The 57,671-nt window shown below is 52.2% G+C and carries 52 protein-coding genes, 1 tRNA gene and 4 pseudogenes (2 of these 57 running past the window's edge); 45 read left to right on the forward strand and 12 right to left on the reverse strand.

Annotated features, from left to right (window positions below):
* The 3 genes in view from HV127_RS09325 to HV127_RS09335 are tightly spaced (each overlapping or abutting the next) and all read left to right on the forward strand, a layout consistent with a single transcriptional unit that may run on beyond the window.
* Window positions 1-98, forward strand: partial view of a hypothetical protein gene (locus HV127_RS09325; RefSeq protein WP_016808264.1) — the end only. Its footprint begins 391 nt before the window's first position; 98 of the gene's 489 nt are visible here — the last part of the coding sequence; its start codon lies off the left edge, out of view; the stop codon is at window positions 96-98.
* Window positions 91-2,190 carry a type IV conjugative transfer system coupling protein TraD gene (gene traD, locus HV127_RS09330; protein WP_016808263.1) on the forward strand — a complete coding sequence of 700 codons (2,100 nt, stop codon included), beginning with the start codon at window positions 91-93 and terminating at the stop codon, window positions 2,188-2,190. Before HV127_RS09325 ends, traD begins: the two co-directional genes overlap by 8 nt.
* The gene (locus HV127_RS09335) at window positions 2,183-2,941 is read left to right on the forward strand and encodes a TIGR03747 family integrating conjugative element membrane protein (RefSeq protein WP_006785966.1); all 759 of its coding nucleotides are present in this window, start codon (window positions 2,183-2,185) and stop codon (window positions 2,939-2,941) included. Before traD ends, HV127_RS09335 begins: the two co-directional genes overlap by 8 nt.
* Window positions 2,942-3,031: 90 nt before the next feature.
* On the opposite strand, the gene HV127_RS09340 is transcribed toward HV127_RS09335, so the two are convergent.
* Window positions 3,032-3,379, reverse strand: coding sequence for an FxLYD domain-containing protein (locus tag HV127_RS09340; protein ID WP_016808262.1), 348 nt, complete (start codon window positions 3,377-3,379; stop codon window positions 3,032-3,034).
* A gap of 184 nt (window positions 3,380-3,563) precedes the next feature.
* Between HV127_RS09340 and HV127_RS09345 the strand changes: the two genes are divergently transcribed.
* The 21 genes from HV127_RS09345 to HV127_RS09445 all read left to right on the forward strand — a co-directional run bounded on the left by HV127_RS09345 (window position 3,564) and on the right by HV127_RS09445 (window position 24,751).
* Complete coding sequence (locus HV127_RS09345; protein WP_016808261.1) at window positions 3,564-3,911, forward strand: RAQPRD family integrative conjugative element protein; 348 nt, start codon at window positions 3,564-3,566, stop codon at window positions 3,909-3,911.
* A complete protein-coding gene (locus HV127_RS09350) occupies window positions 3,911-4,153 on the forward strand; it encodes a TIGR03758 family integrating conjugative element protein (RefSeq protein ID WP_003029734.1) in 243 nt (80 codons plus the stop codon). The genes HV127_RS09345 and HV127_RS09350 overlap by 1 nt, the downstream gene beginning before the upstream one ends.
* A 34-nt stretch (window positions 4,154-4,187) precedes the next feature.
* Complete coding sequence (locus HV127_RS09355; RefSeq protein WP_016808260.1) at window positions 4,188-4,574, forward strand: TIGR03745 family integrating conjugative element membrane protein; 387 nt, start codon at window positions 4,188-4,190, stop codon at window positions 4,572-4,574.
* Between the two features lie 12 nt (window positions 4,575-4,586).
* Window positions 4,587-4,943, forward strand: a complete 357-nt coding sequence (locus HV127_RS09360) for a TIGR03750 family conjugal transfer protein (protein ID WP_004115534.1) — start codon at window positions 4,587-4,589, stop codon at window positions 4,941-4,943.
* Entirely contained in the window at window positions 4,940-5,599 is a 660-nt protein-coding gene (locus HV127_RS09365; protein ID WP_016808259.1) for a PFL_4703 family integrating conjugative element protein, read from the forward strand. The genes HV127_RS09360 and HV127_RS09365 overlap by 4 nt, the downstream gene beginning before the upstream one ends.
* Window positions 5,599-6,549: a TIGR03749 family integrating conjugative element protein gene (locus HV127_RS09370; protein ID WP_016808258.1), complete on the forward strand. Its 951-nt coding sequence runs from the start codon at window positions 5,599-5,601 to the stop codon at window positions 6,547-6,549. Before HV127_RS09365 ends, HV127_RS09370 begins: the two co-directional genes overlap by 1 nt.
* Window positions 6,539-8,041, forward strand: a complete 1,503-nt coding sequence (locus HV127_RS09375; RefSeq protein WP_182235698.1) for a TIGR03752 family integrating conjugative element protein — start codon at window positions 6,539-6,541, stop codon at window positions 8,039-8,041. Before HV127_RS09370 ends, HV127_RS09375 begins: the two co-directional genes overlap by 11 nt.
* 10 nt (window positions 8,042-8,051) lie before the next feature.
* Window positions 8,052-8,420: a hypothetical protein gene (locus tag HV127_RS09380; RefSeq protein WP_016151320.1), complete on the forward strand. Its 369-nt coding sequence runs from the start codon at window positions 8,052-8,054 to the stop codon at window positions 8,418-8,420.
* Window positions 8,420-8,830 (forward strand): TIGR03751 family conjugal transfer lipoprotein, encoded by a 411-nt coding sequence (locus HV127_RS09385; RefSeq protein WP_016808256.1) that lies wholly within the window; start codon window positions 8,420-8,422, stop codon window positions 8,828-8,830. Before HV127_RS09380 ends, HV127_RS09385 begins: the two co-directional genes overlap by 1 nt.
* Window positions 8,830-11,688: a conjugative transfer ATPase gene (locus tag HV127_RS09390; RefSeq protein ID WP_016808255.1), complete on the forward strand. Its 2,859-nt coding sequence runs from the start codon at window positions 8,830-8,832 to the stop codon at window positions 11,686-11,688. Before HV127_RS09385 ends, HV127_RS09390 begins: the two co-directional genes overlap by 1 nt.
* The gene (locus tag HV127_RS09395) at window positions 11,685-12,062 is read left to right on the forward strand and encodes a hypothetical protein (RefSeq protein WP_016808254.1); all 378 of its coding nucleotides are present in this window, start codon (window positions 11,685-11,687) and stop codon (window positions 12,060-12,062) included. The genes HV127_RS09390 and HV127_RS09395 overlap by 4 nt, the downstream gene beginning before the upstream one ends.
* Window positions 12,063-12,753: 691 nt before the next feature.
* Entirely contained in the window at window positions 12,754-13,848 is a 1,095-nt protein-coding gene (locus HV127_RS09400) for a DNA adenine methylase (protein ID WP_016808252.1), read from the forward strand.
* Complete coding sequence (locus tag HV127_RS09405; protein WP_016808251.1) at window positions 13,845-16,064, forward strand: N-6 DNA methylase; 2,220 nt, start codon at window positions 13,845-13,847, stop codon at window positions 16,062-16,064. The genes HV127_RS09400 and HV127_RS09405 overlap by 4 nt, the downstream gene beginning before the upstream one ends.
* On the forward strand, window positions 16,057-16,629 hold the full coding sequence (locus tag HV127_RS09410) for a hypothetical protein (RefSeq protein ID WP_016808250.1): 573 nt from the start codon (window positions 16,057-16,059) through the stop codon (window positions 16,627-16,629). Before HV127_RS09405 ends, HV127_RS09410 begins: the two co-directional genes overlap by 8 nt.
* On the forward strand, window positions 16,619-17,758 hold the full coding sequence (locus HV127_RS09415) for an AAA family ATPase (RefSeq protein ID WP_016808249.1): 1,140 nt from the start codon (window positions 16,619-16,621) through the stop codon (window positions 17,756-17,758). Before HV127_RS09410 ends, HV127_RS09415 begins: the two co-directional genes overlap by 11 nt.
* Before the next feature lie 3 nt (window positions 17,759-17,761).
* Complete coding sequence (locus tag HV127_RS09420; RefSeq protein ID WP_016808248.1) at window positions 17,762-19,066, forward strand: restriction endonuclease; 1,305 nt, start codon at window positions 17,762-17,764, stop codon at window positions 19,064-19,066.
* A gap of 962 nt (window positions 19,067-20,028) precedes the next feature.
* Window positions 20,029-20,427: a TIGR03757 family integrating conjugative element protein gene (locus HV127_RS09425; RefSeq protein ID WP_016808247.1), complete on the forward strand. Its 399-nt coding sequence runs from the start codon at window positions 20,029-20,031 to the stop codon at window positions 20,425-20,427.
* Window positions 20,424-21,416: a TIGR03756 family integrating conjugative element protein gene (locus tag HV127_RS09430; protein WP_016808246.1), complete on the forward strand. Its 993-nt coding sequence runs from the start codon at window positions 20,424-20,426 to the stop codon at window positions 21,414-21,416. The genes HV127_RS09425 and HV127_RS09430 overlap by 4 nt, the downstream gene beginning before the upstream one ends.
* A complete protein-coding gene (locus tag HV127_RS09435; RefSeq protein WP_016808245.1) occupies window positions 21,416-22,891 on the forward strand; it encodes an integrating conjugative element protein in 1,476 nt (491 codons plus the stop codon). The genes HV127_RS09430 and HV127_RS09435 overlap by 1 nt, the downstream gene beginning before the upstream one ends.
* Before the next feature lie 10 nt (window positions 22,892-22,901).
* On the forward strand, window positions 22,902-23,240 hold the full coding sequence (locus HV127_RS09440) for a hypothetical protein (RefSeq protein ID WP_016808244.1): 339 nt from the start codon (window positions 22,902-22,904) through the stop codon (window positions 23,238-23,240).
* A 2-nt stretch (window positions 23,241-23,242) separates the two neighbouring features.
* Complete coding sequence (locus HV127_RS09445; protein ID WP_016808243.1) at window positions 23,243-24,751, forward strand: conjugal transfer protein TraG N-terminal domain-containing protein; 1,509 nt, start codon at window positions 23,243-23,245, stop codon at window positions 24,749-24,751.
* 31 nt (window positions 24,752-24,782) lie between these two features.
* On the opposite strand, the gene HV127_RS09450 is transcribed toward HV127_RS09445, so the two are convergent.
* Both HV127_RS09450 and HV127_RS09455 read right to left on the reverse strand, forming a co-directional pair.
* Window positions 24,783-25,160 carry a hypothetical protein gene (locus HV127_RS09450; protein ID WP_016808242.1) on the reverse strand — a complete coding sequence of 126 codons (378 nt, stop codon included), beginning with the start codon at window positions 25,158-25,160 and terminating at the stop codon, window positions 24,783-24,785.
* A 351-nt stretch (window positions 25,161-25,511) separates the two neighbouring features.
* A protein-coding gene (locus HV127_RS09455; protein ID WP_100214960.1) for an IS3 family transposase occupies window positions 25,512-26,620 on the reverse strand; the annotation gives its coding sequence in 2 pieces (ribosomal slippage) (window positions 25,512-26,359 and window positions 26,359-26,620; 1,110 coding nt in all).
* Window positions 26,621-26,673: 53 nt separating this feature from the next.
* Between HV127_RS09455 and HV127_RS31670 the strand changes: the two genes are divergently transcribed.
* The 3 genes and pseudogenes from HV127_RS31670 to HV127_RS32090 form a co-directional block, all read left to right on the forward strand.
* Window positions 26,674-27,216: a hypothetical protein gene (locus HV127_RS31670; protein WP_050547113.1), complete on the forward strand. Its 543-nt coding sequence runs from the start codon at window positions 26,674-26,676 to the stop codon at window positions 27,214-27,216.
* A gap of 38 nt (window positions 27,217-27,254) precedes the next feature.
* Entirely contained in the window at window positions 27,255-27,494 is a 240-nt protein-coding gene (locus HV127_RS32085; protein ID WP_326928816.1) for a DUF4113 domain-containing protein, read from the forward strand.
* A gap of 211 nt (window positions 27,495-27,705) precedes the next feature.
* Window positions 27,706-28,164, forward strand: a pseudogene (locus HV127_RS32090) (hypothetical protein); the annotation flags it as partial.
* Window positions 28,165-28,182: 18 nt separating this feature from the next.
* Here the strand turns inward: HV127_RS32090 and HV127_RS09470 are convergent.
* Together HV127_RS09470 and HV127_RS09475 are read right to left on the reverse strand one after the other, a co-directional pair.
* Entirely contained in the window at window positions 28,183-29,796 is a 1,614-nt protein-coding gene (locus HV127_RS09470) for an IS1634 family transposase (RefSeq protein WP_087796122.1), read from the reverse strand.
* A 279-nt stretch (window positions 29,797-30,075) separates the two neighbouring features.
* Window positions 30,076-30,753: pseudogene (locus tag HV127_RS09475) on the reverse strand (IS630-like element ISEc33 family transposase); the annotation flags it as partial.
* Between the two features lie 1,195 nt (window positions 30,754-31,948).
* On the opposite strand from HV127_RS09475, the gene HV127_RS09480 reads away from it, so the two are divergent.
* A complete protein-coding gene (locus HV127_RS09480) occupies window positions 31,949-32,848 on the forward strand; it encodes an integrase domain-containing protein (RefSeq protein WP_026056053.1) in 900 nt (299 codons plus the stop codon).
* Window positions 32,849-33,357: 509 nt separating this feature from the next.
* Here the strand turns inward: HV127_RS09480 and HV127_RS09485 are convergent.
* Entirely contained in the window at window positions 33,358-33,564 is a 207-nt protein-coding gene (locus HV127_RS09485) for a DUF1471 domain-containing protein (protein WP_016809494.1), read from the reverse strand.
* Between the two features lie 293 nt (window positions 33,565-33,857).
* Here HV127_RS09485 and lacI point away from each other — a divergent pair, with 293 nt between their 5' ends.
* From lacI to HV127_RS09505, 4 genes and pseudogenes are all read left to right on the forward strand, one after another.
* Window positions 33,858-34,940: a DNA-binding transcriptional repressor LacI gene (gene lacI, locus HV127_RS09490; protein WP_024193489.1), complete on the forward strand. Its 1,083-nt coding sequence runs from the start codon at window positions 33,858-33,860 to the stop codon at window positions 34,938-34,940.
* 122 nt (window positions 34,941-35,062) lie between these two features.
* Entirely contained in the window at window positions 35,063-38,137 is a 3,075-nt protein-coding gene (gene lacZ, locus HV127_RS09495; protein ID WP_181250253.1) for a beta-galactosidase, read from the forward strand.
* A 51-nt stretch (window positions 38,138-38,188) separates the two neighbouring features.
* Window positions 38,189-39,424, forward strand: a complete 1,236-nt coding sequence (gene lacY, locus HV127_RS09500) for a lactose permease (protein ID WP_064146656.1) — start codon at window positions 38,189-38,191, stop codon at window positions 39,422-39,424.
* 83 nt (window positions 39,425-39,507) lie between these two features.
* Window positions 39,508-39,648: pseudogene (locus HV127_RS09505) on the forward strand (maltose acetyltransferase domain-containing protein); the annotation flags it as partial.
* Window positions 39,649-39,662: 14 nt separating this feature from the next.
* On the opposite strand, the gene HV127_RS32015 reads toward HV127_RS09505, so the two are convergent.
* The 4 genes and pseudogenes from HV127_RS32015 to HV127_RS09520 form a co-directional block, all read right to left on the reverse strand.
* The gene (locus tag HV127_RS32015; RefSeq protein WP_004181753.1) at window positions 39,663-39,908 is read right to left on the reverse strand and encodes an IS1 family transposase; all 246 of its coding nucleotides are present in this window, start codon (window positions 39,906-39,908) and stop codon (window positions 39,663-39,665) included.
* A gap of 174 nt (window positions 39,909-40,082) precedes the next feature.
* A complete protein-coding gene (locus HV127_RS32020; protein ID WP_000179213.1) occupies window positions 40,083-40,358 on the reverse strand; it encodes an IS1-like element transposase in 276 nt (91 codons plus the stop codon).
* A 78-nt stretch (window positions 40,359-40,436) separates the two neighbouring features.
* Window positions 40,437-41,145, reverse strand: a pseudogene (locus HV127_RS09515) (IS1 family transposase).
* 28 nt (window positions 41,146-41,173) lie between these two features.
* Entirely contained in the window at window positions 41,174-41,476 is a 303-nt protein-coding gene (locus HV127_RS09520) for a PIN domain-containing protein (protein WP_016807936.1), read from the reverse strand.
* Window positions 41,477-41,879: 403 nt separating this feature from the next.
* Between HV127_RS09520 and HV127_RS09525 the strand changes: the two genes are divergently transcribed.
* The 13 genes from HV127_RS09525 to HV127_RS09585 all read left to right on the forward strand — a co-directional run bounded on the left by HV127_RS09525 (window position 41,880) and on the right by HV127_RS09585 (window position 56,352).
* A complete protein-coding gene (locus HV127_RS09525; RefSeq protein ID WP_045282254.1) occupies window positions 41,880-42,248 on the forward strand; it encodes a hypothetical protein in 369 nt (122 codons plus the stop codon).
* On the forward strand, window positions 42,241-42,615 hold the full coding sequence (locus HV127_RS09530; protein ID WP_016807934.1) for a hypothetical protein: 375 nt from the start codon (window positions 42,241-42,243) through the stop codon (window positions 42,613-42,615). Before HV127_RS09525 ends, HV127_RS09530 begins: the two co-directional genes overlap by 8 nt.
* Before the next feature lie 78 nt (window positions 42,616-42,693).
* A complete protein-coding gene (locus HV127_RS09535; protein ID WP_016807933.1) occupies window positions 42,694-43,059 on the forward strand; it encodes a hypothetical protein in 366 nt (121 codons plus the stop codon).
* Window positions 43,060-43,143: 84 nt separating this feature from the next.
* The gene (locus tag HV127_RS09540; protein ID WP_016807932.1) at window positions 43,144-43,791 is read left to right on the forward strand and encodes a hypothetical protein; all 648 of its coding nucleotides are present in this window, start codon (window positions 43,144-43,146) and stop codon (window positions 43,789-43,791) included.
* Between the two features lie 75 nt (window positions 43,792-43,866).
* Window positions 43,867-44,469 carry a DUF3085 domain-containing protein gene (locus tag HV127_RS09545; RefSeq protein ID WP_016807931.1) on the forward strand — a complete coding sequence of 201 codons (603 nt, stop codon included), beginning with the start codon at window positions 43,867-43,869 and terminating at the stop codon, window positions 44,467-44,469.
* Window positions 44,470-44,536: 67 nt separating this feature from the next.
* A complete protein-coding gene (locus HV127_RS09550) occupies window positions 44,537-44,884 on the forward strand; it encodes a hypothetical protein (RefSeq protein WP_016807930.1) in 348 nt (115 codons plus the stop codon).
* An 81-nt stretch (window positions 44,885-44,965) separates the two neighbouring features.
* Window positions 44,966-45,952 (forward strand): ArdC-like ssDNA-binding domain-containing protein, encoded by a 987-nt coding sequence (locus HV127_RS09555; protein ID WP_016807929.1) that lies wholly within the window; start codon window positions 44,966-44,968, stop codon window positions 45,950-45,952.
* A 105-nt stretch (window positions 45,953-46,057) separates the two neighbouring features.
* The gene (locus HV127_RS09560) at window positions 46,058-46,990 is read left to right on the forward strand and encodes a DUF1281 domain-containing protein (RefSeq protein ID WP_016807928.1); all 933 of its coding nucleotides are present in this window, start codon (window positions 46,058-46,060) and stop codon (window positions 46,988-46,990) included.
* Between the two features lie 338 nt (window positions 46,991-47,328).
* A complete protein-coding gene (locus tag HV127_RS09565) occupies window positions 47,329-49,887 on the forward strand; it encodes an AAA family ATPase (protein ID WP_016807927.1) in 2,559 nt (852 codons plus the stop codon).
* Window positions 49,888-49,898: 11 nt separating this feature from the next.
* Window positions 49,899-51,755 carry a DUF2357 domain-containing protein gene (locus HV127_RS09570; RefSeq protein WP_029591439.1) on the forward strand — a complete coding sequence of 619 codons (1,857 nt, stop codon included), beginning with the start codon at window positions 49,899-49,901 and terminating at the stop codon, window positions 51,753-51,755.
* A gap of 310 nt (window positions 51,756-52,065) precedes the next feature.
* Window positions 52,066-53,574, forward strand: a complete 1,509-nt coding sequence (locus tag HV127_RS09575; RefSeq protein ID WP_029591438.1) for a UvrD-helicase domain-containing protein — start codon at window positions 52,066-52,068, stop codon at window positions 53,572-53,574.
* A 66-nt stretch (window positions 53,575-53,640) separates the two neighbouring features.
* The gene (locus HV127_RS09580; protein WP_016807924.1) at window positions 53,641-55,260 is read left to right on the forward strand and encodes a TraI domain-containing protein; all 1,620 of its coding nucleotides are present in this window, start codon (window positions 53,641-53,643) and stop codon (window positions 55,258-55,260) included.
* 60 nt (window positions 55,261-55,320) lie between these two features.
* A complete protein-coding gene (locus HV127_RS09585) occupies window positions 55,321-56,352 on the forward strand; it encodes a site-specific integrase (RefSeq protein ID WP_016807923.1) in 1,032 nt (343 codons plus the stop codon).
* Between the two features lie 195 nt (window positions 56,353-56,547).
* Here HV127_RS09585 and HV127_RS09590 read toward each other — a convergent pair.
* A tRNA-Phe gene (locus HV127_RS09590) sits at window positions 56,548-56,623 on the reverse strand.
* A 115-nt stretch (window positions 56,624-56,738) separates the two neighbouring features.
* Window positions 56,739-57,671 carry the 3' end of a DUF1176 domain-containing protein gene (locus tag HV127_RS09595; protein WP_182235699.1) on the reverse strand. 1,155 nt of this gene lie beyond the right edge of the window, so only the last 933 of its 2,088 coding nucleotides appear in the window; its start codon lies beyond the right edge, outside the window; the stop codon is at window positions 56,739-56,741.

Here is a 57,671-nt window from a genome sequence, read left to right on the forward strand (position 1 = left end):
GTTACCACTCCCTTTCCTGCAGGGAAGCCGGTGCCGGGAGGGGAACGTATATCCGTATGGCCGACGGTAAAATTATAAAGGAGGCAGACGATGAGTAACCGTTACGTCATTGAGGCCCTGCTGCGTCCGGCCGTTGAGCTGAATACCGCCGTGGTATCGGGCATGGCGGCGTATGTCTGTGTGCAGGCACCCTGGGCTGTCGCTCTGGCTCCGACTGTCAGCTATGTCACCGCAGCCGGGTTTGCGGCGCTGGCCGTCACCCGCACGCATCAGGGGATGAAGATTATTCGCTACCGCCGGAATCTCCGCCGCCTGACGCGCTATGTCATGAGTACTAAACAGATCCCCGTCAGTCATCGTCGCCTGTTTCTAGGCCGGGGGTTCCGCTGGACGCAAAAACACACCCAGCGGCTGCAGGATACGCTGCGCCCTGAAGTGGCCCGTTACCTGCAGCCAAACCGCTTTTACCTGGGGGCGCGTCAGCTCGAAATGATGACAGAGCACCGTCTGCCCTGGCTGGGTAAGCTGCTGAGTGCCGATACGCCGCTGAACCCGGTGCGGCCGTTACCACCGGTGGGCGGCAATCCGGCGCTGCACGGCATCGAGCCCGACGAAAAAGACGTCACCCTGGCTCTGGGGGAGCGCGTTGGCCATACGGTGGTGTACGGCACCACGCGCGTCGGGAAGACCCGGCTGGCAGAGCTGCTAGTCACCCAGGATATCCGGCGGGGTGAAGTCACCATCGTGTTTGATCCGAAAGGCGACGCAGACCTGATGAAACGCGTCTGGGCAGAGGCCCACCGGGCCGGACGCGGGGACGAGCTGTATATTTTTCATCTTGGCTGGCCTGAAATTTCAGCCCGTTATAATGCCGTCGGGCGTTTTGGTCGCGTGTCAGAGGTGGCGTCCCGCGTGGCCGGTCAGCTGTCGGGTGAGGGGAACAGCGCGGCATTCCGCGAATTTGCCTGGCGGTTCGTCAACATCATCGCCCGTGCGCTGGTCGCCCTGGGTGAGCGCCCTGACTACACGCTGATCATGCGCTACGTGAACAATATCGCCGATCTCTATATCCGCTATGCGGAAAAAATCATCCAGGCGCAGCTGCCGGCTCTGCAGACGCAGATTGAGAATAATCAGCAGGTGCTGGGAGAGGACGACGTGCCCCGTAACATGCAGGGTCAGCCGGATGCCTTACGTATCTGGGCCATTGAGGTTGCCCTGAGTTCAGAAGAGGGTAAAAAACTCTATGATCCCATCCTTGACGGGCTGCGGTCAGCGGTACGTTATGACCGTACTTACTTTGACAAAATCGTGGCGTCGCTGCTGCCGCTGCTGGAAAAACTGACCACCGGCAAGACCGCCGAGCTGCTGTCGCCGGATTATCAGGACATTGACGACACGCGGCCGATTTTTGACTGGGAACAGATCATCCGTAAAAAAGCCGTGGTGTATGTGGGGCTCGATGCGCTCAGTGACAGTGAAGTGGCGAGCGCGGTCGGTAACTCCATGTTCGCCGATCTGGTGAGTGTGGCCGGGCACATTTATAAACACGGTATCAATGCTGGCCTGCCGGGCGGGAAAGAAGGGAAGTCCCTGATTAACCTGCACTGCGATGAGTTTAACGAGCTGATGGGGGATGAGTTTATTCCTCTCATCAACAAAGGGGGCGGTGCCGGCATGCAGGTGACAGCCTATACCCAGACGTCTTCTGATATTGAGGCACGCATCGGGAATGCGGCCAAGACGGCCCAGGTACAGGGTAACTTTAACAACCTGATTATGCTGCGCGTCAGGGAGAACCGCACCGCCGAGCTGCTGACCACGCAGCTGCCGCAGGTGGAGATTTACACCAAAACGCTGGTCTCCGGGCACCAGGACACGGCGGATGTCAATGCAGACCAGGACTTCACCTCAAGCACCCAGGACCGCGTCGGGACGGTAAAAGTCCCGCTGCTGGAGCCGGCCGATATCGTGACGCTGCCAAAAGGGCAGGCGTTTGCCCTGCTGGAAGGCGGGCAACTGTGGAAAATCCGCATGCCGCTGCCTGCCGGGGATGCTGATGATGTGCTGATGCCGGAAAGTATTGAGAAAATAGCGGAGGAGATGCGGCGCAGCTATCACAGCGGTGAATCCTGGTGGCGGGACGGTCCGGCCCTGAACGTGCCGGTCACAGGAGGGGCGAATGGCTGAGGTAAAACGTCCCCCACAGCAGCAGACGCTGCCGGAACGCAAGCACGGCATTCTGTATAATCTGCTCTGGGGCTGGCCATGGGCCCTGGTGGGCGTGGTGCTGTCCTCGCTGCTGCTGAGCCTGCTGATTGAATATATCGGCATCGCCTTCTTCTGGCCGGAAGCCGGGGCGGCGCACAGTGAAGCGGTCATGAACACCGAGCTGGGGTGGCTGTCCACAGAGTTCACCCGCAGCCTGCTGCTGTCTGAACCATCGGTGACGGTTGTGCGCTGGGTGAGCACCGCCTATCAGTGGGCCTTTGTGGACAGTGGCTTCCTGGACTGGGTCCGGCAGCAGTATGCACACCAGATGCACAGTGACAATGCCGTCACCCGGGAAATCAACAGCTGGAGCGGCTGGCTTGCCGGCTACCTGCGTGAATACCTGCTGGCCACGGTATGGATCAGCATTATCACCCTGGTACGCGTCACCATCCTGGTGCTGTCCGTGCCGTTGTTTGTGCTGGTCGTGGTGGTGGCGCTGGTTGAGGGGCTGGGGCGGCGTGATCTGCGGCGGTACGGCGCGGGGTATGAAAGTTCGTTTGTCTATCATCATGCCAAGAAGCTGGTCAAACCGGCCGCTGTGGTGCCCGCCATGCTGTACCTTTCCTGGCCCACGGCAGTCTACCCCAATCTGCTGTTGTTGCCGGCGGCTGTTCTGCTGGGGATCGCCGTAACGGTGACCACTGCGTCGTTCAAGAAGTATCTTTAAATCAGGGCTGGACGGAGGCGTGCAAAACTTGTTTTGCGCGCCTGCCGTCAGCAGACAAGCCATGAAACGACCGTTACTGGCGCGTCAGTGTCAGTTATTAAATACCGTCAGTTCTGTCACTTTGAAGCTGTCTGGCTTGTTGGTTATGCTGTCGTAGGGGGCCTGTAGCTTCCATTGCTGACCCGGCTCCAGATTTTCAGCCATCGCTGCCGTATTTCCTATTACTGCCCCATTCTGAAGCAAGTTGAATTTGACAATTACAGTCTTCACAGGCCCACCTGACACGTTTGTTCCCGTGCCTTCAATTTGCTGCAAACCATTTGCTGCTGTGGCGAAATGCAGGTCTGAAAGTTGGACTTTGCCAGTACCGTCGGCCGCAAGAACAGGGCCGGTAATCAGTGCAGTGATTAACGTGGCCTTCAGAACAGTCTTCATCATTTTCATTTTCCCTCTGTTTACCGTTGAGTTTTCTTAATATCACAATGAACCTTTATTTACAGCTAAACCTGCCACCGGCACAGACCTGCAATTAATTTTGAAATTCCTGTTTAGGGTTTATCGCTGACCCGACGCTCCCTCTTCCGCATCCTGTCCGCACCCCTTAATCCTTCTGGAGGTGCGTATGAACTCACATCGTCCGGCCATGCGGCGCAACCGTCGTGTCCCGGGCATCACTGGCCTGGTATTGCTGACCTTTCTGGCATCAGCTGCTGCACAGGCATCCGAGAAAGACGAGCTTGCGTCTGTTCAGCGTCAGCTGGACCAGGTTCAGGCGTCGCTTGAACGGGCCCGCGTGGCGGTTGCACAGGCCGACCCGGCTGACCGTGGCCGCTTTTTCTTTGATTACCGTCAGGCCACATCCGATCTCAACACCATCCGCAGCGGCATTGACCGCTATCTGGAGCCCTCCCGCGCGCAACCGCGTGACCCGTCTTTTGTGGCCGGTAATTACCGGCGGGAGCGGCCCTGATGCCCATGACATCCGAACAAACGAACGCGTTTAAAGCCGGCTCCGGCAGTCTTGATGTGAACATCCTTCATCTGCTCTGCATCGGGGCACTGCTGGCGTTTCTTTTTTTATGGGCCGCGTGGGCGCTGTCGGATGTCTGGACCGGCTGGAGTAACACCAAAGTGCGTGACGCGGCCCTGGGGCGTTTTGCCGTCCGCACCGTGCTGCTGTTGCTTGTGTGTATCTGGATGTTTGCCAGTTAACTCATTCAAAACGTTAAGTCAGGAGATGAATCCCATGCACCATTCTGAGTCTGTTGTTGCCCGCCTGCGCCGTTTCGGCAGTCGTACGCTGACCCGCGCCGGTACGCTTGCCCTGCTGGGCTGGCTCACCTGCAAACCGGCCTTTGCGGATTTGCCAAGCGTTGAAGCGCCTGAGTCCGGAGGCGGAAGCGGGCTGTCGGGACAAATCAAGGGCTACCTGCAGGACGGCATTGTTATCGGGGGGCTGGTCGTGGCGGCCGTTGCCTTTATCAACGTTGCCATTGCCGCCCTGCACACCTTCACCGAAGTCCGCAATGAGAAAGCCACCTGGACCAAATTCGGGGCCATTGTGGTGGTGGGTGTGGTGCTGCTGGTTGCCGTTATCTGGCTGCTCGGCAAGTCTGCCGACATTCTGTTGTAGGAGCCTGCGACGATGCAGACCATTCGTTTTTTACCTGACCGTCTCAACAGTGAGCCCGTGGTGTTTCGCGGGTTTACCACCCATGAGATGGGGCTGGCAGCCCTTGCCGGCGCGGGTGCGGGTCTGCTCCTGTCACTGCCGTTTATCCCGCTTGCCGGCTGGGTTGTTGTTCCCACCGGCCTGCTGGTCATGCCGCTGCTGCTCGTCTGGTTCGGCGGCCGCTGGATGGCCAGGCTCAAGCGCGGTAAGCCTGAGAACTGGCTCTGGCAGCGACTGGAGACGAAAAAACGCCGGCTGGGGATGGGCAATCCGAAACTGATAGTGGATGCCCGGGGCTGGTCAGTGAAACGTAACAGGAGAGCCTCATGAGCCGTTTTCGCCATGCGGTAAAAGACCGCGACCAGCATATTCAGACGCTGCGCATCGCCTGCGCCGTGCTCGCCTTTTTCCTTTTATTCACCTGTGCCGGCTGGATGCTGGCGCCCAGCAAGCTGACCGTGCATAACCCGCCGGATTTACGTACCGGCAGCACGCGGCCCTGGTGGGAAGTGCCACCCCCGACGGTCTACTCCTTTGCGTTCTACATTTTTCAGCAGCTCAATGCCTGGCCGAAAAACGGCGAGGTGGATTATTCCGGCAAAATCAATGCGCTGTCGCCGTATCTGACGCCGTCCTGTCAGGATTTCCTGAAAGCGGATGCAAAGAAACGCGGTGACGCCGGGGAGCTCACCGACCGCGTGCGCGTGGTGTATGAAGTGCCCGGTCGCGGTTACCAGTCACAGAGCGTGACCGTACAGGATCGCGATCACTGGATTGCCCGCCTGGACGTGGTGGCCGACGAATATTTCCATGCCGAGCCGGTCAAACGCGCCCTGGTACGTTACCCGCTTAAAGTGGTGCGCTGGGAAGGTGATGCGGAGCGCAACCCGTTCGGTCTGGCGCTGGACTGTTATGCCGGTGTGCCCCAGCGTCTGGAGGCGGCACCGCCTGCACCTAAACCGGAGAAGTCAGGAGTGTTTCAGTGATGAGTAAAAACCCCCACTACCGCGCCGGGCTGATGGCGCTGTCCTTCGCCCTGCTGCCCCTGGCAATGCTGGTATCACGTCCTGCCGGCGCAGATGAGCTGATGAAATGGGAGCGTATTCCGCTGCAGATCCCCCTGAAGGTGGGGCAGGAGCGGGTGGTCTTTGTGGACAAAAACGTCCGCGTCGGTTTTCCGCCGGCGCTTAACGGTAAACTCCGGGTGCAGAGCACCGGGGGAGCCGTCTACCTGAAAGCCGACAGCGCCTTTCCGCAGACGCGGGTGCAGCTGCAGGATGTGGAAAGCGGCGAGGTTCTGCTGTTTGATATCGCCGCCGGTGAAAAAGGGCCGACTGAGCCGGTGCGGCTGGTCTACAGCGGTGATGTCAGCACGCTGAGTCACGCCGGCGATGCGGCCGGTCAGCCAGGTGGTGCAGACCGGGCTGCTTCCGGATCAGGCTCATCTGCTCCCACCGGCAGCGATGATGGTACTCAGGCAAAGCGTAAAAAAATCCGCTACAGCGCCCCCATCCCGGTGCTGCTGACCCGCTATGCCGCTCAGAGCCTTTATGCTCCGGCACGTACGGTCGAGGCGGTCCCGGGTATTCATCCGGTCAATCCTCATCTGCCCCGACGTGTCAGCACGCTGTATCCCTCTGAACCATTAACGGTCACGCCGCTGGCTGGCTGGGGTGTGGCAAACCGCAGCGTGGTGGCACTCAGGCTCACGAACACCGGCAGCCGTAAGGTCGTTCTGGATCCACGCTCGCTGCAGGGACAGTTTGTGTCCGCCACCTTCCAGCACCGCTGGGTCGGTCCTGCCGGCACGCCGGAAGACACCACCACGGTGTATGTGGTGACCGCCGGTCGTCCGGAGAGCGCATTTATTGCTGAGCCGTCTGCGCTGCGTAAAGCGGCCCGCACGGTAAAACAGGAGGCCCGCCATGCAGATTAAATCTAATGCCCTGGTGAAAATTATCGTGCCGGCCGTGGTGATTGCCGGGCTGGCCGTGGGGCTCAAAAGCTGCAAAAACGAACCGGCAGAACAATCTCAGGCAAAACAAAGCAGCGGCCCCCTGCATAATCTCTCGCCGGATGAACTGAAGGCGCTGGGTGTGGAAGGCGACACGCCGGAGGACACCCTGCGCACGCTTATCGGCCGGCTGAACGATGTGCGTGACCGCCAGAAAACGCTGGATAAGCAGAACGCGGATTTGGTGAAAGAAAACGAGCGGTTGCGCCGACGCAATCAGGACGTTTCAGGACAGGTGAATGAGGCCGTTAATGGTCTGCGCGAGCAGTACGACAAGCGGCAGGCGCAGCTTCAGAACGAACAACTGAGCCTGACGGCGAAAATCCAGGAGCTGACCGACAAACTCAAAAAGCCTGACACCGAGAAAAAAACGGCGGACAGCGATATCCCGCTGGGGCTGGGCCTGGACGGCATGGGCAGCAGTACCGGGGGGGCGGCTTCTCAGGGCAGCGACGGCATGATGTGGGTCGCGCCGACGGACCAGAAAGAGACGGACCCGCGGGACGCGGCCAGCGGCAAGGCATCTCCTCAGTTCCCGACTTCTTTTCTGGGTGAAAATGAGCTGACCCGACAGAAAGCGGCCTATGAGGAGAAAGTGAAGGGACGTACGAATGAAAAAGGGGCGGAAGAGAGCGCAGAGCCGGTTTACACGCTGCCGGAAAATTCCACGCTGGTCGGCAGCCGCGCCATGACGGCACTGCTTGGCCGTGTGCCCATCAACGGCACCGTGACCGATCCTTATCCGTTTAAGGTGCTTATCGGTAAGGATAACCTGACGGCGAACGGCATCGAGTTACCGGACGTCGAAGGGGCGATTGTTTCCGGGACGGCCAGCGGAGACTGGACACTGTCCTGTGTGCGCGGGCAGGTTAACAGCGTCACCTTTGTCTTTTCCGACGGTACGGTACGCACCCTCCCCAGACCCGACGCCAGTAACAACGCCAGCGGGCAAAATAATAACGCTCAGGCTAAACAGGATACCGGCACCAGTGGCGGTATCGGCTGGATTTCGGATGAAAACGGGATCCCGTGCATTGGCGGCGAACGTAAGTCCAATGCCTCCACCTATCTGCCCACCATTTTTGGCCTGTCGGCTGCCGGTGCGGCGGGTGAAGCGATGAGCCAGGGGCAGTACACCACACAGAATAACGTGAATGGCATTTCCGCCACCATGACCGGCGACGCCGGACAGGCGGCGCTGGGGAAAGCCATTTCCGGCGGCATGTCTGAAACCACCGACTGGATCAAACAGCGTTACGGGATGACGTTTGATGCCATTTATGTGCCGCCTGGTGCCCGTCTCGCCGTGCATATCACCCGTCAGCTGGCCATTGATTATGAAGATAAGGGCCGTAAGGTGCGCTACGACTTCACCCTGCCGGGTGGCATCAGTGACAACGGCGGACTGGACTGAGTACACGGCCATGGCGGGACAGATAACGTTTTTCCCTCTTTCATCCGTGTGCTGGACGTTCAGCGACGGGGCAGGCTGGCATATTGACGTGATCCCTGCGTCTTCTGCGGTTCTGTTGCTGCGACCCGTAGCGCTGTTGCCTGCCGGCGCACCTTTACTGCGCTGGCGCGATGGCCAGCTTTTACTGGATATCGGCAGGTTCTCCCTGCCGCTCAGTGCCCGGGAGTGTGCCGTTTCGTGGCGCAGCCCGAAAATCCCGCGCCGGCTTTACTGCCCGCGTATGACATTACGGGAGCTGGGGCACCTGCTGAATGTCAGTGCGTTCGTTTTTATCTGCGGCGGTTACGATCCGGCCGCCTCACAAAGGAGATACCGGTAATGTACAGAACGGTTTTCATTCTGGCCCTGAGCTGTGTGATGCTCAGCGGCTGCTCAACCTCCAAAGAGGAAATGCTGCCGGCGGGCGATAACACCATGCTGGAACTGTGGAACGGGGCGGACGGTGGCGGCAGTACTTCCCGCCAGTCTGCGGCGGTCCGCGACACGCTGCGACGCCCGCTGACTGGCAGCGAAACGCAGGCGGACGCGCAGGCCGACCGCAGCTACAGCCGTACTCAGGAAAGCGAAATCACCCAGCAGTTTCCCCGGCTGCCCAACCCCGACATGGTGATGTACCTGTATCCCCATCTGGCAGACGGTAACACGCCGGTGCCGGGTTACAGCACTGTGTTCCCGTTCTACAGCCAGACGCAGTATGCCATGCCTGGCGAGCGCACGGAGGCCCTGTAATGCTTTCACTGTTTACGCGTAATAAATCCACCGACCGGCAGACGCCGGTTGATGACGGCCAGTCCGTTCAGGCAGATGAAACCCTGACCGCGGCCGTGAAGGGCCGGCAACCTCTGAAGCGCCCCGGGAAAATGACGCGCCAGGATGAGGAGAAGGTTTATCACGCCAATCCGTCCATCATTGACTTTTTGCCCTGGGCAGAATTTCTCGATGAAGAGCAGTGTCTCCTGCTCGATGACGGCGTGTCGGTGGGGGCCGTTTATGATGTGACACCGGTGGCGACCGAAGGGCGAACCGAAGAGCGCCTGGAACAGATCCGGGACTCGGTTGAGGATGCACTTCAGGACAGCTTTGATGAACATGACGTGAATCCCTGGGTCGTGCAGTTCTTCTGCCAGGACGAGGACGACACTGACGCGTACCTGGACAGGCTGCGCGGGTATGTCAAACCACATGCACAGCGCACGGCGTTTACCGACGCCTGGCTGGGTGAAATGGAGCGCCATATCCGCAGTATCTCCCGGCCTGAGGGACTTTTTACTGACTCGCTGATTACCGGCCAGCCGTGGCGCGGGCAGCAGCGCCGCACCCGGATGGTTGTTTATCGCTGGCTTGGTAAAAGCCGGGATCCGATGCCGCCGGTGGCGATGCTCAATCAGGTGTGCGACCGGGTCGTTAATGCCCTGGGCGGGGCGGGGATCCGCTGCACCCGGCAGAACGGCCTGCAGGTGCATGGCTGGCTGCTGCGGCTGTTCAATCCGTCACCGGACTGGGTGGAGAAAACCACGCTCTATCGGCAGGCTGCTTACGCAGACCCGCGCGAGACACCTGAAGGCACCGTGCCGGTCAGCAATGATTTTGCCGAAACCCTGTGGTTCACGCCGCCGGTTTCAGACCCGGAAAACGGCGTGTGGTGGATTGACAACAAGCCGCACTGCGCGGTGGCGGTGGAAAAACTGCGTACACCGCCGGAGCCGGGCACCCTGACCGGCGAGAAAAGCCGGGGTGAAAAGAAAATTAATGCCCTGATGGATATGTTTCCGGAAGGGACCATGGTGTGCATGACCGTGGTGGTACAGCCCCAGGACCGGCTTGAAGAGCAGTTTAACCGGCTGTCGAAAAATGCGGTCGGTGAGAATACCGAGTCGGGCCGCGTCCGCCAGGATGTGAAGACGGTCAAAGAGTATCTGGGCAACCGGCACAAGCTGTACCGGGCGGGGATCACCTTCCTGCTGCGCGGCGACGACATGACCAGCCTGAAGCGCAAGCGGCTGGAGCTGTCCACCGTATTGCTCGGGGCCGGTCTGCAGCCGGTACGGCCGGAGTTTGAAGAAGGTCCGCTGAACAGCTGGCTGCGGGCGCTGCCGATGTGCTTTAACCCGGACAGCGACAGAAAACACTGGTATACCCGTCTGACATGGGTTCAGCACCTGGCAGGACTTTTGCCGGTAACCGGGCGGGAAACCGGCACGGGGCACCCCGGCTTCAGCTTTTTCAACCGCGGCGGGGATACCCTGACATTCGATCCGCTCAACAAGCTCGACCGCACCCAGAACGCGCATCTGCTGTTGTTCGGCCCGACCGGGGCGGGCAAGTCGGCCACGCTGTGTGCCGCGCTCTCCCAGCTGATGGCCGTCCATCGTCCGCGGCTGTTTATTGCGGAGGCCGGGAATTCGTTCGGCCTGCTGGCCGACTTCTTTGACAGCCTCGGGCTGACGGTGAATAAAATCAGCGTCAAACCCGGGAGCGGCGTCAGTCTGCCGCCGTTTGCTGATGCTCACAAACTGGTGGAAGAAGGCCTGGCCGCCCAGGCCGTTGATGAGAGCGACCTGCCGGATATCGACACGGACGACGATGGCGAGGATGACAAGCGTGACGTTCTCGGTGAAATGGAAATCTCCGCGCGCATGATGATCACCGGCGGTGACCCGAAAGAAGAGGCTGACCTTAAGCGTGCCGACAGGGCGATGATACGTGAGGCGCTGCTGATGGCGGCACATGCCACGTATAAGGAAGGGCGGCAGATGCTGCCGTCTGACCTGCAGAAGGCGCTGTACGACATTGCCTCTGACAACGATGAGGGCGTCATCAATGTCCGCAATGCCCAGCGCAAGGCGAAAGCGGCGGAAATGGCGGAATCCCTGGGCATGTTCACTCAGGCCGGGAGCTTTGAAGCGGAGCTGTTCAACCGTGAAGGGGAGCTGTGGCCGGAAGCGGACGTGACGCTGGTCGACCTGGGGCATCTGGCGCGTGAGGGCTACGAGGCGCAGATGGCCCTGACCATGGTCTCGATGACCAACATGATTAACAACATCGCGGAGCGTGACCAGTTCCTGGGCCGGGATATTGTCTTCACGGTGGATGAGGCGCATATCGTGACGGTTAATCCGCTGCTGTCGCCGTACATGACCAAGGTGGTCAAGATGTGGCGTAAGCTCGGGGCCTGGTTGTGGCTGGCCACCCAGAATCTTAAGGATTACCCAGACATTGCCGAAAAGATGCTTAACATGGCGGAATGGTGGATTTGTCTGACCATGCCTCCGGAAGAGGTCAAAGATATCAGCCGTTTTCGCGCGCTCACGCCGGAGCAGGAATCGGTGCTGCTTTCCGCCAGTAAACTGTCGGGGTGTTATACGGAAGGCGTGGTGCTGGCGAAACGGATCGAAGCGCTGTTTCGTGCCGTGCCGCCCAGTCTCTTCCTGGCACTGGGCATGACGGAAAAAGAAGAGAAAGCCGAACGCCGGGCGCTGATGAATGAATTTCACTGCAGCGAACTGGAGGCGGCAAAACGCGTCGCGCAGAATCTGGACCGTCTGCGCGGTCTGACGGAAAAACAACAGGAGCCTGCCACGGTATGATGACACTGAAGTACCCTGAACCCACTATTCATGAGCACAGTGGCTCAGCCCTGTTCACCCTGTCGCCTCAGGGGGAGCCCGGTGTGCTCCCGGCGACCCATCAGCACCTGGTGAGGCTGCGGGCAATGCTCAGGCAGCGCCTGACCGGTCCGGTCAGAATGACCTGTCACCCGCACCGGGTGGGACTCAGCAGCAGCGTGGCCATCTATCTTGAGGGAAAGCTGAAGCAGGCGGTGAACATCCTTATCACCGTGACGGGACAGACGAGCTGGCCGCAGGAAGAGGAGTATGCGCATCCGCGCTGGTATATCACGGTGCCGGATTCGGCCGACCTGGCGTATCTGATGCTGTGGATTAACGGGCTGGACGTTTAAAACGAAAACTTGTCTTCACCAGGAGCATGATAACAAAAAGAACAGAATGCTTTTTTGATGCCGGCCGCTGGGGCCGGTTTTTTTATGACTGGCGAGTTTTAGTAAAACGGTAACGCGCGAGGTGTGGGATGAAAATAAAGTTTCCTCCTTGAAAATAGAGTTTCACCCTAAGCCAACGTGCGCTATGTTGATGATATCAACTAGGACGTTGGCTTTGTTATGGCTGGCACATTAAGACTCGAGATACGTCGAAAATTGGATAAATGTATTGCTAAGCAGTCAGGATTCCCTATAGCTCGCCTTCGGAGTAGGAGAAACCATGAAGGATGCCGTCTGGTCCGCGAGTGAAAAGTGCTGCATTGTACGTAAGGTTAAGAATCGCTGTCATAGTGTATCTATTCAGTATGTGTGCATATACAATAACGCAATTGCACAGACATATGCGGGGCGTTTTCATGCGATTCACTGACCTCAAAAGTGAGACCTTAAATCTAAGAGTTTCCAGAAAGTTCAAACAGGCCTTAAAGAAGGCAGCGGAGCATGAGCAGCGGAGCATGGTGAATATGCTTGAGGTACTCCTTTGTGACTATTGCGACCACAAAGGCATTGTGTTGCAAAGCCCAGAAGCCAGCCAAGAACTTGGTCAGGGTCGAGCAGTAACTGGCCGTAAAAAAAACGTAGGGGTTTCTATATGACTTTTCGCTATATTGGCTCCAAATCTAGACTCGTCGACAAGATAGCATCCCACATTGGGCCGCCTAGAAAGGGCGCGTTTTTTGTGGATGCTTTTTGTGGAACTGGAGCTGTAGCTGAGGCTGCTGCGGAGCATGGTTGGAATGTGCGGATTAATGATAGCTTGCACTCAGCTGTTATCTCTGCTGGGGCACGTCTTATCAGCCATGATCAGGTGACCTTCAAAAAACTTGGTGGGTACTCTGGTGCTGTTAGCAAGCTAAACGCAGTTAAGCCATTGCATGATTTTATGTGGCGCACTTATAGCCCCGCTTCGATCGATACGTGTGGAATTGAGCGTAGGTACTTCACCGAAGAAAATGCAGCTAAGATAGACGCTATGCGCTGCTTGATTGTTGAGTGGAAAGGTGCCGGATATATTGACGAAATTGAGGAGAGGCTATTGATTGCCGATCTCTTTAGTGCACTGAACCGCGTTGCCAACATTGCGGGCACTTTTGGCTGCTTCCTCTCCAAATGGACAAGCCAATCTCAAAACAAGATTGCCATGCGTTGCCGTGATCTCAAAGAAACTGGAGTGTGTGTTGAGGCTAGCGTGGGTGATGTGTTCGACGTTCCGAATGTTGCACACGACCTCGTGTATTTGGACCCCCCGTACACCAAGCGTCAATACGCGAGCTATTACCACATCCTTGAAACGGTGGCTCTTGGCGATGAGCCTGTGGTGGAGGGGGTTGCGGGACTTCGTCCATGGAAGGCCTTGGCTTCTGACTTTTGCTACAAGAGCCGTGCTCTCAAAACACTCTCGCGTCTGGTTCATGGCTTGAAGGCTCAAAGGGTACTGCTCTCGTACAGTAGTGAAGGGCACATCTGCATGCAGGACATGAAGGCTGAGCTTTCTAAGATCGGCTCGTCCACAATGTACCCTTTGGGCGCCATTGGTCGATACCGGCCAAACAAGGCAGCCAGTAGCTCGGCGTCCGATGTGAATGAGTTTTTGGTGGTCGTGAAACGGTCCATGGCACAGCTTCCCCAAGCCCAGTCAAAAACAGTTAAAGCTATCAAACCCGTTCTCGTGAGGAGCTATGCATGAGTTCTCCTCGGCCTGTTGAATCAGAGTACCTGGCCCCAGCAGAAGCGGCACTCACTCAGGCTGTGGGAGGGGAAACCAGCTTTGAGCTTCGGCTTCAAGTTTTGGAGGCAGCATCAGCGCGTTTTGGCGGGTTTGACCTAACGGCGTTTCATGAGGCTTTTGGAGTCAAGAGCAAGCGCGCAGCATCAGATCTTTTGGAGCTTGCGGTACCTGTAGCAAGTGCCATCGAGCGTTCACCTATTCACCCTGCTTTGGCACTGAGTGTCTTGGCGCGTGAGGTCTTGCATGAGCAGGATCGAAAAAGCACGGGCGCCTACCATACGGATTTTCGCCTGGCTACACGACTGGCGCAGCTCGCAGCCCCCAAGCTCACACACAAGAGCAAGGTGATTGATCCTGCCTGCGGTGCAGGAATTTTGCTAGCAGCGCTGACTCACGCAGTGTGTGGTATGGATAGAGCCAAGACGGCGCATTGGTTGGCTCACGGTGTGTATGCAGCGGATCTTTCTGGCAACTCTTTGCGTGCGGCACTGCTTGCGCTTGCTTCGTTCACTGATGATGTATCGACTCTTAAGGCTATGCGTGCCCGTTGGTACTGTGGCGATAGCTTGATGGCTGATCGCAAGGTTTGGACTGCCATGGTCCCTGAGGGGTTTGATGCGGTGATCGGCAATCCACCATGGGAAAAGGTCAAGCTCTCACGGCACGAATTCTTGAAGTCCTCAGGCACCAAGCGCCACTACGGGGCCCAAATTCATGGGCTTGATGAGGATCTGTTTGCCCAGCAGCGCAATGAGGTAGCGAACTACTCTCGTCGCCTGTTGGCTCGCTATCCCGATTTGGGTAATGGAGAGCCAGACCTATACATTGCTTTCACGGACCTCTTTTTTGAACTCTGCAAAAAGCAGGGTGTGGTGGTTGCACTAATTCCGGGTGGGCTCATTCGCTCGCAAGGTACCCGCGCCATGCGGCAGAAAATCTTTGATGCGAGCCAAAGCGTGTCCATGTCGATCATCGATAACCGTGCACGGTTCTTTACGATCGACACACGCTTTAAGTTCCTGGCCGTGGCTCTCACTAAGGCTGGCTCTGAAAAGAGCAAGCGTGAGCCCATCACTCTCATGCATGAGCGGGGCACCCCTACGGGATTGGAGATTACGGGAACTGCCACTATTGGGCGTGCAGCACTTGCGGGTGTTCGGGGCGATTTGAGCCTGCCCGAGGTTCGTAACGTGTCTGAGTGGAAGCTCTTCTCAAAGATCGGAGAAGCAGGTGTTTCGTGGGAAGAGCCTGGTTATGGCTGGACCCCGAAGTTTTGCCGTGAAGTTGATATGACCAAGGAGCGTCCTAAGTTCCTGGGGCGTGCCACGCCTGGCGCTTTGCCACTGGTGGAAGGTCGAATGGTGCAGGCGCATCGCTTTGGTGTAAAAGGCCACGTGTCAGGCACTGGTCGCCGTGCGTTGTGGGAGGCTTATGCCATCGGAGACTCACGCCTTGCCCCCCAGTTTTGGATTCGTCTCTCCGACATGCCCAGTGCTAACCAGCACCGTGCGGACGTGCTGCGTGTGGGCTTTTGCGACATTGCGGGTCAGACCAATGAGCGTTCGCTCATGGCCTCGTTAATTCCTGCTGGGGTGGTCTGTGGCAATAAGGTGCCCACGATCCTTTTCCCTGAAGACCCATCAGAAGAACGGCTGCTGGTGTGGGTGTCCATCGCTAACAGTTTTGCCTTTGACTGGATGCTTCGGCGTGTGCTCACTACGACGGTGAATTACTTCCTGCTGCAAAGCGTGCCCATGCCAAAACTCGCCAAAGATGGTTTGCCATGGAAGAGGCTGGTGAGTGCTGCACGCGAATTGCGCACACTTGACAGTGCGGGGGCTACTCGTGAAACCTACGAGCGCATGGCGCAGCTTCGTGGGGAGATTGATGCGGAAGTGGCCGTGGCCTATGGGCTCGATTTGAAGGACATGGAGTTAGTGCTCCAAGACTTCCCGCTTTTGGATCGGGGCCAAGTGGGCTTGCCAGGTGAGGCCAAGTCCACAATTACCCGAGATAATGTTTTGGCTGCAATGGCAAAACGCACAGGAAGTCTGTCTACAGTTTGGTCGCACCGTGCGATGCAGGCACGCGCGCTGGGGGCGATTGCTTATGTACCCTCTGAGTTCGCTCTGGGGGGCGAAGAAATAGAAGAAGGATCCAAAATTCATGGCTAATGGAGCGGGACAGGTTGCTCGAATTCTGTACAAGGAGATTGTTGAGGGAGATCGACGGAAAGCTGATGCGGAGTCTAATGACTCTGATTCTGGAGGGGGGGCAAGAGACTTTCGATTTCCCTACGAGGCGGTGTTGCCAGCTGTTGAGTTGATATTTCCCAATAAAATTCTCCGGGGTGGAAAGGCAGTACATCAAGGTACCTTCTTTTGGAACGAGCCGGACTCAACACAGGTTGTATCAAGAGCAGCTGAGTTTATGTCACCCACAAAGTCTCGGCCGAGAGAGGGATGGATTTCTCAGGTGCCGAAATTTTCATGTTTTGATTCGGACCGAATGCCATCAGGGGGAATTGGGAATCGCGTTTTGTTGCTTCTGATTCAGCTTCATGACCAGTCGGTTTGGCCGCACTTCGCGGAAGAAGCAACTCTTCGTGTTAAAGGCGTTTGGGATCCTTCAGTTGCTCAAGAGCTATTGAGTTGTTTGGATGCACAGCGGGCTGCTAATCGAGCCGTAATTGGCTATATCGACTTCACGAACATGCGTAGGTTCTGTAATGGTAAGTGAAAACTGCAAACAGGTGTTAAAGCTACTCGCACGTTCGCGCAACGTGCTGGTGTCTGGTGCACCTGGCACGGGCAAGTCCAAGCTCTTGGCCGAAGTTGCTTTGGCCTTTGAAACAGCCTTTGGTCTTGCTCCTGCAGGTGGCCCACCGCAGCTCAATCCCATGGGCGGCATCCCTATTCCCCCTGCTGCTGGGGTTGTTAAAGACATTCCTGCACCCACCAAGATGGACCGCAAAGTCTTTCGGACGGTCTTCCACCAAAACTCCAAGTACCGCGATTTCTTATCGGGCATCACGCCTGCGGTCAACAAGACAGCAGGAGACCCAGACTTCACCATCGTGAAGGGGACTCTGTACCGTGCCAGTGAGCATGCGAAGGGTGCCAATGGGGCTGCACTGTTGATCATTGATGAGATCAACCGAGGTCCTGCGGTGCAGGTGTTCGGTGGTGCCATTGTGGCCATTGAGTCCGATAAACGCTTGGCCTCTGATGGGGCCAAACTTGCTGAAACGCAGTTCTTTGAAATGCTCGATCCCGTCTCTGGTGATGTGATCGAATACGCACTGCCCCATGACCTCTATATCCTGGCTGCGATGAATCAGGCCGATGCGTCTGTGGAGCCCTTGGATGTCGCGTTCTTGCGTCGTTGGGAACCTATGCGCCTAGAGCCCGATGAGGCGGCTTTGCGGACGTTTTACGGTTTGGGTGCCAAGGGTGTCAATGCATTGCCTGATGTACCTGCCAGCGTGAACGATGCCTTGGAGGCTTCGGTGAGTGCCTGGATTGCTGTAAACGCGCAAATTGCTCTGGGCCGTGGTCCCGAGTTTCAGATCGGGCATGGTGTACTGATGTCGGATGTGAAGCCGCAAACATTGGGCCTTAATGAAGCTTTGGGCACGCTGTGTGTAGGGTGGGCGAAGGTGCGGGCACACGTGGAAGAGGTATTCTTCGGGGACACACGAGGAATTGCAGCGGCTCTTAATGCGCTGGATGGGCCAGCCTTTAATCCGTTCAAGCTCACCGAGACAACTTTTGCGGATGATTTACGCTTTCGTTTTGAAGGGCCCACGAATTTTGCTGAGAACAATATCTACGCAGCTCTCAGGGCATTTGCCAATCCGAGGGGGTAGCACGTGGTGAACCCCCGAACACGGCTGTCCCTTATTGAGTACGGTACACCCGTTGACCTGAGCCGTGCGATTGCTGAAGCGATTGGGGTGGATCGCACGAAGGCCAACAGCCTTTTATTGGAGGCTGGGAGCCGGATTGCGTCGAGCTTAAGGCTTAGCTACAACCCTATCAGTGTGGATGCCAAGGGCACACGTGCCATCGATTTTGCGGGCCTCATTCGCCTGGCACCTTCACTGGAACTGGAAGTTGCTCCCAAGTTTTTGGGACTCGACGACACAGATGCAGCGTGGCGCGAAGATTTCTTTTTCCTCTCCACGCTTTCACGTCATGGGCGGCTCTTGGCTTCCGAACGCTTATCGGCATCAGGTGGTACCCCAAGGGATTTGTCTACGCTAGTAGCTCGTTCCATCACGAGCATGTACGAGGCCCGTAAACGTCGGCCACTGCGCAGTTATCGTAGTGTGCGTGAAGCAGACTTCTTCATCGATGGGGATCCTGATCCGGTGGATCTCATCTTTCCTTCACCTGATGGCTTTGAGCAAGAGCTCATTCGCTTTGATCGCAAGAACGGTTGGAACGGGGATATCGTGGCAGCGGCCAGGGAGTTACTCCCTGAAGTAAGTGACCCTTCAGCCGCAAGTTCGCTGGTGCGTTTGATTGAGGACCTTTCGCCTCAGAACGTTGCTGCTAACCGTCGAAACCCCATTCCTGCACGGCACCGAGCGTGGAAGCCACTGCATGAGCTGTCTATCGATGTGCTCGGAGGCCTGGGGCTTAACTACAAGCAGGGACAGGCCCATGCACCTGGTTACTTAGTGAATACCTGGCGCGTGTGGGAAGATCTGTTAACGGTGGCCGCACGATTGGGCTTTGGTCGCAGTGCCGTAGTGCCCCAACAGGGCTATCCCTTAGGCACTAAGATCAGGATGATTACCGGTGCTGTGAGCAAGCTTTCAGTGTACCCAGACTGTGTAATTGAGCTCGATGGAACAAGGCCCAGGATGCTGCTGGATGCCAAGTACAAGGGCCACGTGGAGAAGGGACAGCTTCGCATCAGTGAAGCTGACATCTACGAAGCCCTGGCCTTCTCCAAGGCTACTGGATGCAACCTAGTGGCACTAGCCTATCCTGCACAACCAAGCGATGCCCCGCAGCCCGTAGGGACGTGCACTGTCTTTGAAAAGGCTGTGGTGGATGCCGTGCAAATCGTGGGCATTCAGATCGAGAGCCGCCTGATTTCTAGGGCGGGAGCTCTCAGATTATTTGCCGCAAACATGGCTGCTGGGGTTACAGCAGCCTTTGTGTGATTGATTCAAGGGCTTCTTCCTAACAGATTTAGCGATGGTTGATTTTACATTTAGGGGCGGTCTGAAAACGTTTAACATTGTCGGCAGCCAGGAGCTTGACTGCGCCATAACAGCAGGTTAAGTAGTTCCAAGCGTTGGCGTACCAGTATGCCTTTAAGGCTTTCTAATCGCTAAGTATGAAACTTTATTTCTACGGATCCGACCGGCAGGTGCGCCCGGCCTCTGGTTTAGGATGATAACCCCTCCTTTTTCGAACAAAAAAACACCGATCCAGGCGGCTTTTGCCGTTAGTTAGTATTAAACTTTATTTTCATCCCGCACGAGGCGCGGACATTTCATAAATGATTTGATGGGTATTACTTCACCGGGATTACGATCCTCTATCAGGTTAAACATATTATCCCTGCCATGAACTCTGCATCAGCCATCTGGTGTATGCTGCGTAAGTCAAAAAGGATGAATCGCCACGGGTTTAACAGTCACCTGGAAGGCGTCAGTCCGGAGGCCTTCGAAAAGGCCTCACCGTGAGGACAGATACTGTCTGCGGAAGCGGGGGCATTCCAAAGTGCCTGCTGCTGATCATCAAAACTTCAGCCACTGCCCGGTTTAGTCCGCCCCCGGATCCTCCTCAGACCGAGCCGTCAGTCCGACTGCGCTATGGGCCCTAACCCAAAACTGAAGTTCGCGCACCTACGCAAAATCTGTAATTACTCGACTGTTTAGCTGAGCCAAATTTTACGTATGAGCGTAGTTTTCAGCCCCGTTTTTCTCAGATTAAGCGACCAAAACAGTTTTCACACGGCTTGGGCACGCAGCGGTCAGTCAGAACAGGTAAAGCAGTGGGAAAGGAAAATTCTAAACTTGCAGATTAATTTTTGAGTTCTGAAAATGAGTTTATTGCGGCTTTTATGAACGGCCGCGGGCACGCTGACAGACGATTCAGTCTGACGGAGTCCCGATTCATGAAACTGACCCCTCTTGTTTTCCTGCCGGCTCTGCTGCCGGCATTCGCACTGGCCGGCACGGTCTTCTTCACCGACAGTCAACATCTGCCGACAAATCTGCCGCCGGACGTGCCGGTGGTCCTTCTTGATGGTCCTGACCGGCTGCAGGCCGACATGTTCGGGGAATTGCCTGCAGACCCGCAGCAGGCCGAAGCACAGGTCAGGCAGATTATGACGTCTCCTGCCTGGCAACAAAAACAGCTGCAACTAAACGATTCTTATCGGCAGGTGGTCCGGGCCTGGGAGCTGGGCATCAAAAAAGTGCCGGCTGTGGTATTTGATGACCGCGATGTGGTGTACGGCACCACGGATGTGGCCGTGGCCACTTCCCTGCGTAACCGGGGAGGTGGTCAGTGAATACAAAACCTTCCCGCATCAGAACCACGGTGTGCTCGCTGGCGGTTGCCACGGTACTGGGTACGGCAACCGCGCCGGCAGCTATTGCAGCACTTAACACCGCGCAGATTATTGCCAGCGCCGTGTCGCAAAACTGTATCAGCTGGCGTGTGAGTGGCATCTGTTACTGGCTGTTCTGCACCCCCTTTGGCTGCAAGGTGCGCACATCGGTCAAAGTCACCCACTTCATTCCTCAGACAGTCGTTTCGACCTATGTCGCTCCGGGCGGCAACCCGTGGCAGGAAATGGCGTTTGTCAGCCAGACCGCCGGCGGGTTAGAGAGTGCTGTGACCAGCGGGCTTTCCGGTGTTTCTGCCGGAGGAGCCAATCCGGCCGACATGAAAAATCCCGGCCAGCGCAAGTCTGCCGTCCGTTTCAAATATGCCGATGCGATTGGCCACCCGGCCACCTCCCTGATTGGCGGCAGTATTCCGGGCTATTCCTGTGATACCGCAGCCACCCCGTTAATGCCTTACTTCCTGAGTACGCTGGATTCGGCGGCCTGGCGCACGGGCGTGCCGGAGTCCCTCTATCCGGAGGCGCTTGTGCCCGGCCAGCGGGAAATCGGCAGTCAGGCCGCAGCAAATATGTGGGGCAACGTCTATCCCCGTTCGGGGTTTGTCAGCCAGACCGATGATGATAAAGCCTCTGCCGTGGTGGCACAGCGTGTCGCAGACATTATCACCCGCGCCGGGCAGCCGCATGTGTATCAGGTGCTCAAAGGCAACCGTCATGACGGGTACTGGCCACCGGGCGAGGTTAAGGAAAACACCGGCACACGCAATCACAAATGGCAGCGGCTGGCCCCCCACATGACACAGTCATGTGCCGTCTTCCCGGACGGGAGCCACACCGCCGCGAGCGACAACAACGAAGCCTTTGCGTTCTGGCAGCCCTACAGCTGCTGCAAACGACGCGGGCAGACATTTCTGGGCAGCACTGATATCTGATGAGGAAAACCGTGAAAAAAACACCTTCATTTTCAGCCGCTCGCGTAAGCCTGCTGCTGACCGGCTCCCTGCTGAACGTCCTCCCGGCCGCGCACGCAGCCGATGATGACAATACCATCCTGGGCATGTCCCTGCCGCAGGTGAACAACAGCGCCATCGGTTACGGCAAGTCCGTGGATGGGGCGGTGTCAGACAAACTGTTCTACACCCTCGGCGGCGGCTCGGTCATTTCCCAGCCGGCCACGCGCGGCAATATGCAGAAGCTGGGGCTGAATACCGGCTGGAGCAGTGACCTGATGTGCGGCAATTTTGACCTGAAAACCACCGTCGGCAACCAGCTCAACGGCGTCACATCAGGCTTTAAAAACCTGATGGGCGACGTGATTCAGGGGGCCACCGGCGCGGTGGCCAGTCTGCCGGCGATGGTCATTCAGCGGGCCAACCCCGGTCTGTATGACATGCTCACAAACGGCGTGCTTCAGGCCAATGTGTCGTTCGACAAGGCGCAGCTCAACTGCCAGAACATGGCGAAAAAGATGATGGACTTCAGCGACAGCAGTAACTGGACGCAGCAGGCCATGATGGATGAATACAAGTCTGTTGTGAACAGCGGAGACACTGACGCGGTTCGTGCAGATGAGGCGGGGCGGAAAGTCACCGGCACGTCGGGCAATAACTGGATTGGCGGTCAGAAACGTGGGGGGGCGGGGCAGCCCGCCATCCGTGTCACCCATGACCTTGTTGCTGCCGGCTACAACATGATGAACGGTCTGCCTGTCACCGCTAATTCGACTGTCGGCGAAAGCAGCTGTAACGGTGGCGCATGCTCTAAATTCGGCAGCGCGGAAGAGGCGGCGGCCATGACCGTGAAGGTGCTGGGCGATCGTTCGATGCGCACCTGTGCCAACGCGAGCGAATGTACCAGCGGTGATGCGGATGACCAGCCCGGTACGACCGTTGCCGGCACCGGCTTTGCCCCACTGCTGGAAGAGGCAACCAAAGCCAACGCTGAGCAGCTGGTCAGGCTCGTCAACGGTACGGAAAAGCCCACGGCCGCGAATCTGGCGAAGCTGAAAACAGGCGGACTGCCGGTGACGGCCGGCGTGATTAAAGCCCTGCAGCGTGATCCGGATAACGCGGCCCTGACCGCCCGCCTTGCAGGCGAGCTGGCCATGTCTGACACGGTGGAAACGGCGCTGCTGATGCGTCGCATGATGGTTACCGGTATGTCGGAGCCGAATGCTGCCGCTCAGCCAAAGGCCATTGATACCGCCGGCCAGCGTATTGAGGCGCTGGATCGGGAAATCGCGGCGCTGAAAAACGAGATGGAGATGAAGCGTGAACTGTCACGTAATTCGGTGCTGACCATTATCGACAGGGAGAACCAGCGCGTCGAAACCAACCCGCAGACCCAGTCTGATGACAATACCGACAGTCGCTTCAACCAGATGGCAGCGCCGCAGTCGGCTGAATGAGGGAATAAGGATGCGTAAAAAAACGACTGTCAGGAAAGTCCTGACCCGTGCCGGCATTTTCCTCGCCTGCATGGCGCTGTTCATGGTGGTCTCACTGATGGTGGCTGACACCGCCATGAAACATCCGACTGAAGCTGCTGCATTCCGGAGCTGGATGCAGTCGACGCGCTACGGCTGGCTGATATGGCGACTGGCGCTGTATGCGCTGGTTGCGTGGGGCCTCTTGAAAATCCGGCATGCGCCGGGTTTGCAAGAGTCGTACAGGCGACCACTGCTGCGCATCAGTGTGGTCAGTGTACTTTTTATCGCGTTATGTGAGTACGCGATGTTTACCGGTCCGGGAGCCTGAAGATGACGACAAACAGCTATCTTGAGTATTTTCTCACGCTGCTCGGCTGGGTGATCAATAACGGCCTGTGGAATGTCCTGCTGAGTACCGGGCTTTTTGTCCTGCCGCTGGCGTTTAAGGTGGTGGGGGTTTGGCTCAGGGTCCGCGAAGAGGGGGAGGATGAAGGCAACAAGGGGATGCTGTCGTTGCCCCGTATCGAGAACGCGCTGTATGCCGGTTTCCTGGTGATGATTGCCTGCTGCGTACCGCTGATTAATGTCAGCCTCAGTACGATGCAGTACGACACAACCCGGGCAAAGAGCTGTGGTGTGTGGACGCCAAAAGCGCCGGATGAAAGCGGCTATGCCGGCGTGGTCACCAGTCTCAACGGCCAGACGGCTGCAGCACCGGTATGGTGGGTGCTGATTCATAAACTCTCAAAAGGGGTAACCCAGGCAGCCGTGGCGACCATTCCCTGCCGCCCTGACATGCGCCAGATCCGCTTTGAAGTGCAGCATACGCGTATCGACAACAAAGCGCTGGCGCAGGAACTGCAGGACTTCACCAACGACTGCTATTCGGTTGCGTTGTATCTGTGGAAGCAACAGGATCAGGGCCAGACAAAGGACAAAACCACGCTGCGTGATATCGAATGGATTGGCAGCAGTACATTCCTGAGCCGGTATTATCCTTCGTTGCAGTCCAAACTGCCCCGGGCTGCGTTCCCGTGGACCGACAGCCGGGACAGCGGCCGGCCCAATACAGGAAGAGGAGGCTATCCCACCTGCAGCGAGTGGTGGAGCAGTACGGACACCGGACTGAAAGCACGGGTGAAGGACCAGGCCGACCCCGATATGTGGCTGCGTATCTCGGCCGCAATGAAAATGTCAGGCTTTAACGACAGTGACTATCAGGAAGCCGTCATCCGTCGTCTGGTCAGCCCGGAAAGCCTGACGGTCTCACAGAATGGTCACGTGTATGCCGGCTATGGCGGCAACGCCGATTTTACCCTGGATAATGCCGCGGCGCGCGTGGCCTCCATTGGCGGTACGGCCCTCGGCAGTCTGGCCGCGTTCCCGGCGTTCGATGCGATGCGGCAGGCGCTGCCAATGGTGCAGGCCATCCTGCTGATGGCAATATATGTCATGCTGCCGCTGATCCTGGCATTTGCGGCCTACGAATTCAAAACCGTTATTACGCTGACCTTTGTGATATTTGCTCTTAACTTCCTGACATTCTGGTGGGAACTGGCGCGCTGGCTCGACAGCTGGTTGTTAACCGCGTTGTACAGTTCAGACACTCACAGCCGCTTTAATATGGCAGGGCTGCAGAACAGTACCGATGACCTTATTATGAATCTGGTTATGGGAGCGATGTTTATTGTACTGCCTGCCGTTTGGTTAGGAGCATTATCTTGGGCGGGAGTAAGAATAGGCGATGTAATCTCTGGGGCACTTAAAACTGGGGTTGCTAAACCTCAAGAAACCGGGGGAGCAGCTGTAGATTCAGTTAAAAAAAGTGTTCGTTTATAATGGCATATTAAGCGAGGCGTGAATGCCTCGCTTAATCTAGTTTCTCAGACGTAATGTCATCAGAACCCGTATAATAACCATATCCATCTTTACCATATCTGTAACCGGGGCCTGTGCTTGAATCATCATCGTCAGGAGCTGACGAGCTGACATTTTTTGCAATGAAGGTGATACATAAAAGAAAGATCAGGCATGCGGAGATCACAAAACCCACTGTCAAAAGCCCTGCTAGAGTGCCGGCAAAAACCAGAATCAAGGGTATATGGCCAATCCATGTAGGTATTCTATTTTTCTTTGCCAATGTTACGCAAATTTTATCAAGATTCAGGAGATTAACTTTCATTTGCTTATAAAGGATTGCAAGTCTTGCTCCACGATTCCAAGCTCGATTTTTTTGAGATTGAGGCATTACATTCCTCCATACTAGGTAAGCCTTAAAGACCACTATAGCCATAGCCGATTTTTTGTGCAATTAACAAGGGCTATTAGTATCCTGTAATAGCCCCCGTTTAAACCGGACACTTCACCAGTAAGACATAGGCATAGAGCTATGTTTAAGGAGTGTCCTGTGCAAAGAATCGAAGTGATCACTGGCGAGCAAAAGCGCCGCCGTTATACTCCCGAAGAGAAAGCCCGTTTTGTAGCGCTCGCCATGCAGCCCTGACCTGCTCCCCGTTGATTAATACACCGTGATGTTAGTAATGTCTTCATATGACCCTGACCCCGAATATGCTCCAGTCATAATCAGGAATAACCGGCTTCATGTTGGCTGCATATTCAGGCAACCGGCAGACTTTTCAGCAAATTCAGATGGCGTCATCCAGCCCAGCGCAGAATGGGGACGTCTCTGGTTATAGTGTATGCGCCAGGCCTCGATTTTGCACCGTGCATCCTCCAGGGACATGAACCAGTTTTCGTTCAGGCATTCCTGCCGTAACCTGCCGTTGAAGGACTCCACCGTCGCATTGTCCGTCGGTGTTCCCGGGCGTGAGAAGTCGATTCTGATGCCTCTTTCGTACACCCATCTGTCCAGCATTTTACCTGCAAATTCAGAACCATTATCGGTTTTCAGCAACTGAGGTAAAGGACGTCTGAGCGCTATGCTGTTCAGCATTTCTGCCACTTCTGTTGAACGCAAATTCTGCCCCACGCAGATCCCCAGGCATTCGCGGGTGTACAGGTCGATAACCGTCAGCAGGCGCAGTCGTCGCCCGTCAAACAACGCATCAGAGACAAAATCCATGCCCCAGACGTGATTCGGATACAGACCCTGAGGCTGCGGTTGTCGGCGCTGGGCCGATTTATTGCGGCGTGGCCGTTTGAGACGCAGTGACAGCCCCTGTTCGCTGTAAAGCCGGTAGATCCGTTTGTGATTATCGCGCCAGCCTTCCCGCCTGAGCATCACGTGTACCCGGCGGTACCCGTAATGAACCCGGGTTTCGGTTATCTCACGGATGCGTAGCCGCAGTGCGCTGTCGTCGGCGGCCACAGAACGATATCGAAACGAGCTGCGGCTGACCCGCAGCGCAAAACAGACCTGTCTCTCACTGGCCCCGTAGCGGGCTTGCAAATCCCTGACCCATTCGCGCAGGTGTGCCAGCGTCAGCTCTTTTTTGCCAGCACGTCCTGCAGCATCGCCTTGTCGAGGCTCAGATCGGCAACCAGCCTCTTCAGCCGCAGATTTTCCTCTTCCAGTTGCCGCATATGCTTCAGCTCCGAAGGAGAAATACCACCGTATTTTTTACGCCACGTATAGAAAGTGGCATCCGAAATGCCCAGCTTGCGACAGACGTCCGGCACTGACGTACCCAGTTCAGCCTGCTTCAGGGCAAAAACAATCTGCTCTTCGGTGAATCGTGACTTTTTCATCGGCACCACCTCCGTTCAGGGGAGTGTTTATCATGCCGGAATTCTGTTTCTGAATGGAACAGGATTTTGGGTCAGGGTCAGTGGGGATAGGCCCAACGAAAACTCTGGTTAAACTGGCCCAATATGCAAGTAAACGCTGGCCAGCTACGCGAGGAGTAGTTGACCTGAGCAATATAGGGCGACAGCGAAAGTTAATGGCCTTGGTGCCAGTCGAAGAGGTCTGGGGTATTGGCCGTCGGCTCGGTAAAAAATTGCAGTTGATGGGGATTAACAATGCACTCCAGCTGTCTGAGCTGTCTCCTTCATTTATTCGTAAGCAATTTTCAGTGGTTGTTGAACGAACAGTAAGAGAACTCAACGGCATGCCCTGCCTGGGCCTTGAAGAGTTTACAGCTCCAAAGGAGCAAATCATATGCTCCCGCTCCTTTGGAGAAAAACCTACAGATGAATTCAGCATCCATCAGGCCGTCTGCGCTCATGCCGAACGTGCAGCGGAAAAGTTACGCGCAGAGCGCCAGTTTTGTAAACGAGTAGCGGTGTTCATCAGTACCAGTCCCTTTGCAGAGAATGAGTCGTTCTTTAAAATCAGGCTGTAACGGAGCTTGCTGTTCCGGCCCGTGATTCCCGGGATATCATCAAGGCGGCTGTAAGAGCTCTTGAAACAATATTCATCCCGGGGCATCGTTATCAACGCGCAGGTGTAATTCTCACCGATTTTCGCAGCGCGGCAGTATTACAACTTACCCTGTTCGATGACCTTCAGCCTCATCGTAATAGCGATGAATTAATGACACTCATAGACAGCATTAACAGCTCTGGTAAGGGTTCAGTCTGGTTTGCAGGGCAGGGCATTAAAAGTGATGCCACAGGCTGAAAGATGCGAATAGAAAGACTTTCGCCCGCTTTTACAAACAGATTGGATGATATTGTCAGAGTAAGGTAATCTTTTTTATATTTGCTCAAAACCGCACCATTGACATTACAAACTCTATACGGCAGGGTTTACAGTCTGTTACATGGTGAATAAGTCAAGCGTACTTTTCATTGACCGCTTTTTTAGTAAATATGTTTGGAGGATATGGATCGTGAGGAGTCTTACCGCCATTTTAATAATTCCTGCTCTTGTCACAGCCTGTAGCATGCAGGAAATAGCAGATACAAATAATAAAATCAGTCATGGTGCTTCAGGTATAATGAACTCTTTGAGGGGAAACTCTAACCCATCAACTGATGTTACGACACCAATGCATTTACCTCAGTCATTAAAAAAAGAATCCAAGTCTAAAAATTATACTGTAGCTGTTGATGTAGATACTGCTGCTGCCAGAATAAAAAGACATTACAAGTTTATGTCAAGTCAGGAGCTGGATAGTTTACGGAATAGCTCTAATGACGGGGCATGGAAAGCGGCCGCTGAAGATGATGCACATCCAGTTTGGGAGGCAATACCTGGTAGCTATTATAAAATGGGCTCTGACTGGAATGATAACGATCATTTAGATGTAGAAATTGAAAAAAACGGGAGTGGAAGTAAACTCTATATCCGAGATTCCGCAGCCAATTTAGGAATAAACTGCTTCATACAGAACACCAAGAAGATTAAGCAGCCGAGTCTGATGCTCTTGAACACCCGTTATGAAGCTTTGGCCGCCAAATTCGAGTGTGTCGATACCTTCGAATTTTAAGAATACCCAACGTGCCGTCGGTTTAGTTGTCGTCTTGTTCTTTACCATGCTAGGAAAGAATTCCTCGGTCTTAGTGAGACTCTCTCGGATTTTGTGCTCTAAGCTTGCGTAGACGAGTAGGCTCAGCGTCATGATCATCAGTAGTGCCTCGATTCGCTGAGGTTTCTTCAGGAAAATTGATGATGTTAAGAACTCAGGGCTTTTCAAAAAGCGAAAGCCGCGCTCGACCTTTTGCTGAGACTTGTAATGTTCAAGCAATGCAACCATTGTTAGGTCGGTGTTGTCAGTATCGTTGGTGGCGAGAATAAACATACCTACTTTAAGCTTGGCCAGTTTCACCTTTTCTAGATCGGTATAAGGCGTAGCATCTATCAAATAGTGGTATCCCGTCGGCTTTTCATCTTTCTTCGGCCGACCACGACCTGAATAAATTGGCTCTTTAACGATGGTTGATTGCGCGAAGCCAAGCAAATGACACTGGTTGGCGAAGTCGCTCATTGCTTGCTCGGCATCCACTGCGCAAGCAAACTGCTTTTTCTTTAGTTGTCCCAGCGCTTTCAGCTCTTTGGTGATATTTTTGTCTAAGTTCTTATAAAACGTTACCTGTTCTCGCTTGGTTGCTTGTTCACTATGAATCAACAGCCACTTCTGAGATACCGAGCCATAATCAGCGTCAACCCAACAACCCGAGTAGCCATTGCCGATATGGCTCAGCTGCTCTGGCTCAAGGTTCATTAAGGCCTCTTTGGCTGATTTAATGGTCATTGGAACACGCGTAATAAACTTCTGTTGTTGCTCATCCAGTGAACGAATGCTCTCTTCGGTGTATAAAGCGGCATCGGCGATGAAGTAGCGACTGTTTTGAGCTGCCTTCAGGCAATGAATATGCCGTTTAGTGACTTCTGAGAATGCCTTAGCATCATTGGTGTTACCACTAAGCGCTTGCATGTAAACAGGCAGGCCAGCTTGATTTTCGCAAATCAGCTCAAGGACCACTTGATTTAGCTCTGGACGGTGGTCTCGGCTGTAGCCTTTTACCAGCTTGATGGCATTAAGATCTTCGTCCTGGGCGTATTCACCATCGACATGGAAGCTAGTGATATCAAGGTGGACAGAGTCTGTTTTAAGTCCTAGCTTATCAACGACATGCTCTGCAATCGCTTGATAAAGTGCGGAGACATCTGCTTCATATAAAGCATCTAACGTGCGTCCGAGTACATCGTCCGTTAAATGGTGAGCTTCAATATCTTTAGCAAGCAACTTGGCAACAGGCTTCGTCTCGAAGAAGTCAGAAAACATATGCAGCGTTCTGCTGTGAAAGCCAAGACCATTGAGAATCATCGCCAAGACCGCATCGCCATGTGAAACGTTATGATCCGAGTACTTGGGAATGACGCGATCAATAATACCAGGTAAGCCGATTTCATGGCAGAAAGCAGCGATCAGCCCTAAGTGATCTAGGCGTTTAATGACAGGTTGAGCAGCAGACATAATAAAGTGACCGTTAAATAACAGTAATAGATCAAAACTGGGGATCGCGGTCAAGAGGTCTGTCGCACTAACATTTGTAAACGATCACTGGATCACATTGTTTTAATTCTGAAATTGGCTGCGGAATGACGGCTATATAACATATTCATCGGCATCTGCAGAAAGGCTATCGGGATCTGGCGTACAGAAGTTGATGAAGGAAATTCATTCCGTGGCTATAGGTGAGTGATATTTTATCGGGAAAAGGTAGTTATCATTATGTGTTAATGATAACTACCTGACTTTACCCGTGCCACTGTGCAGTGCGCCGGCCAGATAGTATTTTTCGTTCTGCCCCGGCGTCACTACCCGTTTCTGCTGTCCGCGCAACTGCCAGTCCGCACCGATTTTAGGATTAAGGTGGATATCCACTTCATCTTCATAAAATACCGGATGCTCTGCGCTGCATTCATCCAGCGCTTTGTGGATTACCGCCATCTTTTCATCTTTATGTGGGTCACGGATACGCAGAGTTGGCGCGGCCCTGCGCCATACAAGCCCCGCAGATGGCAACCAGCGGCGAACGGTTCCTGCATGTAACTGGCAACCGGTTATCTCATTGATTTTTAATGCCAGTAATTCGGTGCTCCAGCGTGAACGTTGATAACCAAAATCGCCGGGAGAATGCTTTATCAGCTCACGTAACAGGGTGCAGATATGTTCAAAAGGCCAGCGTCGGGAGCGCCCTGCGGGTAAGGATTTCAGGCCTTCAATACCTGAGTGCGTAAACCAGTTAATCCAGCGACCAACGGATGAACGGGCACAACAGAGAGTTCTGGCAACATCGCTGACCCGTTCACCCCGATGAAGCATCAGCATGGCCGTGAGTCTGCGGGCATGATTTTTATCGCGCGTTTTATGAATAGCTTTCTGCATCAGGCGTCGTTCGCCACGGGGTATTGGTGCTATGATCGGCATCGCTCAGTCCGGTTGGTGGTTTTGGTTGGTTTGGCGATTGATCAGATCGCACAATCCGGGCTGAGTTCCCTTTCAGTGATCTACTATTCCGCGCATCTATTTAGTCATTAAGAATATATTTAGATCAATAGAGGTTAATAATAAATAAAAGAATAAAAAGTTAGATAATCCGAAAATCAGAATCATAAGGCGTTGTTTTAAAATATCCATATCAACCACTTTCATCGGAGAAAACTACATATTACTCACCCAAAAAACGATGTCTACATCCATTTGACGTCGTATTTCCCTGTTGGTACTATCAAACTGTTGTACTGTCGCACTGGCGACCACCAATGCTCTTGTAGCCTGTGATGAGCGCCTTTGGGTGGCTACAGTCGCACTTAAGCTGCGACCACCAATGTTCCGGCAGTCTGTGAGGAGCGCCTTCGGGTGACTGCACAATAAAACTCTCTAAGCCTGAAAGGGAGTACATGAAAAATGTGGCAAATCTGCTCACCTTTGAAAGCAGATATCGTCTATGAAGGCGCACTATGACGCGGCGATGAAGGTTTACTGTGTAGCAAATCTGCCAGTTTCAATTCACTTCCGTTCTGTGAACGGCATCAGTTCAACGTCTTCTCATTTGCAGTGATACGCCCTGAGTTTCGTACGACTTTTGCATCGACGGATAAGGCCATTTGGTACATTTGGCCGCTTACGGAGTTGCATTAGGAGCACGAAGCTGCGCGGCGTCACTTGTGAAGTGGCGAAGACACTACCAAGTGACGCGCGCAGCGCATAACGTCTCAACCCACGTAAGACGTGGTTTTCAACGTTTTACTACCATCTGACCAACATGTAGCCCGTGTCAGTGCGGTTTTAAAATCACTTTCACATCAACGTAAGCACGACGGGAGGCCGTCTGAACGTTCAACTATCAGTAAGGAGGAAATCGACTCGGTATCGATGGCGACACTACGAGCAGTAGTGTTGGAGGCAGCTTGACGTAAGTCAGCTCTGCATAAGCAGCAAACAGATCAGAGATCTGGGGTGCCTCGCAAGAACTCAACAATTCGCCGCCCCGATGCACAGATACCAGTCGAGACGCAGGAAGCGCAACAGCAACCGTGTCGTCGGGGAATGAATTGCTGGTCTACAGATCCGTCTGCTTCTTTACAAGCAGAGGGACGTGTATGCCTTTGGAGAGAGTGAAATGTCCAGATTCAGTAAACAGCTGTGCAAACAACTCGTCACGCTTGCCCGTCAGGGGCGGGGAAGTTATAAAACGGTGGCTGACCGTTCAAGAATCGCAGAACGTTTTTCTGAACGACTGTCTGAACTGAATATTCAGATCAGGGACGTAAAACATATCAAAACTTCCCATATTGAAAAGTATATTGAGAGCAGGAAGGCAGATAGTTTATCTCTCAGGACGTTACAGAATGAGATGTCTGCTATCCGTTCTGTTTTATTATCAGCAGGAAGAAATAAACTGGCCGATCCCAGTCACATTAACCTGAGTAATCAGGCGCTCGGGATTTCTGGTGCTAACCGGGATGGAACTAAACTTCCCATTACAGACGAAAAACTTAATGCTGTGGTCAGTTTTGCCCAAAGAAAAGACGAGGGCGTTGCTCTTGCTGTGCAACTTTCCCGATATCTTGGATTGAGAACAGAAGAAACCGTTCAGTCTGCAAAGTCTTTAAAGACATGGAGGCAGGCACTGATTAATAATCATGAGCGTGTCCGTGTTGTTTTCGGGACTAAAGGCGGACGTCCAAGGGAAACGACAGTTTTTAATCGCGAAAAAGTTTTATCAATTCTTGACAAGGCAATTAGTTATGTCAGTGAACATAACGGAAAACTGATTGATAAACCCTCTCTGCATACCGCTATTGATCGCTACCGTAATATTGTAAGAGAGGCCGGAATGAATGGTAAAAATGCGCCGCACAGTTTACGTTACGCTTACTCCCGCGATGCTGTAAATCACCATATTAAAAATGGAATGAGTCGCGATGAATCCGAGGCATTAGTTTCAATGGACCTGGGCCATGGAGATGGTCGGGGGCGTTATATTAAACAAGTTTATTTTCGTAAGGAAAAAGAATAGATTGTATCGCTACTGAATTTTCAGGATGTACAGCCACAGCTCATGCAGGGCTGTGGCTTCTTTAAATTATCAATCAGTAAATTTACATGTTCGAATAGCTTTAATGCTTGATGCGCCAGCAAGTCTTACTGTTTCATTTATTGACTTTCCGTTTCTGAAAGGATTGATTGTCTCTTTTTTACTTGTTGGATTTATTTTTAATCTGATAATTGTTTTGACATGCAAAAAATATCGTTTCTTTATTCCGGGTGTGTGAGTCATTCGCATTTTTCTTGACAAGATATCCGCAAGTACTGCTGCCAGTGGGGAGTCTGGAGTTGCTGTACATGATGATGGGTGAGTTTTACCCGACATGTACGGGTAACTCGCAGTTCCCCACCCATGATAGTTTATAAAGTTATTAATGAATCAAAAATAAAAACCTTCAGCATGTAATATTGATATTAATATCTTTGACCGCGTCAATATCCATACCTGTAAAATCAGGGGGCAGTATTACCCCGAACTATTTATTTCGGCAGGATTTCTGCTGTGATATGTACTTTATTTCCCATGCGGGCTTCGGTAATATTATAATACCTGTCACCCTGCTTGTCGGCCTGCTGGCGAATTTTTTCTTCCGTCTGCTCCAGTGTATCGCCTGTTGCCGTCACGGTTTGAGCACAGACTGAAAAAGGCAGGATTATAGAGAGGAATAACGTCATGATATTTTTCATTGATAATCCCTTGATTAATAATTAAATGGATGACTTAAGCCAGGCTGCGATATTCTGGGTAATGCTGTCAACCTGTTGATGACTATTTTAATCTGTAGTCATTCAATCCTTGTAACATCAGGATGATCCTGGTGTCAGTGAAAATACGAAATCAACACGTTGGTATCATTACCCACCTGTGAACTGACGTCGGCATTTTGAATCTCACTTCGGCGTGCCCCCTCCGAATGGCGCAAAACATTTCGTGGTATGGCATGATAGCACCCGAAGAGAGTCAATTCAGGGTGGTAAATGTGAAACCAGTAACGCTATACGATGTCGCAGAGTATGCCGGTGTCTCTTATCAGACCGTTTCCCGCGTGATGAACCAGGCCAGCCACGTCTCTGCGAAAACGCGGGAAAAGGTGGAAGCGGCGATGGCGCAGCTGAACTACATTCCCAACCGCGTGGCACAACAACTGGCGGGCAAACAGTCGTTGCTGATTGGCGTTGCTACCTCCAGTCTGGCCCTGCACGCGCCGTCGCAAATTGTCGCGGCGATTAAATCTCGCGCCGATCAACTGGGTGCCAGCGTGGTGGTGTCGATGGTAGAACGAAGCGGCGTCGAAGCCTGTAAAGCGGCGGTGCACAATCTTCTCGCGCAACGCGTCAGTGGGCTGATCATTAACTATCCGCTGGATGACCAGGATGCCATTGCTGTGGAAGCTGCCTGCGCTAATGTTCCGGCGTTATTTCTTGATGTCTCTGACCAGACTCCCATCAACAGTATTATTTTCTCCCATGAAGACGGTACGCGACTGGGCGTGGAGCATCTGGTCGCATTGGGTCACCAGCAAATCGCGCTGTTAGCGGGCCCATTAAGTTCTGTCTCGGCGCGTCTGCGTCTGGCGGGCTGGCATAAATATCTCACTCGCAATCAAATTCAGCCGATAGCGGAACGGGAAGGCGACTGGAGTGCCATGTCCGGTTTTCAACAAACCATGCAAATGCTAAATGAGGGCATCGTTCCCACTGCGATGCTGGTTGCCAACGATCAGATGGCGCTGGGCGCAATGCGCGCCATTACCGAGTCCGGGTTGCGCGTTGGTGCGGATATCTCGGTAGTGGGATACGACGATACCGAAGACAGCTCGTGTTATATCCCGCCGTTAACCACCATCAAACAGGATTTTCGCCTGCTGGGGCAAACCAGCGTGGACCGCTTGCTGCAACTCTCTCAGGGCCAGGCGGTGAAGGGCAATCAGCTTTTGCCCGTCTCTCTGGTGAAAAGAAAAACCACCCTGGCGCCCAAGACGCAAACCGCCTCTCCCCGCGCGTTGGCCGATTCATTAATGCAGCTGGCACGACAAGTTTCCCGACTGGAAAGCGGGCAGTGAGCGCAACGCAATTAATGTGAGTCAGCTCACTCATTAGGCACCCCAGGCTTTACACTTTATGCGTCCGACTCGTATGTTGTGTGAAATTGTTAGCGGATAACAATTTCACACAGGATACAGCTATGACTATGATTACGGATTCACTGGCCGTCGTATTACAACGTCGTGACTGGGAAAACCCTGGCGTTACCCAACTTAATCGCCTTGCAGCACATCCCCCTTTCGCCAGCTGGCGTAATAGCGAAGAGGCCCGCACCAATCTCCCTTCCCAACAGTTGCGCAGCCTGAATGGTGAGTGGCAATTTGTCTGGTTTCCGGCACCAGAAGCGGTTCCGGAAAGCTGGCTGGAGTGCGATCTTCCTGTCGCCGATACTGTCGTCGTCCCCTCAAACTGGCAGATGCACGGTTACGACGCGCCCATCTACACCAACGTGACCTATCCCATTACGGTCAATCCGCCATTTGTTCCCACGGAGAATCCGACTGGTTGTTACTCGCTCACATTTAATGTTGATGAAAGCTGGCTACAGGAAGGCCAGACGCGAATTATTTTTGATGGCGTTAACTCGGCGTTTCATCTGTGGTGCAACGGGCGCTGGGTCGGTTACGGCCAGGACAGCCGTTTGCCGTCTGAATTTGACCTGAGCACATTTTTACGCGCCGGAGAAAACCGCCTCGCGGTGATGGTGCTGCGCTGGAGTGACGGCAGTTATCTGGAAGATCAGGATATGTGGCGGATGAGCGGCATTTTCCGTGACGTCTCGTTGCTGCATAAACCGAGCACGCAAATCAGCGATTTCCATGTAGCCACTCACTTTAATGATGATTTCAGCCGCGCTGTACTGGAGGCAGACGTTCAGATGTACGGCGAGCTGCGCGATGAGCTGCGGGTGACGGTTTCTTTGTGGCAGGGTGAAACGCAGGTCGCCAGCGGCACCGCGCCTTTCGGCGGTGAAATTATCGATGAGCGTGGTGGTTATGCCGATCACGTCACCCTACGTCTGAACGTCGAAAACCCGAAACTGTGGAGCGCCGAAATCCCGAATCTCTATCGTGCGGTGGTTGAACTGCACACCGCCGACGGCACGCTGATTGAAGCAGAAGCCTGCGATGTCGGTTTCCGCGAGGTGCGGATTGAAAATGGTCTGCTGCTGCTGAACGGCAAGCCGTTGCTGATTCGCGGCGTTAACCGTCACGAGCATCATCCTCTGCATGGTCAGGTCATGGATGAGCAGACGATGGTGCAGGATATCCTGCTGATGAAGCAGAACAACTTTAACGCCGTGCGCTGTTCGCATTATCCGAACCATCCGCTGTGGTACACGCTGTGCGACCACTACGGCCTGTATGTGGTGGATGAAGCCAACATTGAAACCCACGGCATGGTGCCAATGAATCGTCTGACCGATGATCCGCGCTGGCTACCCGCGATGAGCGAACGCGTAACGCGAATGGTGCAGCGCGATCGTAATCACCCGAGTGTGATCATCTGGTCGCTGGGGAATGAATCAGGCCACGGCGCTAATCACGACGCACTCTATCGCTGGATCAAATCTGTCGATCCTTCCCGCCCGGTACAGTATGAAGGCGGCGGAGCCGACACCTTCGCAACCGATATTATTTGCCCGATGTACGCGCGCGTGGATGAAGACCAGCCCTTCCCGGCTGTGCCGAAATGGTCCATCAAAAAATGGCTTTCGTTGCCTGGAGAGACGCGCCCGCTGATCCTTTGCGAATACGCCCACGCGATGGGTAACAGTCTTGGCGGCTTCGCTAAATACTGGCAGGCGTTTCGTCAGTACCCCCGTTTACAGGGCGGCTTCGTCTGGGACTGGGTGGATCAGTCGCTGATTAAATATGATGAAAATGGCAATCCGTGGTCGGCTTACGGCGGTGATTTTGGCGATACGCCGAATGATCGCCAGTTCTGCATGAACGGTCTGGTCTTTGCCGACCGCACGCCGCATCCGGCGCTGACGGAAGCAAAACACCAGCAGCAGTTTTTCCAGTTCAGTTTATCCGGGCGAACCATCGAAGTGACCAGCGAATACCTGTTCCGTCATAGCGATAACGAGCTCCTGCACTGGATGGTGGCGCTGGATGGCAAGCCGCTGGCAAGCGGTGAAGTGCCTCTGGATGTCGCTCCACAAGGTAAACAGTTGATTGAACTGCCTGGACTACCGCAGCCGAAGAGCGCCGGACAACTCTGGCTAACGGTTCACGTAGTGCAACCGAACGCGACCACATGGTCAGCAGCCGGACACATCAGCGCCTGGCAGCAGTGGCGTCTGGCGGAAAACCTCAGCGTGACACTCCCCTCCGCGCCCCACGCCATCCCGCAACTGACCACCAGCGAAACGGATTTTTGCATCGAGCTGGATAATAAGCGTTGGCAATTTAACCGCCAGTCAGGCTTTCTTTCACAGATGTGGATTGGCGATAAAAAACAACTGCTGACGCCGCTGCGCGATCAGTTCACCCGCGCACCGCTGGATAACGACATTGGCGTAAGTGAAGCGACCCGCATTGACCCTAACGCCTGGGTCGAACGCTGGAAGGCGGCGGGCCATTACCAGGCCGAAGCAGCGTTGTTGCAGTGCACGGCAGATACGCTTGCCGACGCGGTGCTGATTACCACGGTCCACGCGTGGCAGCATCAGGGGAAAACCTTATTTATCAGCCGGAAAACCTACCGGATTGATGGAAGTGGTCAAATGGTGATTACCGTTGATGTTGAAGTGGCGAGCAATACGCCACATCCGGCGCGGATTGGCCTGACCTGCCAGCTGGCGCAGGTAGCAGAGCGGGTAAACTGGCTCGGATTAGGGCCGCAAGAAAACTATCCCGACCGCCTTACTGCGGCCTGTTTTGACCGCTGGGATCTGCCATTGTCAGACATGTATACCCCGTACGTCTTCCCGAGCGAAAACGGTCTGCGCTGCGGGACGCGCGAATTGAGTTATGGCCCACACCAGTGGCGCGGCGACTTCCAGTTCAACATCAGCCGCTACAGTCAACAGCAACTGATGGAAACCAGCCATCGCCATCTGCTGCACGCGGAAGAAGGCACATGGCTGAATATCGACGGTTTCCATATGGGGATTGGTGGCGACGACTCCTGGAGCCCGTCAGTGTCGGCGGAATTCCAGCTTAGCGCCGGTAGCTACCATTACCAGTTGCTCTGGTGTCAAAAATAATAATAACCGGGCAGGCCATGTCTGCCCGTATTTCGCGTAAGGAAATCCATTATGTACTATTTAAAAAACACAAACTTTTGGATGTTCGGTTTATTCTTTTTCTTTTACTTTTTTATCATGGGAGCCTACTTCCCGTTTTTCCCGATTTGGCTACATGACATCAACCATATCAGCAAAAGTGATACGGGTATTATTTTTGCCGCTATTTCTCTGTTCTCGCTATTATTCCAACCGCTGTTTGGTCTGCTTTCTGACAAACTCGGGCTGCGCAAATACCTGCTGTGGATTATTACCGGTATGTTAGTGATGTTTGCGCCGTTCTTTATTTTTATCTTCGGGCCACTGTTACAATACAACATTTTAGTAGGATCGATTGTTGGTGGTATTTATCTAGGCTTTTGTTTTAACGCCGGTGCGCCAGCAGTAGAGGCATTTATCGAGAAAGTCAGCCGTCGCAGTAATTTCGAATTTGGTCGCGCGCGGATGTTTGGCTGTGTTGGCTGGGCGCTGTGTGCCTCGATTGTCGGCATCATGTTCACCATCAATAATCAGTTTGTTTTCTGGCTGGGTTCTGGCTGTGCATTCATCCTCGCCGTTTTGCTCTTTTTCGCCAAAACAGATGCGCCCTCTTCTGCCACGGTTGCCAATGCGGTAGGTGCCAACCATTCGGCATTTAGCCTTAAGCTGGCGCTGGAACTGTTCAGACAGCCAAAACTGTGGTTTTTGTCACTGTATGTTATTGGCGTTTCCTGCACCTACGATGTTTTTGACCAACAGTTTGCTAATTTCTTTACTTCGTTCTTTGCTACCGGTGAACAGGGTACGCGGGTATTTGGCTACGTAACGACAATGGGCGAATTACTTAACGCCTCGATTATGTTTTTTGCGCCACTGATCATTAATCGCATCGGTGGGAAAAACGCCCTGCTGCTGGCTGGCACTATTATGTCAGTACGTATTATTGGCTCATCGTTCGCTACCTCAGCACTGGAAGTGGTTATTCTGAAAACGCTGCATATGTTTGAAGTACCGTTCCTGCTGGTGGGCAGCTTTAAATATATTACCAGCCAGTTTGAAGTGCGTTTTTCAGCGACGATTTATCTGGTCTGTTTCTGCTTCTTTAAGCAACTGGCGATGATTTTTATGTCTATTCTGGCGGGCAATATGTATGAAAGCATCGGTTTCCAGGGCGCTTACCTGGTGCTGGGTCTGGTGGCGCTGGGCTTCACCTTAATTTCCGTGTTCACGCTTAGCGGCCCCGGCCCACTTTCCCTGCTGCGTCGCTAGGTGAATGAAGTCGCTTAAGAAATTAATGTCGGATACGGCGCGAGCGCCTTATCCGACCAACTTATCAGGACGGAATGTTAAAAATGAACATGTCGATGACAGAAAAAATAAAAGCAGGCAAGCTATTTACCGATATGTGCGAAGGCTTACCTGAAAAAAGACTTCGTGGGAAAACATTAATGTATGAGTTCAATCACTCGCATCCATCAGAAGTTGAAAAAAGGGTAATGACTCCAACTTATTGATAGTGTTTTATGTTCAGATAATGCCCGATGACTTTGTCATGCAGCTCCACCGATTTTGAGAGCGACAGCGACTTCCGTCCCAGCCGTGCCAGGTGCTGCCTCAGATTCAGGTTATGCCGCTCAATTCGCTGCGTATATCGCTTGCTGATTACGTGCAGCTTTCCCTTCAGGCGGGATTCATACAGCGGCCAGCCATCCGTCATCCATATCACCACGTCAAAGGGTGACAGCAGGCTCATAAGACGCCCCAGCGTCGCCATAGTGCGTTCACCGAATACGTGCGCAAACCGTCTTCCGGAGCCTGTCATACGCGTAAAACAGCCAGCGCTGGCGCGATTTAGCCCCGACATAGCCCCACTGTTCGTCCATTTCCGCGCAGACGATGACGTCACTGCCCGGCTGTATGCGCGAGGTTACCGACTGCGGCCTGAGTTTTTTAAGTGACGTAAAATCGTGTTGAGGCCAACGCCCATAATGCGGGCGGTTGCCCGGCATCCAACACCATTCATGGCCATATCAATGATTTTCTGGTGCGTACCGGGTTGAGAAGCGGTGTAAGTGAACTGCAGTTGCCATGTTTTACGGCAGTGAGAGCAGAGATAGCGCTGATGTCCGGCAGTGCTTTTGCCGTTACGCACCACCCCGTCAGTAGCTGAACAGGAGGGACAGCTGATAGAAACAGAAGCCACTGGAGCACCTCAAAAACACCATCATACACTAAATCAGTAAGTTGGCAGCATCACCGTGCATCGGGTAATGACTCCAACTTACTGATAGTGTTTTATGTTCAGATAATGCCCGATGACCTTGTCATGCAGCTCCACCGATTTTGAGAACGACAGTGACTTCCGTCCCAGCCTTGCCAGATGTTGTCTCAGATTCAGGTTATGTCGCTCAATGCGCTGAGTGTAACGCTTGCTGATAACGTGCAGCTTTCCCTTCAGGCGGGATTCATACAGCGGCCAGCCATCCGTCAGCCATCCGTCATCCATACCACGACCTCAAAGGCCGACAGCAGGCTCAGAAGACGCTCCAGTGTGGCCAGAGTGCGTTCACCGAAGACGTGCGCCACAACCGTCCTCCGTATCCTGTCATACGCGTAAAACAGCCAGCGCTGACGTGATTTAGCACCGACGTAGCCCCACTGTTCGTCCATTTCAGCGCAGACAATCACATCACTGCCCGGTTGTATGCGCGAGGTTACCGACTGCGGCCTGAGTTTTTTAAGTGACGTAAAACCGTGTTGAGGCCAACGCCCATAATGCGTGCACTGGCGCGACATCCGACGCCATTCATGGCCATATCAATGATTTTCTGGTGCGTACCGGGCTGAGAGGCGGTGTAAGTGAACTGTAGTTGCCATGTTTTACGGCAATGAGAGCAGAGATAGCGCTGATGTCCGGCAGTGCTTTTGCCGTTACGCACCACGCCTTCAGTAACGGAGCAGGAAGGACATCTGATGGAAATGGAAGCCACGCAAGCACCTTAAAATCACCATCATACACTAAATCAGTAAGTTGGCAGCATTACCTGGTTTTACGAATATCTCTGTTGGTACATGCGCCGGAGTAGTTCTCAGTATCGGGGCATACGTTTTCTGAAATTTATTAAGTTCTTTTAAGGCTTCCTCAGCGTTTTTACGAATATGTAATTCAATTTCTCTGCGTGTGATGTCAGTAACAAGGATACGCACTTTATCATGTGATGCAAAATTCTCCAGTTTTTCAAGAATGTATAAGCCAAACTGAAAATGCTTTCGTTCATAGGCAGATGTATCGATATAAACAAGGCGGGTAATGAGTTCCATGATCATCTTCCTGAGATGGTTGGGGGGATGGTTCAGTATAAGTCTCATCCAATACTTGTTGTATGATTCAGTACACAAGGTTATCTGCGGCTTGACAGATCTGCGTTTTGTTTTGAAAATGAACAGGCTTATACGTTGCTTTTGCAACCACCAATGATTCAGTAGCCTGTGAGAATCGCCTTCGGGTGGCTACAACAAAAGCTCCTGTAACCTGAAAAGGGGCAAAAAATTGGTAAATCTGCACACCTTTGAGAGCAGATATCGTCAATTTAAGCGCACTATGACGCGACGATAAAGGTTCCTTCTGTACTAACCAGACAGTCAGAATGTTGTTTTTTCTGACTCCCCGACGGGAAACACTTCCCGCTCGGGCAGGTGTTTCCTTTTTTTATGGAGAAACACAATGTCTGTCATCTCTTCTGCGATTTTCCCTGAACATATCCTTACTCAGCTTCAGCAGTCTGCTGACGCAGCTGTCCGGAAATTGAAATCTTTCATTTATCTGCATCGCAACAGCAACTGGTATGTCAACGGCTCGGGCAATTATGCCGTCCGTGCTCATATCTCTTCTGTCAAAGACCAGGGCGTTAACGTCTTTCTTACCGTTCGTACAGGCTGCCACCGCGCCGAGTATGTTTTTCACCGCCTGCCGGTTTCCTTTCCTGAGGGAATAACAGGTCGTCGAAACGCATACCGCCATGCCTGCCGCCAGGCACAGCATCTGGCACACCTGCGCTACCGTTTTCTTTCCGGAGGGCATTCTCATGACTGAAGCACTGCACGACGTCACTTTTCGTATTCTGTCGATGTCTGAGACGCGACGGGATGTATGTCCCGCTCAGTATGGCCCCGTAAGTGGCGTTTTCATCAGGGGCGAAATCCTCAGAGATAACGTCTCCTGTGGCGAACAGGTTTTTGTCGCACCGCTCGGTGATTGTGATCCGGCTGACCCCGAACTTTGCGTCTGGTGTCAGTATTACGGATATTCTTCCCGGGTTAAGGCCGGCGACATACTGGATGGTGTGGCCGTTTCTGGCATAAATTTCGCTGATCCACTGTCGTTAGCTGTGCTGCAACGCCTCCGCTTTAATCCTGAATATGTGTATCAGGAGCAATCTGATTCATATGCACTGCACTGATCGGCTGATGAAGGCCGTGACCGTGAAATGTTGTGGACCCTGACGGGGATATCCCGTTATTTACCTGAGGATATACCCATGCACACAGACGTTTATACGCTTAAAACTCCACTGGACACGCTCAGCTGGCTTTGCCTGCTTGAGAGTGAACTCCTGAGCATCAGGGCATTTCAGCGTCTCGATCTTCATACGGACCGGGATGAAACGAATGAACTGACGTTTCTGGAAGATTCCATCATTGGGACCGGCACAGCTTATGGCTGGTTTGTCTTTTTACTCGGGGAAGGCGATATTCCGCCTTTGCCTGATACGTCTAAAAATCTGCTCTTCACGCTGGACGAGCTGGGAAAAGAAATTAACCGGCCCTTCTGGGAGAAGGCCGTGGATGAAGGTATCCAGGATGCCCGGTGTGATCGGGCTATAGCGGCTCTCGAACGGATGTAATCAGCAGACAGAACACACCCTGACGGGGATTTACTCCCGTCCGGGGGATAAATCCCCCCTTTTTTATTCGCGGAGGATTTATCGATGAAAAACCAGTTTTCTTCGCCGGCTTCCATGTCGGTTGTCTACACCATCGAGCATGTCAGCACGGTTCCGTTGCGACACTGGCATGCTTTCGTTCTGGCCGTCACAGAAACTTTCTGGCAACTGCCGGTGCGTCTGCGTCCGGGGAATACGTATCTGCCGTCGCTTAATCGCGCGGCTGACCTGTTTCCGGTTGCTGATGTCATGGCGTTTCGTGGCGACACAGGCGGCAGTGTCTGGCCGGTCAACATGACTATAGAGCGGGAGCGCAACCGCAATACGCTGAGTATCCAGGAGCTGGATTTTCAGCATCAGCCCTGCGATTTCTTTGCACGTATTGTGATGGTCCTGCTGCATAACCTGTGTCCGGACAGCTTCCGGATACATTCTTCAGACGAGGGTCGCAGCTGGGCGTTACCGTTACGCTGGATTGAACAACATCTCGGTCTGCCTGAGCAGCCGACGCTGACCGCGCCTCAGTCGGTACTGAAAACACCGGTAGGCGAGGGCGCGTTTGATTCCCTGCTGCTGCAGCTGCTCTCCGGTGGTGAGCGGGTGCTGAGCAATGAGGACTGGAATGCCTTCGTGCTGGCGGAATTCCATCTGTACGAACTGAAGCGGGTCGCGGAAAAATCTGACTCGTTTTAAACAGTACTGACTTTAACCCCGTCGGGAGAGATGACTCCGGACGGAGCGGCTCTCCCGTTTTTACAGGAGAGCCCCATGCTTTTTTTCGACAATAAAGACCTGACTAACGTCCTGCTAACCGCCCGTATGCAGGGAGGCCAGCTTCACCTGGCAAAGGATGAGGGTGTTTATCTTATGCCGGCCACCGGTGCCTGGCAGGGCAACGATCCGGTGCCGCGTATTGCGTATGCCGCAGGGTGTCACCCTCAGAAAAATGAGGACTGGTACGACACGGCACGCCTGCTTGCCGGCGGCGATGATTTCATTGAATCACTGTCGATAAGCGACGCGGTAGCCACCTCTGTACTGTCCGGCAGGACGGACCTGAGGCTCCTGATTACCGACACACAGATACAGGTGCTCACCGCTGCGACTGACCGGGTGAAAGTGGCGCAGTATCGCCAGAAGGCCGATCAGCTTTTGGCGAGTGCAGTCTGTCACTTCAGTGCCTGTGTCGGGCCTGATGAACTCTGCCGCTGGCGTGAAAACGCCGTGCGTCTGCTGACGCAGGCGGCCTTCATCAGCTGTAAGCGGGCGAAGCCTGAAGATCATCAAACTTTTCTGAACGCCTGTGGCAGGCTGCAGGCCAGGTTATCGCAGGTGACCCCGCAGGGGGCGCTGCGAATAACCGGACGTTAATTCACCCCGGCAGGGACTTTTCCTGCCGGAAAGATTCCTGCCTCTTTCTGAACCGAAGGAGGCCCGTATGGGACTGGATATTTTTCTCTACAGCCAGCACCGGCAGATCGTCGCAGTACCGGCACCGTATCATCCGGTGTGTGAACTGAGCCGCGATTTTTCACTGATTACCTGGCTGGATAAGCACGTCGGTGAGGTGGAAAACGCGACCTGTCTGGAACTGTCACGCGAGCATATTCAGCAACTGAAAGAGAGGCTGGACTGTGCGATTGCGACATTTACAGAGGGGAATGAGGATAATCCGCTTCTTCAGCGCCGGCTGCAGTACGTTTTCACCCTGCGTGACAGGCTGGAAAGCCTGCTCAGTGATTTTGACTTTGAACATGAATACCTGTGGTTTTATGCCGCATGGTAACTGACCTCTGAATTTCCCGTCGACGGGCGTATCTCTGCGCTCGCCGGCGCAGGGGTATGCCTCTGATTAAAGGTATATCTCATGAAAAAAACGACTTCACGCAAGGCGGCTCGCCGTCCGGCAAAACCGACTGACCTTTATCGCCAGATCACCGACCGCATTGTTGTCGCGCTGGAAAACGGCGTAGCGCCCTGGCGTAAGCCGTGGCGCGCGGCTGCCGGCAGCGGTCTGGCCGGTCTGCCCCTGAATGCCACAACCGGACGTCACTACAGCGGCGTGAATGTCCTGCTTCTCTGGATGTCAGCGGAAGAGCAGGGTTTTCGCAATAACCGCTGGATGACTTACCGGCAGGCGCAGCAGGCTGGCGGGCAGGTGCGTAAGGGTGAGAAAGCCACCCTGGCGGTGGTTTATAAGGACTGGACGAAGCAGGCAGAGGATCGCGAAGGCAACCGCCTTTATGACAGTGACGGTAAACCGCTGATGGAAACCGTGCCGATGCTCAAACCCCTGCAGCTGTTCAACGCTGAGCAGTGTGAGGGGTTGCCGGCAGAGGTTGCGGCTTCACCTGAGCAACCACCGACGGTGGATGAGGACGGCATACTCTGTCCGGACGTGATGAACAGGGTGATCCGGATGTTTAACGCCACTGGGGTTAAAAACCGGATGCTGCCTCAGAACCGGGCATATTACCGCCCGCTGACGGATGAAATTGTGATGCCGATGGCTGAGCAGTTTTTTACGGAAGCGGACTGCTGGTCCACGCTGTTGCATGAGCTTGTACACAGTACCGGTCATGCGAAGCGACTTAACCGGGAGGGGATAACCTCCTCATCCCGGCAGTTCGGGGACCCGGTGTATGCCTTTGAGGAGCTCATCGCCGAAATGGGCAGCGCGTTTTTGTGTGCTCAGCTCGGCGTGTTCGGTGAGGTTCAGCACGACAGCTATGTGGACCACTGGCTGAAGGTGCTGAAATCTGACAAAAAGGCCCTGTTCCGCGCCTGCCGGCATGCCCGGGAAGCGTCGGAATATCTGCTGGCACTGCCTGAAAGTCAGGCTGTGGCGGCGTAATTAACTTATCCGGTGACGGTTATTCCGTAACTGTCGCCGTCCCGTGAGGACACCGCTCCTCACGGGGCTGTGTCCTCTTTTTTTTATGAAAGAGGAGTATTCACTATGTCCGAATGGTGTCATAACCGCCTGGAAATCACCGGTAAATCAGTCTGCATCGATGTCATGCTGCAGTGGATAAACGGCACTGACGTACCGCGTCACCGCCACGCAGTGCAGCAGAGCATACAGCTGTTTCTGGCTGGCGCGGCGGGGATACTCAAGCCGGTGCGGACCACGTCGTATCCGCCCTGTCAGGGGCTGGTCCGTGCAGGCACCGGGCTTTCCACTGCGGCCAATCAGGCGTTTGAAAGCTGGCTGGCGCTCCTGCTGAAGGATGCCATCCTCGATGCGGAAACCATCAGAGCCGTGGACCGGCTTTATCACCAGTCAGGTCTGGGCGCGCTGAAATGGGAGAATATTCCCGACCCGGCACGTGAGGTTATGGCGGAGCTGATTGCCAGACAGTATACCGACTGGTTTGGTCTGGTCAGCGCCGGCGATGAGTCTCATGCTGCAACTGCCTGGGAGCGGCTCAGCCAGTATCCTGAACGCTCCCAGCCCTGCGATATGCTGGCCGTCATACCTACGCGGCTGGCAGCAGAGCTGAACGGCTCCGGGGGGCTGATGTCCGGTGTGTCGACCACAACCAGCCTCTACTGCCGGCAGTACGGCATGGAGTGGCCGGCCGGGCACAACGTCAACTGGCAGCGCCATACGCCTAACAGTCTTACGCTGCAGATGGATATGCCCTGGCTCCCGCCGTCAGGTGAGGTTGTCGGGGAAATCTCAGCGGTGTTTGACTGCGAGGTGCGTCACAGCTACAGCGAGCCCGTGAGCGGGCTCAGCGGTTACGACTGCTATGACGGCGGTGAGCATGTTGACGGACACAAAGGCGCGTCCGGCGCGCCTCAACCCGGACAGGTGCTTTATCTCGTCAGCGATGAGCCCGCTTCACCGGCTCAGGAACCTGCATCATATCGTGAGGTCCGGGGGTAAAAGCCTGTTCCTCCGTTGACTCAGCCACGGCTCTGCCGTGGCATTTTTTTCTCAGCCGACGGCCAGTTGACCAGGATATGTATTCCTTTTTATTGTGGCTTCAAACGGAATAATTAACCATTTGAATTTAATGATAATTCTTTTTGGCGAGCTAAGGAGTTCAAATCAATACCTGCCACTTACCAAAAACAAGAAGTTTTCAACTACCATCCATTGCTAAATGTTTCAAGTCGTTCTATAAGGAATGCTCATAATTAAGCTAATTCTTAATAATGATTTCAACATGTTAATAGTAGCATATTAATATTAACGTTTCTTATGGTTTCGAATGAGGTTCTATGAACAGGTTATTGGTTATAAAGGAAGAAAATCATACAGTTAACCCTGATATGGGGCTTGTGATTCCTGTTGCTTATCTTGATGAAAATGGAAATTATGAAAAAATTGATCCTAGCGATTTTCCTAATGGAGGAATATTTATTTCCAAAGGATTTTTGAATATAAGCCAGCAGTTTGGATATGATGAATTATTTATTCTTAATGAATATTACGAAAGCAATGATGATGACTGGAAAATTAATACAAGACATCAAAAGCATTTTGGACTTGGAAGTAAAGTAGAAAGGCTCGATAAAAGCTACTTTATTCCAATTATAAAATCTGCTCTCCCCGATATAAAAACAGGTTTCCTTGGTCATGATATTGACGCCCCTAGCGCTCAATTCTTTATTGAGAATGAGGGCTATGTATATGGACCGTTTAAAGCCTCCAAACAAGATAACAATTGGCAATTATCTCCTTTATCTACACCGTCACCCTTACAGCTTAAACAAGACCATATAGCAAGGTTTGATTTAAAGGAAATTATAGCTAATGATTTTTCTTATGAGTTAATTATTAAAGGTGAAGTTAGAAAATATATTAAAAATTTGAAAGACCTCTCCAGTTTATTGTTTGAGCAAAAAGATTACATTTCAGATACAAGGCTTGTTTCTTACTTCACCAAAAATGGATTTGGAAATGGATTTTCGAAAAATAAATCTCCTTTAGGAAAAAGTGAAGCGCAAAAGTTGTCGCAAGGGATTGATGAGTATGTTAAGAAGAATAAAGTATTAGAGAATAGCGAGCGTCTTAAAAGACTTAAGGAGCTACTTGGAGAATTTTTAGATTCAAGTCCATTCGGCCAAGAGATTGTTCAAGAGTTTTTAGCAGAAAGTAGGGATGGCAGGCTTTATTTAGATGATTATTTCAGCAAAAATAAAGACCTGCTGGTTAAGCAAAAGTCTAAAGAACTAGAGGAAGTTACTCGAGTACAGAAGAGTAAATTAAATAAAGAGATAAGTGATTTAGAAAGGCTAATAACAAATAAAAAAGCAGAATTAGATTCTGAATTAAAAAATGTTGAATATGAAAAGGTCAGGGCTAGAGAAGAACTTGAGAGAATAAAAAAACAGTCTGCTGAAGATGCTCATGACCTTCTCCTTCAAAAACAGCAGGCTTTGACGGAAAAAAATGCTGAGTTAGAAGAAAACATTAAAAATGCAAGCATTAAGCTTGAACAATTCTACTCAATGGAGTCTAGGGTAAATGATTATAATTCTCTGAATGAAGAAATAAATTATCTGAAAAGGCTTAAAGAGGATATTGAAAAAGACAAAGAATCAGCTGAGAAAGCACTTAAACTTAAAAAAGCAACTTTGAACTCTCCACAGCTTCTGGAAAAAACTGTAGAGATACAAACAATACAAAACCTCAAAACTCTCTTGAATGGTGGCAGGGCAAGAGAAAGCACGCCGAAAATATATAAAACAAAGATAAATCCATCAACTATCGAACTGAATAAAGAAAACAGAAAAGAATACATTAATTACTTAGTTGATTCATTTAGCAACGATAATGGAAGGAATTTTTCATTTGATGAAATGGCGAATTTAATTATATGCTTGAATCAATCATTCATGACAATTTTATCAGGCCCTCCGGGAACAGGAAAAACCTCCACGGCTATTAGATTAGCTCAAAATATGGGCTTGACTAATGGTGAGAATACATACAATACTAGTAACTTTATTAATATTCCAGTCGGAAGAGCTTGGGTATCAAGCCGAGACATCTTAGGATTTTATAATTCCTTAAAAGACGTTTACCAGCCAGCCCGTACAGGTCTTTATGAGTTTTTGAAGAGTGATCATAATCCAGATTATTTGAAAATAATTCTACTTGATGAGGCCAACCTGTCTAGCGTCGAACACTATTGGTCAGACTTTCTAGGTATGTGTGATCCCGAAGGAAGAAATAGAAAAATTGATTCTGGCATTCCATCTGAAGACGAAAGATATATTACCGTGGCTGATGGTGTGCGTTTTATAGCAACTATTAACAATGATGCGTCAACTGAACGTTTATCGCCAAGGTTAATCGACCGGGTACCCGTAATAGGTTTAAATCACAACGCAGAATTTAAATCGAACGTTATAAGATCTTTAGCATTTGAAGGCGCTGTGAAAAACGAATGGTTGGAAAGTTGTTTTGATGTGAGCTTATATGAGTCTTCTTTTACGACGGAAGAGGAGAACTTACTTGATGAAATAATAGAAATATTAAAAGCTCCTCTTACCAGAACTACTTCTGTTAGAGTCAGTCAAAGAAAATATAATGCAATGAAGAGGTATTGCTATATTGCTAATGAAATCGAAGGGTTACAAGTTCAGCCTCTAGATTTTGCAATAAATCAGCACGTTTTGCCATTGATTGAGGGGTACGGTGCAGGTTTCAAAGAAAGATTGCACAATCTTGAGCAAAAGCTTGTGGAGTTTGATCTTCATATTTCTAAAGCAACACTTAGAAATATAATAAATAATGGTGATATTTATAGCGAATCTTACTCTTATTTTTAGGATTGTTGATTATGAAAATTAAGGTTTCAATTTTAGGGGGGAAGCGTCAGGGAGATGCTTTTGAACTGAAGTTAATCGATGAAAAAATCAACTCATCATTATTCATTCTTGAAGATGAAGCTATAGAAATAGCCTTTACGAGTGAAAACTATTACGAAAAGATTTCTTTGTTATTATACGAAAATGAAGTGGAACCTACTTTAATCGAACGTGTAGGCGAGCTTTGGACTTACAGATGGCTTCCCAAAAGGCTAGGGCGTTTTTCATATGAATGTTTTTTCCATAATTACTATGGAATAGCCGAATTAGTACTTGAAGCTCAATACGGTGAAAGGACTGAACTTTTTAGTTTTCAATCGATAGAAGTTCTGGCAAAAAAGTTAAATGCAGAGCGAGTTGATAAGATGCTGAACTATATAGCAAAAATCGATAGTAATGCTCTTTGTGCTTTTTTCAGAGTAACTCGGCGGAAAGCAGGTTTCAAAAATGGGGATACTCCTGCTGAAATTTTACTAGAACAAATTGAAAGCATTGTCGAAATAACGACAACCCTGATAAGAAAAATAATACAAAGACCTATTTCTAAATTAACAAGTCGGGAGAAATATGTTTATCCGAGTGACAACACAAATATTGATGATTTGACGCTGTCATGGCTATGTAGCAACACTGATGAGCTATTTGAAACAGATTCATATGAAAGTGCAATTTTGGAGTTTAACGATGAGCTTTATGGGGCGAGAAAGCTTATTGAGCACCAGGCAGTAGAAGATTCTGACGTTTATGAAAATCAAGTTTTGCATGGTTTTGTTATGACTTTAATTCAAACCACTTCTTCTCTTCTTTCAGGCTTCAAAAACCCTGATAAGTATCCAAATAGAATAAATGGAAGCCCTTTAGGGTATGTTAGTTTTTTCTCTCAAATACAAAAATTTCAGAAGAGTATTAATGGGCGAAAAATTTTAAAATGCAAATCAATATTATCAGATTTACATTCTCTTAAAAGGATAATGGCAGAGGTGATGCCTGCAAAAAAACATATAATCGGAGTGCCCACGTTTACAATGAAAGCCAAAAAGGATCCTTTATACCTTTCTGTTTTCAAAAAGATCGTTGACTGGTACCGATTTGGGAAACCTGATTGGAGTGTTCAAGAAGAGTTATTATCCATACAAAGCATTCCAAAATTGTTTGAATACTATTCTCTTTTCTATATAAGAGAGATATTAGGACAGCATATAGGCTCTAAATCCGCGCCCGAACCAGTTAATGAATCAATATCATTTGTTTTTAATCTTAGAAAAGGGGCTACTCTAAAATTACTATATGAGCCAAAATATTGGATGGCCACCCATCCCATGGCAGACCTAAGAGGTTTGGTTAACAGTGAAGGATGGACAACTTACAATGGTATGGTGACTCATCGTTCTTCCTCAGGGAGATTTTCTAATCGATCTCCCGACTTTGTAATACATATTAGCAATGGGAATGGTATTGACAAGTATCTCATTCTTGATGCGAAGTATACTTCTACTGATAAAGCCTTTTTACATTATTTACCTGAGTTAACGCTTAAATATCTTCATGGACTTCATTCTATTTCAGATGCAAATAGTTCCATCATTGGTTTGATTATTTTAAATCCTGATGAGAAACTACTCATTAGAGATTTCCATAATTCATCATTTGATATTTATTCGGATAGGCCAGCTATGCCATTTTTATTATGCGCTACCATTTCTCCTGGGGAAGAGTATATAAGTAATAATTGTTTCCAACATTCTCTTTTAAAGATGGTAACTCTTATGGAGCAACGTGTTAACACAGAAGGTCAAGGTCGCTACTTAATGAACGTTTTAAGTGCTTAGGGGGATTGTAAAGTTTTACATTAAATATCTCCTGAAGAATTCTATAGATAAAAATAGTGCGTGAATAGCGGAGAGAGTGAATGAAAGACCAATTAAGATAATTGATAGCGATTATTGTTAACGTCAGCGCAAGTTTGTGGATGTTGCTAACTTGTCATGTATACGTAGTATAAAAAAATAAGATCATCATTTTTACGCTCCCGCTCGGGGGCGTTTTTTATCTTTGAAAAAAGGGATCTGGTTTTTTCTCGAAGTGCACGCTTCCCGCTGTCAGGCTGTTTTTTTACATCTGCTGCTGCGGGAGAACACAGTGACCTGGAAAACAACAGCCGAACAAAACGCCATCATCGAGTGGAAGGGCAATCATCTCGTGGTGAATGCCTTTGCCGGTACAGGTAAAACCTCCACTTTAGTGAGTTACGCTGAAGCCAACCCGGAAAGTAAAATGCTTTACCTCGCCTATAATCGCGCTGTGCGGGATGAGGCTGAACGCAAATTCCCCTATAACGTAGAGTGTAAAACGTCGCATCAGCTTGCATGGGCCCGTTTCGGCAAACATTTCCGTGACCGGCTGACAGCCAGTCTGCGCATTACGGATGTGGCCAGAAAGCTCAATACCCGCCACTGGGCGCTGGCGCGGCTGGCGCTCAGCGGGCTGAACATGTTCCTCTGCAGTGCTGACCCCGAGCCGGGGCTGATACATCTGCCGTCTGAGGATGATCGCCACGGTCTCGATGCCGGTAAAATTCTGGGGGCAATACAAATCCTCTGGTATGAAATGAGCCGTACTGATTCAGTCTTTCCCGTCACGCACGACACCTACCTTAAACTGTTCCAGCTCTCTCATCCTGACCTGTCAAAACGCTGGGACACCATCCTCTTCGACGAGGCACAGGACGCCAATCCGGTGACCAGTGCATTTGTACTGAATCAGCCCTGCCGGGTCATTCTGGTCGGCGACCGTTACCAGCAGATATACCGGTTTCGGGGGGCAGATAATGCACTGAGAGCCCCGCAGCTGGTGCAGGCAGACCGGTTGTGGCTGACAGCGAGTTTTCGGTTTGGCCCTGAGGTCGCGCGGATGGCCAACATCCTGCTTGAACGTGCCGGAGAGGAAAAGCGCGTGACAGGTAACGGGGGGCAGGATGCTGTCGTCAGCAGCCTTCCGGCAGGGGCTGAGCATATTGCTGTACTGAGCCGGACGGTATCCGGCGTGATCGGCAGTGCCCTGACGGCGAGCCTTATGGAGAAAAATGTCTTCTGGGTCGGGGGGATTGAAGGCTACAAAACAGAGGAGCTGGAAAACCTGTACTGGTTCTCCGCCGATATGCCTGAAAAGATGCAGTCCCCGCGCCTCAGCCGGGACTACCGGGATTTTGATGAATACTGCTCAATAGCAAAAGCCACACAGGACGTGGAGATGAACCAGGCCATTCGTCTTCTCGATGACTTTTTCCCACTACCGCAAAAGCTGGCCATCATGCGCCGTCAGGTGGTAACCCATGAGAAAGACGCTCAGGTCACGGTTTCAACCGCACACCGCAGCAAAGGGCTGGAATGGCCGGTGGTAATGCTGAGTGAGGATTTTACTGACATTACCGACCCGCTTCTTTCGCAGGATGAGCGGCAGGATGAGACTAACCTGCTGTACGTGGCTGTCACCCGGGCCAGAAGAACGCTTGTGCTTAACGAACTGATGCGCTGGCTGAGTGATGAAGGCGGGAAAAACCGCGAGACGACGCACGAAACCGTACCGTCCGGAAATGGAGAGAGCGCCGACAGGCACGAAGAAACGGGAAAAACTTCTGAGAGTGAGTAACTGGTTTTTTATGGTGAAGCGCGGGGAGTGTCACAACACTGGGCAGCCCTATACCAGGAGAAAATCATGCGCGACAGAATCAGGACCCTTAGGTTTCTGTTTTCAAAAGGTGAACCGGAACCAGCACATCATGTATCCGCTGTCACACCTGCCGGCTACCACACTCCGCGTACGGTCGATACGCTGTGCTGTAGTCCGTTGAGAAAAACCTGCCTGCAACAAATATGGGAAAACAGCTCACTTCCGGCGGATGTTTATCACCGGTTTTATATAACGCCACTGCATGGCTTACTGGCCAGGGTACAGAATGTGCCGGCAACACAGCAGGGAAGGTGGTCGCAGTCAGACGGCTTCGGGGACCTTACGCTGCAGTTCACAACCTGTGCGGTCAGACTGGCCAAAGGATACATGTTTCCACCCGGAGCTGCGCCAGAAGAGCAGGCAGAGCAAAACGTGATGTGGAATGCGGTCATTTTCTGGTCTGCACTGTTCTGGCATTTGCCGCTCCTGGCGTCTCTGGAGGGTGAGCTGCTTGATGGTAAAAGCTGGCTTCCGGGAATAACCGTTCCGGACTCACCTTATCGATTTCGCTTCCGGGAAGCTGACAACTCCTCAGCTTTTGCAGCGCTGGCAGCAGGACAACTTGTGCCAGCAGAGGCGACAGGATGGCTGGCAGAAAATCCCGAAGCTCTGGGCAATCTTACCGGGGCCTTATGGAACCAGCATCCGGCGATGCCACTTATTAGAAGCTTAATGAAGCAAGCTGCTGAAAAGGTGGAATCGCCTTCGCTGGAGGTATCCGGGGCAAATGAGAAAGTTAACACCCTCATAGAGCCGGCCCTTTCAGTTACGCAAACGCCGTCTGATCAAGAGATTGAATCAGAACCGTCAGTAGAAGCAAAACTTAAAACTGCATCGCCAGAAGTTCCAGATTTGCAGGGTATTCAACTCGCATCTTCTATTGCACCGGTGCCGATGGCTGATGACAGCAATCTCGTCAGCAATGAAAAGGCAGGCGAGATTACGGAATGTGATCCAAACGAAACAGAGAAGGCTGATACAGAGATGCTGCTAAGTCTGTTCAGTGCAATTGCAGAGCCTGATATGACCGGGACTGAAGCATGTGATGAAGAGCCTTCAATCAGTACGAGAGCAGAAAGTGTGCCAGAATTTTCCCCCCTTAATGAACTAAGTCCCGAAGCTGATAAGCCTGAGATAAATCAGACAGTAGCAGAAGACTCTTTCCCTGAACGCGCTGTAGAGGATAACATCCCTTTACACAGCATTAACATTGACGCACAAAAAACAGTGATAAAAAAACAGACTGGCACTGAATTTGTCAGGTGGCTTTCTGAAGGACTTAAGAGCAAGCGAATTGATATTAATCAGCCTGATTCGAGGGCGCATGCAGTTGCAGGGTTCATCTTTCTCAGGGTTCCGGACATATTTTATCTTTACATCAGAGAAAGCGGAGCAGAGCTAAGCAGGGATTCCATACAAATTGAATTTGAGAAGCTGCATATTCACAGGGTGCGCAGGGGAGAGCGTTTTATTAAAGCAAAACTGTACCACTCGCCTGGCAAAGAAGGCACGTTTAAACCTGTAAGTGGATATCTTGTCAAGACTACACACCTTTTCAGAGGGGCGTCTTCCCCTGAAGACAGCGGACTTCTGTCTTTCCTGTGAAGGAGGGGCAGTCCATGAGGGCCCTTAAGGGCAGCTTGATTTAGAAAAAGGAAATGCTGTATGTCTGACAAAAACCATTATACGACATGGGAAGAATTGCTTGAGGAGTACTTCTTCGCCCGAAACCTGCGAGCTGCAACAGAATGGAGCTACGCAAAGGTTGTAAAGGGATTCCTGAAATTTACGGGGGCAGACATAACCCCATCAATGGTTACACATCATGAAGTACTCAGATGGCGGCGACATGTACTCAGAGAAAAGCAACAATCGGCGCAGACCTGGAACAATAAAATTGCACATCTCAGGGCCCTCTATAACTATGCTATGGAAAGTGGTTTATTGCCTGCGGGCAAAAACCCTTTTAACAATTGCACTGTACAGCGGGACAGAAAGAAAAAGCGGACTTTAAACCGCTCTCAGCTAACCCGCCTTTATCTGATAATGCAGCAGGCTGAAATTGAATCCAACCGGAAAATTTTCGCACGTGGCGGTCGGAGTGCGCTTTACCCGGCCTGGTTCTGGATAACCGTCCTGGATACGCTCAGATATACGGGAATGAGGCAAAATCAACTGCTGCATATTCAGCTCAGGGACGTCAATCTGACAGAAGGTTATATAGATCTGCGCCTTGAGGGGAGTAAAACGCACAGGGAATGGCGCGTTCCCGTTGTTAAGCAGCTGCGTTTGCGGCTACAGCTTCTTCTTACACGGGCAACGGAGGCTGGAGCCGGGCCAAAAGATAACCTCTTCGATGTCAGTTTTTACATTGCCGGGAAAAAGGCAAAATTTGATAGGAATGATGTGACAGTGATGCATCAAAAGATCCGCTCCTTTTTTCGCCGTCTGTCAAAGGAATGTGGTTTTGCCGTTTCGCCGCACCGTTTCAGACATACCCTGGCTACAGAACTGATGAAAGCACCGGAAAGGAATCTTCAGTTGGTTAAAGATTTACTGGGTCATCGTAGCGTAAGCACAACAATGGAATATGTGGAACTCAATATGGACATTGTGGGAAAAACACTGGAAGAAGAATTGTCGCTGCACACAGATCTCTGTGTAGAAAGGGAATTACAACTATTGACACAAAACTGATTGACTGGGATTATTGCCAGTGATCGAGAACAGGGAGCCTGCGGACACAGGCTCCCTGACTTGAGGGACTGATTCAGAAACGTTAACCAGTGCAGATACGCCTACACCGGAGGACATTCCGTAATGACCGGCCCCTGTATTAACCGCCCGTTAAGGTTCTCATCTCTTAACCAGCGTGCTTTGATGCAAAATTAGTGGTGCCCGGACTCGGAATCGAACCAAGGACACGGGGATTTTCAATCCCCTGCTCTACCGACTGAGCTATCCGGGCAACGGGGCGCATTAAACCGTAATCCGTACGCTCCGTCAATCAAATTTCTCGATTTATCTACCGGTTGCTTAACTTTACGGCAATTCTGCGCCTGAAGGCGCTTTTTTGCCCAAAATCACATCATGCCGTTATCGCCTTCGCGGGTTTTCCAGCCGCTGGTCACCGAGATGGCGTGGCGTAATCCGGATATCGTGTAGTCGCCGATGACCTCTTCATCATCGCGCGGCGAGCTGATGGTGATTTCCGCATCAACGCCGTGACGGTATGCACCGTGGTGGCTAAAGATGGTACCGATAAAACATTTTTCGTTCAGCCAAACCGGAATGTAAGCCACGGTTTCATAAATATAATTAGACGCCACGCCGCTGTAGTAGCTATCCGCATCGTCGGCTGATGTACCTGGGGGAATAGGGCAAATCGGCGCGTCGCTGTCGCTCTGTGGCTTATCCTTCAGCAGGCTGCTCTGCATCACTTCCAGCGACTTCAGCAGATCTGACTTTTCCCCGTCGCTCAGTGCAGGCGTCAGCGGCTGGTCTTTTTCCGGCGAGCTGATGTCGTCGAGGGTATAGCGATAGCGAATTGTCACCGCCGGGGTGCTGCTGGAGGGGCTAAAAGGGCGCAATAGATAGAGATTATCTTCGCCAAACTGGCCGTTGTACCAAAGCGCGTAAACCTGGCCGTTAATTCTTACCCAGTGGCTCCACTGGTTCGCGCCGCGGCCGTTCAGGGAATAGAGCGCGCCAGGAACGCCTGCGTCAAAGTCATCGCCGTTGCCGCTGTCGTCGTTATTGACCGCATCAAAAGCATCATCCCCGCGTTTTAATACGCCGGTGTAGCTAAAGAGGCCCGTGCCGCCGACGTAGCTGTCGATGATTAAATCGCGTTTGCCGTCGCCGTCGAGGTCCACTAGCGTAAAGCTGACTTTGCCGTTTTCGGAGTCGGCGCTGATATCGGACTGGAGAAACGCCTGCCACTCATCATCGCTAATATCGGCGGAAGGCTTCGTCGTCGTTACCAGAGAGTCGTCCGCATAGCTCAGCGTAAAATG

The organism is Klebsiella sp. RHBSTW-00215 (assembly GCF_014103785.1).
Lineage (GTDB): Bacteria > Pseudomonadota > Gammaproteobacteria > Enterobacterales > Enterobacteriaceae > Klebsiella.

Excerpts from the sequence above, each read along its gene's own strand:
- HV127_RS09585 (WP_016807923.1), top strand. The coding sequence starts at position 55,321 with ATGTCTGACAAAAACCATTATACGACATGGGAAGAATTGCTTGAGGAG.
- HV127_RS09395 (WP_016808254.1), top strand. The coding sequence starts at position 11,685 with ATGATGACACTGAAGTACCCTGAACCCACTATTCATGAGCACAGTGGC.
- HV127_RS09525 (WP_045282254.1), top strand. The coding sequence starts at position 41,880 with ATGTCTGTCATCTCTTCTGCGATTTTCCCTGAACATATCCTTACTCAG.
- HV127_RS09365 (WP_016808259.1), top strand. The coding sequence starts at position 4,940 with ATGAGCCGTTTTCGCCATGCGGTAAAAGACCGCGACCAGCATATTCAG.
- HV127_RS09520 (WP_016807936.1), bottom strand. The coding sequence starts at position 41,476 with ATGGAACTCATTACCCGCCTTGTTTATATCGATACATCTGCCTATGAA.
- HV127_RS09485 (WP_016809494.1), bottom strand. The coding sequence starts at position 33,564 with ATGAAAAATATCATGACGTTATTCCTCTCTATAATCCTGCCTTTTTCA.
- HV127_RS09360 (WP_004115534.1), top strand. The coding sequence starts at position 4,587 with ATGCAGACCATTCGTTTTTTACCTGACCGTCTCAACAGTGAGCCCGTG.
- HV127_RS09530 (WP_016807934.1), top strand. The coding sequence starts at position 42,241 with ATGACTGAAGCACTGCACGACGTCACTTTTCGTATTCTGTCGATGTCT.
- HV127_RS09580 (WP_016807924.1), top strand. The coding sequence starts at position 53,641 with ATGCGCGACAGAATCAGGACCCTTAGGTTTCTGTTTTCAAAAGGTGAA.
- HV127_RS09560 (WP_016807928.1), top strand. The coding sequence starts at position 46,058 with ATGTCCGAATGGTGTCATAACCGCCTGGAAATCACCGGTAAATCAGTC.
- HV127_RS09335 (WP_006785966.1), top strand. The coding sequence starts at position 2,183 with ATGGCTGAGGTAAAACGTCCCCCACAGCAGCAGACGCTGCCGGAACGC.
- HV127_RS09450 (WP_016808242.1), bottom strand. The coding sequence starts at position 25,160 with ATGCCTCAATCTCAAAAAAATCGAGCTTGGAATCGTGGAGCAAGACTT.
- HV127_RS09350 (WP_003029734.1), top strand. The coding sequence starts at position 3,911 with ATGCCCATGACATCCGAACAAACGAACGCGTTTAAAGCCGGCTCCGGC.
- HV127_RS31670 (WP_050547113.1), top strand. The coding sequence starts at position 26,674 with ATGGAACAGGATTTTGGGTCAGGGTCAGTGGGGATAGGCCCAACGAAA.
- HV127_RS09355 (WP_016808260.1), top strand. The coding sequence starts at position 4,188 with ATGCACCATTCTGAGTCTGTTGTTGCCCGCCTGCGCCGTTTCGGCAGT.
- lacZ (WP_181250253.1), top strand. The coding sequence starts at position 35,063 with ATGACTATGATTACGGATTCACTGGCCGTCGTATTACAACGTCGTGAC.
- HV127_RS09540 (WP_016807932.1), top strand. The coding sequence starts at position 43,144 with ATGAAAAACCAGTTTTCTTCGCCGGCTTCCATGTCGGTTGTCTACACC.
- HV127_RS09400 (WP_016808252.1), top strand. The coding sequence starts at position 12,754 with ATGACTTTTCGCTATATTGGCTCCAAATCTAGACTCGTCGACAAGATA.
- HV127_RS09405 (WP_016808251.1), top strand. The coding sequence starts at position 13,845 with ATGAGTTCTCCTCGGCCTGTTGAATCAGAGTACCTGGCCCCAGCAGAA.
- HV127_RS09535 (WP_016807933.1), top strand. The coding sequence starts at position 42,694 with ATGCACACAGACGTTTATACGCTTAAAACTCCACTGGACACGCTCAGC.
- HV127_RS09570 (WP_029591439.1), top strand. The coding sequence starts at position 49,899 with ATGAAAATTAAGGTTTCAATTTTAGGGGGGAAGCGTCAGGGAGATGCT.
- HV127_RS09380 (WP_016151320.1), top strand. The coding sequence starts at position 8,052 with ATGGCGGGACAGATAACGTTTTTCCCTCTTTCATCCGTGTGCTGGACG.
- HV127_RS09565 (WP_016807927.1), top strand. The coding sequence starts at position 47,329 with ATGAACAGGTTATTGGTTATAAAGGAAGAAAATCATACAGTTAACCCT.
- HV127_RS09440 (WP_016808244.1), top strand. The coding sequence starts at position 22,902 with ATGCGTAAAAAAACGACTGTCAGGAAAGTCCTGACCCGTGCCGGCATT.
- HV127_RS09435 (WP_016808245.1), top strand. The coding sequence starts at position 21,416 with ATGAGGAAAACCGTGAAAAAAACACCTTCATTTTCAGCCGCTCGCGTA.
- HV127_RS09555 (WP_016807929.1), top strand. The coding sequence starts at position 44,966 with ATGAAAAAAACGACTTCACGCAAGGCGGCTCGCCGTCCGGCAAAACCG.
- HV127_RS09470 (WP_087796122.1), bottom strand. The coding sequence starts at position 29,796 with ATGTCTGCTGCTCAACCTGTCATTAAACGCCTAGATCACTTAGGGCTG.
- HV127_RS09545 (WP_016807931.1), top strand. The coding sequence starts at position 43,867 with ATGCTTTTTTTCGACAATAAAGACCTGACTAACGTCCTGCTAACCGCC.
- HV127_RS09445 (WP_016808243.1), top strand. The coding sequence starts at position 23,243 with ATGACGACAAACAGCTATCTTGAGTATTTTCTCACGCTGCTCGGCTGG.
- HV127_RS09550 (WP_016807930.1), top strand. The coding sequence starts at position 44,537 with ATGGGACTGGATATTTTTCTCTACAGCCAGCACCGGCAGATCGTCGCA.
- HV127_RS09340 (WP_016808262.1), bottom strand. The coding sequence starts at position 3,379 with ATGATGAAGACTGTTCTGAAGGCCACGTTAATCACTGCACTGATTACC.
- HV127_RS09345 (WP_016808261.1), top strand. The coding sequence starts at position 3,564 with ATGAACTCACATCGTCCGGCCATGCGGCGCAACCGTCGTGTCCCGGGC.
- HV127_RS32015 (WP_004181753.1), bottom strand. The coding sequence starts at position 39,908 with ATGAGCCTGCTGTCACCCTTTGACGTGGTGATATGGATGACGGATGGC.
- traD (WP_016808263.1), top strand. The coding sequence starts at position 91 with ATGAGTAACCGTTACGTCATTGAGGCCCTGCTGCGTCCGGCCGTTGAG.
- HV127_RS09425 (WP_016808247.1), top strand. The coding sequence starts at position 20,029 with ATGAAACTGACCCCTCTTGTTTTCCTGCCGGCTCTGCTGCCGGCATTC.
- HV127_RS09385 (WP_016808256.1), top strand. The coding sequence starts at position 8,420 with ATGTACAGAACGGTTTTCATTCTGGCCCTGAGCTGTGTGATGCTCAGC.
- HV127_RS09415 (WP_016808249.1), top strand. The coding sequence starts at position 16,619 with ATGGTAAGTGAAAACTGCAAACAGGTGTTAAAGCTACTCGCACGTTCG.
- lacY (WP_064146656.1), top strand. The coding sequence starts at position 38,189 with ATGTACTATTTAAAAAACACAAACTTTTGGATGTTCGGTTTATTCTTT.
- HV127_RS09375 (WP_182235698.1), top strand. The coding sequence starts at position 6,539 with ATGCAGATTAAATCTAATGCCCTGGTGAAAATTATCGTGCCGGCCGTG.
- HV127_RS09480 (WP_026056053.1), top strand. The coding sequence starts at position 31,949 with ATGTCCAGATTCAGTAAACAGCTGTGCAAACAACTCGTCACGCTTGCC.
- HV127_RS09370 (WP_016808258.1), top strand. The coding sequence starts at position 5,599 with ATGAGTAAAAACCCCCACTACCGCGCCGGGCTGATGGCGCTGTCCTTC.
- HV127_RS09410 (WP_016808250.1), top strand. The coding sequence starts at position 16,057 with ATGGCTAATGGAGCGGGACAGGTTGCTCGAATTCTGTACAAGGAGATT.
- HV127_RS09390 (WP_016808255.1), top strand. The coding sequence starts at position 8,830 with ATGCTTTCACTGTTTACGCGTAATAAATCCACCGACCGGCAGACGCCG.